The organism is Candidatus Bandiella woodruffii (genome assembly GCF_034359465.1).
Lineage (GTDB): Bacteria > Pseudomonadota > Alphaproteobacteria > Rickettsiales > Midichloriaceae > NDG2.
The window spans coordinates 612501-668076 of sequence record NZ_CP110820.1; the positions used below are offsets into that span (position 1 = coordinate 612501).

74 protein-coding genes, 1 tRNA gene, 1 rRNA gene and 1 other RNA gene (2 of these 77 only partly in view) are annotated in these 55576 nt (G+C 37.2%); 31 read left to right on the forward strand and 46 right to left on the reverse strand.

All coding sequences use genetic code 11. The features are described from left to right. Positions 1–233, reverse strand: a 23S ribosomal RNA gene (locus Bandiella_RS03760); it reaches 2536 nt to the left of the window's first position. 384 nt (positions 234–617) lie between these two features. On the opposite strand from Bandiella_RS03760, the gene Bandiella_RS03765 reads away from it, so the two are divergent. The 4 genes from Bandiella_RS03765 to Bandiella_RS03780 all read left to right on the forward strand — a co-directional run bounded on the left by Bandiella_RS03765 (position 618) and on the right by Bandiella_RS03780 (position 3158). Beyond that, the gene (locus tag Bandiella_RS03765; protein ID WP_323732447.1) at positions 618–1469 is read left to right on the forward strand and encodes an MFS transporter; all 852 of its coding nucleotides are present in this window, start codon (positions 618–620) and stop codon (positions 1467–1469) included. Next, positions 1466–1858, forward strand: coding sequence for a transposase-like zinc-binding domain-containing protein (locus Bandiella_RS03770; protein WP_323732428.1), 393 nt, complete (start codon positions 1466–1468; stop codon positions 1856–1858). The genes Bandiella_RS03765 and Bandiella_RS03770 overlap by 4 nt, the downstream gene beginning before the upstream one ends. Continuing rightward, entirely contained in the window at positions 1842–2210 is a 369-nt protein-coding gene (locus tag Bandiella_RS03775) for an IS1 family transposase (protein WP_323733367.1), read from the forward strand. Before Bandiella_RS03770 ends, Bandiella_RS03775 begins: the two co-directional genes overlap by 17 nt. 184 nt (positions 2211–2394) lie before the next feature. Then, positions 2395–3158 (forward strand): IS5 family transposase gene (locus tag Bandiella_RS03780; protein WP_323732404.1). Its coding sequence is split into 2 segments (ribosomal slippage): positions 2395–2767 and positions 2767–3158, totalling 765 coding nucleotides; the frame shifts between segments, so codons are not numbered across the junction. A gap of 648 nt (positions 3159–3806) precedes the next feature. Here the strand turns inward: Bandiella_RS03780 and sdhA are convergent. From sdhA to Bandiella_RS03800, 4 genes are all read right to left on the reverse strand, one after another. Then, on the reverse strand, positions 3807–5597 hold the full coding sequence (gene sdhA / locus Bandiella_RS03785) for a succinate dehydrogenase flavoprotein subunit (protein WP_323732448.1): 1791 nt from the start codon (positions 5595–5597) through the stop codon (positions 3807–3809). A gap of 1 nt (position 5598) precedes the next feature. Next, on the reverse strand, positions 5599–5988 hold the full coding sequence (sdhD, locus tag Bandiella_RS03790) for a succinate dehydrogenase, hydrophobic membrane anchor protein (RefSeq protein WP_323732449.1): 390 nt from the start codon (positions 5986–5988) through the stop codon (positions 5599–5601). Beyond that, a complete protein-coding gene (sdhC, locus tag Bandiella_RS03795) occupies positions 5978–6388 on the reverse strand; it encodes a succinate dehydrogenase, cytochrome b556 subunit (protein ID WP_323732450.1) in 411 nt (136 codons plus the stop codon). The genes sdhD and sdhC overlap by 11 nt, the downstream gene beginning before the upstream one ends. Before the next feature lie 75 nt (positions 6389–6463). Further along, on the reverse strand, positions 6464–7453 hold the full coding sequence (locus Bandiella_RS03800; protein WP_323732451.1) for a hypothetical protein: 990 nt from the start codon (positions 7451–7453) through the stop codon (positions 6464–6466). Between the two features lie 20 nt (positions 7454–7473). On the opposite strand from Bandiella_RS03800, the gene Bandiella_RS03805 reads away from it, so the two are divergent. Both Bandiella_RS03805 and Bandiella_RS03810 read left to right on the forward strand, forming a co-directional pair. Beyond that, positions 7474–7866, forward strand: coding sequence for a transposase-like zinc-binding domain-containing protein (locus Bandiella_RS03805; RefSeq protein WP_323732452.1), 393 nt, complete (start codon positions 7474–7476; stop codon positions 7864–7866). Further along, on the forward strand, positions 7850–8218 hold the full coding sequence (locus tag Bandiella_RS03810; RefSeq protein ID WP_323733367.1) for an IS1 family transposase: 369 nt from the start codon (positions 7850–7852) through the stop codon (positions 8216–8218). Before Bandiella_RS03805 ends, Bandiella_RS03810 begins: the two co-directional genes overlap by 17 nt. Here Bandiella_RS03810 and secB read toward each other — a convergent pair. Continuing rightward, positions 8215–8658, reverse strand: a complete 444-nt coding sequence (gene secB, locus Bandiella_RS03815) for a protein-export chaperone SecB (RefSeq protein WP_323732453.1) — start codon at positions 8656–8658, stop codon at positions 8215–8217. The genes Bandiella_RS03810 and secB overlap by 4 nt on opposite strands. 119 nt (positions 8659–8777) lie before the next feature. On the opposite strand from secB, the gene Bandiella_RS03820 reads away from it, so the two are divergent. The 3 genes from Bandiella_RS03820 to Bandiella_RS03830 all read left to right on the forward strand — a co-directional run bounded on the left by Bandiella_RS03820 (position 8778) and on the right by Bandiella_RS03830 (position 11714). Further along, on the forward strand, positions 8778–9434 hold the full coding sequence (locus Bandiella_RS03820; protein ID WP_323732454.1) for a Tim44/TimA family putative adaptor protein: 657 nt from the start codon (positions 8778–8780) through the stop codon (positions 9432–9434). Further along, positions 9431–10564, forward strand: a complete 1134-nt coding sequence (gene mltA, locus Bandiella_RS03825) for a murein transglycosylase A (protein ID WP_323732455.1) — start codon at positions 9431–9433, stop codon at positions 10562–10564. Before Bandiella_RS03820 ends, mltA begins: the two co-directional genes overlap by 4 nt. A gap of 211 nt (positions 10565–10775) precedes the next feature. Next, complete coding sequence (locus tag Bandiella_RS03830; RefSeq protein WP_323732456.1) at positions 10776–11714, forward strand: L-histidine N(alpha)-methyltransferase; 939 nt, start codon at positions 10776–10778, stop codon at positions 11712–11714. Positions 11715–11957: 243 nt separating this feature from the next. On the opposite strand, the gene Bandiella_RS03835 is transcribed toward Bandiella_RS03830, so the two are convergent. After that, positions 11958–12347 (reverse strand): transposase, encoded by a 390-nt coding sequence (locus Bandiella_RS03835; RefSeq protein WP_323732457.1) that lies wholly within the window; start codon positions 12345–12347, stop codon positions 11958–11960. Between the two features lie 20 nt (positions 12348–12367). Beyond that, the gene (locus Bandiella_RS03840; RefSeq protein WP_323732458.1) at positions 12368–13036 is read right to left on the reverse strand and encodes a transposase; all 669 of its coding nucleotides are present in this window, start codon (positions 13034–13036) and stop codon (positions 12368–12370) included. A 183-nt stretch (positions 13037–13219) separates the two neighbouring features. Between Bandiella_RS03840 and pdxS the strand changes: the two genes are divergently transcribed. Continuing rightward, a complete protein-coding gene (pdxS, locus tag Bandiella_RS03845; RefSeq protein WP_323732459.1) occupies positions 13220–14032 on the forward strand; it encodes a pyridoxal 5'-phosphate synthase lyase subunit PdxS in 813 nt (270 codons plus the stop codon). Beyond that, complete coding sequence (gene pdxT, locus Bandiella_RS03850) at positions 14029–14589, forward strand: pyridoxal 5'-phosphate synthase glutaminase subunit PdxT (RefSeq protein WP_323732460.1); 561 nt, start codon at positions 14029–14031, stop codon at positions 14587–14589. The genes pdxS and pdxT overlap by 4 nt, the downstream gene beginning before the upstream one ends. Before the next feature lie 362 nt (positions 14590–14951). Here pdxT and Bandiella_RS03855 read toward each other — a convergent pair whose 3' ends face one another. The 3 genes from Bandiella_RS03855 to rpmF are packed head-to-tail and all read right to left on the reverse strand — an operon-like array spanning position 14952 to position 17240. After that, complete coding sequence (locus Bandiella_RS03855) at positions 14952–15914, reverse strand: beta-ketoacyl-ACP synthase III (RefSeq protein WP_323732461.1); 963 nt, start codon at positions 15912–15914, stop codon at positions 14952–14954. Continuing rightward, the gene (gene plsX, locus Bandiella_RS03860; RefSeq protein WP_323732462.1) at positions 15915–17000 is read right to left on the reverse strand and encodes a phosphate acyltransferase PlsX; all 1086 of its coding nucleotides are present in this window, start codon (positions 16998–17000) and stop codon (positions 15915–15917) included. It lies immediately after the preceding gene. A 9-nt stretch (positions 17001–17009) separates the two neighbouring features. Then, positions 17010–17240, reverse strand: coding sequence for a 50S ribosomal protein L32 (gene rpmF / locus Bandiella_RS03865; RefSeq protein ID WP_323732463.1), 231 nt, complete (start codon positions 17238–17240; stop codon positions 17010–17012). A gap of 282 nt (positions 17241–17522) precedes the next feature. Here rpmF and Bandiella_RS03870 point away from each other — a divergent pair, with 282 nt between their 5' ends. From Bandiella_RS03870 to Bandiella_RS03935, 15 genes are all read left to right on the forward strand, one after another. Beyond that, complete coding sequence (locus Bandiella_RS03870) at positions 17523–17948, forward strand: IS1/IS1595 family N-terminal zinc-binding domain-containing protein (protein ID WP_323732464.1); 426 nt, start codon at positions 17523–17525, stop codon at positions 17946–17948. Continuing rightward, positions 17897–18241, forward strand: a complete 345-nt coding sequence (locus Bandiella_RS07530; RefSeq protein ID WP_407651266.1) for an IS1 family transposase — start codon at positions 17897–17899, stop codon at positions 18239–18241. Before Bandiella_RS03870 ends, Bandiella_RS07530 begins: the two co-directional genes overlap by 52 nt. Before the next feature lie 79 nt (positions 18242–18320). Next, an RNA gene (ffs, locus tag Bandiella_RS03875) (signal recognition particle sRNA small type) lies at positions 18321–18413 on the forward strand. Between the two features lie 29 nt (positions 18414–18442). Next, a complete protein-coding gene (gene alr, locus Bandiella_RS03880; RefSeq protein WP_323732465.1) occupies positions 18443–19528 on the forward strand; it encodes an alanine racemase in 1086 nt (361 codons plus the stop codon). Then, the gene (locus tag Bandiella_RS03885; protein ID WP_323732466.1) at positions 19525–20307 is read left to right on the forward strand and encodes an MlaE family ABC transporter permease; all 783 of its coding nucleotides are present in this window, start codon (positions 19525–19527) and stop codon (positions 20305–20307) included. Before alr ends, Bandiella_RS03885 begins: the two co-directional genes overlap by 4 nt. A gap of 4 nt (positions 20308–20311) precedes the next feature. Continuing rightward, positions 20312–21070 (forward strand): ABC transporter ATP-binding protein, encoded by a 759-nt coding sequence (locus tag Bandiella_RS03890; protein ID WP_323732467.1) that lies wholly within the window; start codon positions 20312–20314, stop codon positions 21068–21070. A gap of 103 nt (positions 21071–21173) precedes the next feature. After that, positions 21174–21250 (forward strand) — tRNA-Arg (locus tag Bandiella_RS03895). A gap of 15 nt (positions 21251–21265) precedes the next feature. Next, entirely contained in the window at positions 21266–22363 is a 1098-nt protein-coding gene (locus Bandiella_RS03900; RefSeq protein ID WP_323732468.1) for an LptF/LptG family permease, read from the forward strand. Positions 22364–22602: 239 nt separating this feature from the next. Then, positions 22603–24111 carry a leucyl aminopeptidase gene (locus tag Bandiella_RS03905; RefSeq protein ID WP_323732469.1) on the forward strand — a complete coding sequence of 503 codons (1509 nt, stop codon included), beginning with the start codon at positions 22603–22605 and terminating at the stop codon, positions 24109–24111. 35 nt (positions 24112–24146) lie between these two features. Then, positions 24147–24572 (forward strand): RNA polymerase-binding protein DksA, encoded by a 426-nt coding sequence (gene dksA, locus Bandiella_RS03910; protein ID WP_323732470.1) that lies wholly within the window; start codon positions 24147–24149, stop codon positions 24570–24572. A 42-nt stretch (positions 24573–24614) separates the two neighbouring features. Then, positions 24615–26441, forward strand: coding sequence for an excinuclease ABC subunit UvrC (gene uvrC / locus Bandiella_RS03915; RefSeq protein ID WP_323732471.1), 1827 nt, complete (start codon positions 24615–24617; stop codon positions 26439–26441). After that, positions 26438–27019, forward strand: coding sequence for a CDP-diacylglycerol--glycerol-3-phosphate 3-phosphatidyltransferase (gene pgsA, locus Bandiella_RS03920; RefSeq protein WP_323732472.1), 582 nt, complete (start codon positions 26438–26440; stop codon positions 27017–27019). Before uvrC ends, pgsA begins: the two co-directional genes overlap by 4 nt. 13 nt (positions 27020–27032) lie before the next feature. Beyond that, positions 27033–27761, forward strand: a complete 729-nt coding sequence (locus tag Bandiella_RS03925) for an IS1 family transposase (RefSeq protein WP_323732473.1) — start codon at positions 27033–27035, stop codon at positions 27759–27761. A 353-nt stretch (positions 27762–28114) separates the two neighbouring features. Continuing rightward, positions 28115–29521 (forward strand): group II intron reverse transcriptase/maturase, encoded by a 1407-nt coding sequence (gene ltrA / locus Bandiella_RS03930; protein WP_323732406.1) that lies wholly within the window; start codon positions 28115–28117, stop codon positions 29519–29521. Then, on the forward strand, positions 29494–29874 hold the full coding sequence (locus Bandiella_RS03935; protein ID WP_323732474.1) for a hypothetical protein: 381 nt from the start codon (positions 29494–29496) through the stop codon (positions 29872–29874). Before ltrA ends, Bandiella_RS03935 begins: the two co-directional genes overlap by 28 nt. Before the next feature lie 25 nt (positions 29875–29899). Here the strand turns inward: Bandiella_RS03935 and Bandiella_RS03940 are convergent, their stop codons facing one another. From Bandiella_RS03940 to Bandiella_RS03950, 3 genes are all read right to left on the reverse strand, one after another. Next, positions 29900–30784, reverse strand: a complete 885-nt coding sequence (locus Bandiella_RS03940) for a hypothetical protein (protein ID WP_323732475.1) — start codon at positions 30782–30784, stop codon at positions 29900–29902. Between the two features lie 91 nt (positions 30785–30875). Then, complete coding sequence (locus tag Bandiella_RS03945; RefSeq protein WP_323733367.1) at positions 30876–31244, reverse strand: IS1 family transposase; 369 nt, start codon at positions 31242–31244, stop codon at positions 30876–30878. Next, positions 31148–31621, reverse strand: a complete 474-nt coding sequence (locus Bandiella_RS03950; RefSeq protein ID WP_323732476.1) for an IS1/IS1595 family N-terminal zinc-binding domain-containing protein — start codon at positions 31619–31621, stop codon at positions 31148–31150. Before Bandiella_RS03950 ends, Bandiella_RS03945 begins: the two co-directional genes overlap by 97 nt. Positions 31622–31865: 244 nt before the next feature. On the opposite strand from Bandiella_RS03950, the gene Bandiella_RS03955 reads away from it, so the two are divergent. Further along, entirely contained in the window at positions 31866–32477 is a 612-nt protein-coding gene (locus tag Bandiella_RS03955; protein ID WP_323732477.1) for a transposase, read from the forward strand. A gap of 20 nt (positions 32478–32497) precedes the next feature. After that, on the forward strand, positions 32498–32800 hold the full coding sequence (locus tag Bandiella_RS03960) for a transposase (protein ID WP_323732478.1): 303 nt from the start codon (positions 32498–32500) through the stop codon (positions 32798–32800). On the opposite strand, the gene Bandiella_RS03965 is transcribed toward Bandiella_RS03960, so the two are convergent. Together Bandiella_RS03965 and Bandiella_RS03970 are read right to left on the reverse strand one after the other, a co-directional pair. Continuing rightward, positions 32787–33155 carry an IS1 family transposase gene (locus tag Bandiella_RS03965; RefSeq protein WP_323733371.1) on the reverse strand — a complete coding sequence of 123 codons (369 nt, stop codon included), beginning with the start codon at positions 33153–33155 and terminating at the stop codon, positions 32787–32789. The genes Bandiella_RS03960 and Bandiella_RS03965 overlap by 14 nt on opposite strands. Beyond that, a complete protein-coding gene (locus tag Bandiella_RS03970; RefSeq protein WP_323732479.1) occupies positions 33059–33532 on the reverse strand; it encodes an IS1/IS1595 family N-terminal zinc-binding domain-containing protein in 474 nt (157 codons plus the stop codon). Before Bandiella_RS03970 ends, Bandiella_RS03965 begins: the two co-directional genes overlap by 97 nt. Before the next feature lie 310 nt (positions 33533–33842). On the opposite strand from Bandiella_RS03970, the gene Bandiella_RS03975 reads away from it, so the two are divergent. Together Bandiella_RS03975 and Bandiella_RS03980 are read left to right on the forward strand one after the other, a co-directional pair. Beyond that, positions 33843–34235, forward strand: a complete 393-nt coding sequence (locus Bandiella_RS03975) for a transposase-like zinc-binding domain-containing protein (protein WP_323732480.1) — start codon at positions 33843–33845, stop codon at positions 34233–34235. Then, positions 34219–34587, forward strand: a complete 369-nt coding sequence (locus tag Bandiella_RS03980) for an IS1 family transposase (RefSeq protein WP_323733367.1) — start codon at positions 34219–34221, stop codon at positions 34585–34587. Before Bandiella_RS03975 ends, Bandiella_RS03980 begins: the two co-directional genes overlap by 17 nt. Before the next feature lie 194 nt (positions 34588–34781). On the opposite strand, the gene Bandiella_RS03985 is transcribed toward Bandiella_RS03980, so the two are convergent. The 30 genes from Bandiella_RS03985 to Bandiella_RS04125 form a co-directional block, all read right to left on the reverse strand. Next, positions 34782–35453, reverse strand: coding sequence for an adenylate kinase (locus tag Bandiella_RS03985; protein ID WP_323732481.1), 672 nt, complete (start codon positions 35451–35453; stop codon positions 34782–34784). Continuing rightward, positions 35453–36784 (reverse strand): preprotein translocase subunit SecY, encoded by a 1332-nt coding sequence (gene secY / locus Bandiella_RS03990; RefSeq protein WP_323732482.1) that lies wholly within the window; start codon positions 36782–36784, stop codon positions 35453–35455. The genes Bandiella_RS03985 and secY overlap by 1 nt, the downstream gene beginning before the upstream one ends. Beyond that, positions 36768–37235, reverse strand: coding sequence for a 50S ribosomal protein L15 (gene rplO, locus Bandiella_RS03995; RefSeq protein ID WP_323732483.1), 468 nt, complete (start codon positions 37233–37235; stop codon positions 36768–36770). The genes secY and rplO overlap by 17 nt, the downstream gene beginning before the upstream one ends. 15 nt (positions 37236–37250) lie before the next feature. Then, positions 37251–37757 (reverse strand): 30S ribosomal protein S5, encoded by a 507-nt coding sequence (rpsE, locus tag Bandiella_RS04000; RefSeq protein ID WP_323732484.1) that lies wholly within the window; start codon positions 37755–37757, stop codon positions 37251–37253. A 12-nt stretch (positions 37758–37769) separates the two neighbouring features. After that, positions 37770–38132, reverse strand: coding sequence for a 50S ribosomal protein L18 (gene rplR, locus Bandiella_RS04005; RefSeq protein WP_323732485.1), 363 nt, complete (start codon positions 38130–38132; stop codon positions 37770–37772). Between the two features lie 14 nt (positions 38133–38146). Then, positions 38147–38680 (reverse strand): 50S ribosomal protein L6, encoded by a 534-nt coding sequence (gene rplF / locus Bandiella_RS04010; protein ID WP_323732486.1) that lies wholly within the window; start codon positions 38678–38680, stop codon positions 38147–38149. An 8-nt stretch (positions 38681–38688) separates the two neighbouring features. Further along, positions 38689–39093 (reverse strand): 30S ribosomal protein S8, encoded by a 405-nt coding sequence (gene rpsH / locus Bandiella_RS04015; RefSeq protein ID WP_323733400.1) that lies wholly within the window; start codon positions 39091–39093, stop codon positions 38689–38691. A gap of 20 nt (positions 39094–39113) precedes the next feature. Continuing rightward, a complete protein-coding gene (rpsN, locus tag Bandiella_RS04020) occupies positions 39114–39419 on the reverse strand; it encodes a 30S ribosomal protein S14 (protein ID WP_323732487.1) in 306 nt (101 codons plus the stop codon). Positions 39420–39433: 14 nt separating this feature from the next. After that, complete coding sequence (gene rplE, locus Bandiella_RS04025) at positions 39434–39979, reverse strand: 50S ribosomal protein L5 (protein WP_323732488.1); 546 nt, start codon at positions 39977–39979, stop codon at positions 39434–39436. A 10-nt stretch (positions 39980–39989) separates the two neighbouring features. Then, complete coding sequence (gene rplX / locus Bandiella_RS04030; protein WP_323732489.1) at positions 39990–40310, reverse strand: 50S ribosomal protein L24; 321 nt, start codon at positions 40308–40310, stop codon at positions 39990–39992. Between the two features lies 1 nt (position 40311). Then, positions 40312–40680, reverse strand: coding sequence for a 50S ribosomal protein L14 (gene rplN, locus Bandiella_RS04035; protein WP_323733401.1), 369 nt, complete (start codon positions 40678–40680; stop codon positions 40312–40314). Positions 40681–40690: 10 nt separating this feature from the next. Then, positions 40691–40924, reverse strand: coding sequence for a 30S ribosomal protein S17 (gene rpsQ / locus Bandiella_RS04040; protein ID WP_323732490.1), 234 nt, complete (start codon positions 40922–40924; stop codon positions 40691–40693). Positions 40925–40935: 11 nt separating this feature from the next. Continuing rightward, positions 40936–41127, reverse strand: a complete 192-nt coding sequence (gene rpmC / locus Bandiella_RS04045) for a 50S ribosomal protein L29 (RefSeq protein WP_323732491.1) — start codon at positions 41125–41127, stop codon at positions 40936–40938. Further along, positions 41128–41547, reverse strand: coding sequence for a 50S ribosomal protein L16 (rplP, locus tag Bandiella_RS04050; protein WP_323733402.1), 420 nt, complete (start codon positions 41545–41547; stop codon positions 41128–41130). It abuts the gene before it with no gap. Further along, positions 41525–42202 (reverse strand): 30S ribosomal protein S3, encoded by a 678-nt coding sequence (gene rpsC, locus Bandiella_RS04055; RefSeq protein WP_323732492.1) that lies wholly within the window; start codon positions 42200–42202, stop codon positions 41525–41527. The genes rplP and rpsC overlap by 23 nt, the downstream gene beginning before the upstream one ends. Position 42203: 1 nt before the next feature. Next, a complete protein-coding gene (rplV, locus tag Bandiella_RS04060) occupies positions 42204–42542 on the reverse strand; it encodes a 50S ribosomal protein L22 (RefSeq protein WP_323732493.1) in 339 nt (112 codons plus the stop codon). Between the two features lie 23 nt (positions 42543–42565). Beyond that, positions 42566–42835: a 30S ribosomal protein S19 gene (rpsS, locus tag Bandiella_RS04065; protein WP_323732494.1), complete on the reverse strand. Its 270-nt coding sequence runs from the start codon at positions 42833–42835 to the stop codon at positions 42566–42568. A gap of 15 nt (positions 42836–42850) precedes the next feature. After that, positions 42851–43681 (reverse strand): 50S ribosomal protein L2, encoded by an 831-nt coding sequence (gene rplB, locus Bandiella_RS04070; RefSeq protein WP_323732495.1) that lies wholly within the window; start codon positions 43679–43681, stop codon positions 42851–42853. A 2-nt stretch (positions 43682–43683) separates the two neighbouring features. Beyond that, the gene (gene rplW, locus Bandiella_RS04075; RefSeq protein ID WP_323732496.1) at positions 43684–43977 is read right to left on the reverse strand and encodes a 50S ribosomal protein L23; all 294 of its coding nucleotides are present in this window, start codon (positions 43975–43977) and stop codon (positions 43684–43686) included. Beyond that, positions 43974–44591 (reverse strand): 50S ribosomal protein L4, encoded by a 618-nt coding sequence (gene rplD / locus Bandiella_RS04080; protein ID WP_323732497.1) that lies wholly within the window; start codon positions 44589–44591, stop codon positions 43974–43976. Before rplD ends, rplW begins: the two co-directional genes overlap by 4 nt. A 14-nt stretch (positions 44592–44605) precedes the next feature. Continuing rightward, positions 44606–45259, reverse strand: coding sequence for a 50S ribosomal protein L3 (gene rplC / locus Bandiella_RS04085; RefSeq protein ID WP_323732498.1), 654 nt, complete (start codon positions 45257–45259; stop codon positions 44606–44608). Continuing rightward, positions 45256–45579 carry a 30S ribosomal protein S10 gene (rpsJ, locus tag Bandiella_RS04090; RefSeq protein WP_323732499.1) on the reverse strand — a complete coding sequence of 108 codons (324 nt, stop codon included), beginning with the start codon at positions 45577–45579 and terminating at the stop codon, positions 45256–45258. The genes rplC and rpsJ overlap by 4 nt, the downstream gene beginning before the upstream one ends. 11 nt (positions 45580–45590) lie before the next feature. Further along, the gene (gene tuf, locus Bandiella_RS04095; RefSeq protein ID WP_323732500.1) at positions 45591–46769 is read right to left on the reverse strand and encodes an elongation factor Tu; all 1179 of its coding nucleotides are present in this window, start codon (positions 46767–46769) and stop codon (positions 45591–45593) included. 13 nt (positions 46770–46782) lie between these two features. After that, positions 46783–48873 carry an elongation factor G gene (gene fusA, locus Bandiella_RS04100; RefSeq protein WP_323733403.1) on the reverse strand — a complete coding sequence of 697 codons (2091 nt, stop codon included), beginning with the start codon at positions 48871–48873 and terminating at the stop codon, positions 46783–46785. 2 nt (positions 48874–48875) lie between these two features. Continuing rightward, positions 48876–49349, reverse strand: coding sequence for a 30S ribosomal protein S7 (rpsG, locus tag Bandiella_RS04105; protein WP_323732501.1), 474 nt, complete (start codon positions 49347–49349; stop codon positions 48876–48878). A gap of 12 nt (positions 49350–49361) precedes the next feature. Next, positions 49362–49733, reverse strand: a complete 372-nt coding sequence (rpsL, locus tag Bandiella_RS04110) for a 30S ribosomal protein S12 (protein ID WP_323732502.1) — start codon at positions 49731–49733, stop codon at positions 49362–49364. A 115-nt stretch (positions 49734–49848) separates the two neighbouring features. After that, positions 49849–50229, reverse strand: a complete 381-nt coding sequence (locus tag Bandiella_RS07535; protein ID WP_407651267.1) for an IS1 family transposase — start codon at positions 50227–50229, stop codon at positions 49849–49851. Further along, on the reverse strand, positions 50142–50567 hold the full coding sequence (locus tag Bandiella_RS04115; RefSeq protein ID WP_323732464.1) for an IS1/IS1595 family N-terminal zinc-binding domain-containing protein: 426 nt from the start codon (positions 50565–50567) through the stop codon (positions 50142–50144). The genes Bandiella_RS07535 and Bandiella_RS04115 overlap by 88 nt, the downstream gene beginning before the upstream one ends. A 77-nt stretch (positions 50568–50644) precedes the next feature. Beyond that, complete coding sequence (locus tag Bandiella_RS04120) at positions 50645–51937, reverse strand: sodium:solute symporter family protein (RefSeq protein ID WP_323732503.1); 1293 nt, start codon at positions 51935–51937, stop codon at positions 50645–50647. A 124-nt stretch (positions 51938–52061) separates the two neighbouring features. Next, positions 52062–53255: an aromatic amino acid transport family protein gene (locus tag Bandiella_RS04125; protein ID WP_323732504.1), complete on the reverse strand. Its 1194-nt coding sequence runs from the start codon at positions 53253–53255 to the stop codon at positions 52062–52064. Positions 53256–53466: 211 nt separating this feature from the next. On the opposite strand from Bandiella_RS04125, the gene leuS reads away from it, so the two are divergent. Beyond that, positions 53467–55576 carry the 5' portion of a leucine--tRNA ligase gene (leuS, locus tag Bandiella_RS04130; RefSeq protein WP_323732505.1) on the forward strand. The gene runs 419 nt beyond the window's last position, so the window shows 2110 of its 2529 coding nt (coding positions 1–2110); it begins with the start codon at positions 53467–53469; its stop codon lies off the right edge, out of view.

Sequence of the window (55576 nt, forward strand, 5' to 3'; positions counted from 1 at the left end):
AATCTCGGTTGATTTCTTTTCCTCCAGGTACTAAGATATTTCAGTTCCCTGGGTTCGCTTTTTAGGACTATGTGTTCATCCTAAAATATCAAGTAAACTTGATGAGTTTCCTCATTCGGAAATCCACGAATTAACGGTTATTGGCACCTACTCGTGGCTTATCGCAGCCTATTACGTCCTTCATCGCCTTCTGTTGCCTAGGCATCCACCAAATACTCTTTTTATAATTTTGCTATTACAAATAGCGCATATAGAGCAATTTTTGTCTCAGCTTGTTGTTTTTTTATTTTAAACAATATCTTATTTACGTTTCAAAGAAATCAGTAAGCCAAGTTATACGTAAAATTTACCACCCCGTCAACAACTATTTTATCATTTTGCAAAAAAATATCTCCCCACTCATTTGCCCGCATTAGAAGCGTGTTTCATTGCGTATAAAATCTAGATTGCACACCAATCAAATGAAATAGGGGGTTGAATTTATACTAAACTTATGTACTACTCATTTGCGGAAGCAAATGTATAATATTTATTGAGAAATTGGGTTGTGTTACTGTTTGGGGTGGCGTAATATTCAGCGTTGGAAGGCTTCTATTTAACATGATATAGGAAGAAATATGACTCATAATCTAAATGCTCTTAACAGAAATCAGAGAGAAGCCGTAGCTCTCCTCTCGATCGGCACCTTTCTTGAATATTTTGACTTGATGTTGTATATTCACATGGCTGTTCTTCTGAATGGACTGTTTTTCTCGCAGGACAACCCTTTAACAAATCAATTACTAACTACCTTCACCTTCTGCTCAACCTATATTATGAGGCCAGTTGGAGGTTTTGTCATTGGACAAATTGGTGATCGTTTTGGAAGAAAAGTTACGATCGTTTTAACAACTGGTGTGATGGCTGGTACTTGCATTACTATGGCGACCCTAGGTACTTATGCAGAAATAGGTATCATGGCAACTATTGTGGTCATGATATGCAGGATGTTGCAGGGATTTTCTTCTATGGGTGAAATTGTGGGAGCACAGCTCTATTTAACAGAAAGCCTGAAGCGACCTCACAATTATACAGCTTGCGGCATGGTTGAGATTGGTTGGCAAACTGGCTCACTATTAGCATTGTTTATTGCTTTAGTAGCAACTTCTGGATATATAGATTGGCGTATCGCATTTTGGATAGGTGGACTGATAGCCATAATCGGGATTACTGCAAGAACAAAGCTAAGGGAAACTCCAGAATTTGTGGATTACAAACGTAGAATGAAGATTAAGCTGGAGATCAACAGACAAAATCCAACTATTATAAAAAATGACCAACTTTACAAGGAGAGAATTGATAAAAAAGCTGTTTTAGCATTTTTTTTAGTTCACTCTCTTCAGTCATCCTCCTTCTTTATTATATTTGTATTTATGGGGAGTTTTATGAAAGGGGAGTGTTGCCATAAGATAGATAAGATGCTAAAATGAATATAGCGAGCAACAAAGAAAATAGAAATATGAATACAGAGTGTAAAAAATGCAGTAGCAGTAAATACGTTAAGAATGGTAATATTAGGGGTATGCAAAGGTATAAATGCAAAGAGTGTGGATGTAATTTTACAAACACTAAATTAAGAGGCTGTTCGCCAGAGATGAAGGCTCTGGCAGTGTTATTGTACAGCATGGGAAAAAGTAGCTTTAGATGGCTAGGGAAATTATTTAAAGTAGCTCATACTAGCGTATATAAGTGGATAATACTGTATGCTAAAAAGATACCAAGACCAACAGTGCCGGAAGAATTGAGAGAAGTTGAAATAGATGAGATGTGGCATTTTGTAGATTCAAAAAAACAAATTATGGATATGGAAAGCCTATAGTAGGGAGCTCAAGAGAGTTGTTGCCTGGGTGGTTGGTAAGCGTAACGTTACAACCTTTAGAAAATTGTGGAAAATCATAAGTAGAGATAATTGCAGTTATTACACAGACGATTGGTCTGTTTATTCAGAGGTTATACCTCGCCATCAACATGTTGTTGGCAAACAACATACACTCTCAATTGAGTCCAATAACTCAAACACAAGGCACAGAATTGCAAGAATGACCAGAAAAACAAAGGTAGTTTCAAAATCTGAAGAAGTTGTCGATCTTACGATTAAGCTCTGGGTACATTTTGAGGATAACAATAATTTCCTAAGTGAGCAGGGCAATTTTATATCTATCTTTGGCTAACACTCTGCTGATTTAAACCGTAAAATGATTAAGTTTACCAAAAATTACCTATTACGGGAGCGTTGAAAGATAAAATAAGGATAAATGTGATGGTTTGATTTAAGGAAGTTTGGACCATGGTCTAGATAGTGTCGTCATGAGATTTGTGGTATAATATGAAAGAAAAGATAAATCAGGAGTAAAAATGGATTTAGGGCTACATAGGCATGATATAACAGATAATATGTGGGATTTGATAAAGGATCATTTGCCAGGAAGGGAAGGTACGTGGGGAGGTTTGGCACATAATAACAGAAGATTCATTAACGCAGTATTTTGGATATTAAGAACAGGTTCTCCCTGGAGAGATTTGCCTTCAGAATATGGAGGATGGAAAAATACACATAAAAGATTTTGCAGATGGAGAGACAAAAGGATATGGGAGGCTTTATTGGAGATATTTGTGAAAGAACCTGATATGGAATGGTTAATGATAGACGCAAGTCATAGTAAAGTGCATCCACATGCTTCAGGTGCAAAAGGCGGCAATCAAGATATGAGTCGTACAAAAGGGGGCTCAATACAAAGATTCACCTTGCCTTGGATTCACATGGTATGCCACTCAAAGTTATTATCACAAAAGGCTCAGAAGCTGATTGCAAGCAGGCTGTTAATCTTATTGAAGAGATGAAAGCTGAGTACTTACTAGCCGACAGAGGGTACGATGTTAATTACATAATTGACCATGCCCAAGAATTGGGCATGAGAGTTGTTATTCCTCCTAAAAAGAACAGAATCACCCAGAGAAAATACAATAAAGATTTATATAAAATAAGGCATATTGTAGAAAACACCTTTCTTCATCTTAAAAGATGGAGGGGAATTGCAACCAGATATGCTAAAAATTCAGCTTCTTTCCTTGCCGCAATTCAGATTAGATGCTTATCTCTTTGGCTTAAAATCTCATGACGACATTATCTAGTCTTGTGGCTTGCTGTGATGAATCCAGGAACACCACTCCCTAAAGAAGTATACCAATCATTAGAGGTTGAACCACACCCCCAATTTAGAGGTCCTCCAGGACACGTATATTCTAAAGAAAACTTTTAGTTGTATTGTTTATTGTTATCTCCATAAAATACCTATATATAATACAGTTAGTTTCATTAATAAGATGGCATCAATAGCCACTTGGTACGATATTATAGCACTAAAGCTCCAAAATGCAACTCAAAATTGTGCAAAAGATTGTTTTTGTGAAATAAAATTAATATCGAATGCCTTGGAATATATTTTGGTTCTTATATTAAACTTCGCCAAGCAATACAGTATAAGGAGGTTTTTCGAACCATACACATGTTTCAGATTTTGATACAATGTGCTTATCTGTCAATTTATAGTAGCAATCTTTCATAACCATCGCTACATAAAATCTTGAGATTGTAGCCTTTGCATTGCAATCTTTGAGCCATTCTAACAGAAACAAATTTGTCACGGCTTTTACTTACTGCTATATCAATAATTTGATACCAGTTTTGGTCCACAGCAAGCTATACACATTTTGTTTTTTTGATAATAAGTGAATAACTCACATCATTATTGAAGCATATAAACTGGCTAATACACTCTTTTCTGAGGAGGGAAAAACTCCACTTCATTTGTCAGAGTTGACCTGGATACCTCCCTATAATCAATACTGACACTGCCAGACTCTTGATCGACTTTAACCAAGCTATGTTTCATCCAATGCTCATCATCTCTCATTGGATAATCCTCCCTCGCATGTGCACCTCTAGACTCTTTTCTGTTATGCGCTGCTTGTATTGTTGCTACTGCTTGGCCCCTTAAATTATCCAATTCCAATGCTTCGACTAAATCACTATTCCAAATCATGCTTCTATCAGAAATCCCGATTTGCTTATATAACTTGTAGTTTTCCGTCATTTGCTCCACCCCTTCTTTGAGCGATTTCTCTGTACGGAAAACGCTGGCGTGTTTCTGCATAATCTTTTGCATATCCAATCTTATTTTAGCTGTTGAAAGTTCACCAGATGAATGACGAATACCATCAAATCGATCCAAAGCTCTCTCTATTTGAGCATCCTTCACAACCTGTTTTTTAGCACCTGGCTTAATTATTTCAGCAGCCCTAATTGCAGCAGCCCTTCCAAACACTACTAAATCCAAGAGTGAGTTTGAACCCAACCTGTTTGCACCATGTACAGATACACATGCAGCTTCGCCAATTGCCATTAATCCCTTCACCACTTCAACATCACTGCCGTCCTTTCTCACCACTTCTCCATGGTAGTTGGTTGGTATCCCACCCATATTATAATGAACCGTTGGAAGCACTGGTATTGGTTGTTTTGTTACATCTACACCTGCAAATATTTTCGCTGTTTCAGAGATTCCCGGCAGTCTTTGATGTATTACATCTGGGTCTAAATGAGATAGAACCAAATTAATATACTCACCGTCATTACCACACCCCCTGCCTTCTCTTATCTCCATTGTCATTGCTCTACTAACAACATCTCTGGATGCTAAATCCTTTACAGATGGTGCATAGCGCTCCATAAATCTTTCACCATCTTTGTTGACCAAATATCCACCTTCACCTCTTACGCCCTCGGTAATCAGGCACCCAGCACCATACACACCAGTTGGATGAAATTGAACAAATTCCATATCTTCAAGCGCCAAACCAGAACGCAGAACCATACCACCACCGTCTCCTGTGCAAGTATGTGCCGATGTGGCAGAAAAATATGTTCTCCCATAGCCACCAGTTGCAAGAACAACCAAATTGGCACTAAACTTATGTAATGTACCATCTTCCAAAGAGTATGCAAGCACACCTATAAAATCGCCATCATCGTTTTGAATTAAGTCTGTTGTAAAATACTCAATAAAAAACTCCGCTTCAGCTTTTAAACACTGTTGGTATAAAGTATGCAAAATTGCATGCCCAGTTCTATCCGCTGCAGCACATGTCCTCTGTGCAGGTGCACCTTTGCCGTACTCAGTTGTCATACCACCAAATGGTCTTTGATATATCTGCCCCGTCTGTGTTCTTGAAAACGGCACACCGTAATGCTCTAATTCAATTATGGCTTTTGCAGCATTTTTGCACATATATTCAATGGCATCCTGATCACCCAGCCAATCAGAACCCTTCACAGTATCATACATATGCCAACGCCAATCATCCTTGCCCATATTCCCCAAAGATGCGCTAATGCCTCCTTGAGCAGCCACAGTATGACTTCTAGTTGGAAACACTTTTGTGATGCACGCTGTTTTTAGATTTTGTTCTGCCATGCCAAGAGTTGCCCTAAGACCAGCTCCGCCAGCCCCAACAACTATCACATCATATTCGTGCTCAATTATATTATAGGATTTCATTTTATTTTAAACCGGAAAAATATCTGAATAATAAGTGGTAGAAAGTCAAATTAGCAACCGTAACAGCACATGTAAATACACATACCACAAATAGTAACTTACGTATTATTTTATATAAGACACCGCAACTTATGTAGTCTTTCATAATATCGTCCATACCCAAAAATCCATGATACAAAGATGCCAGCACAAATACTATAATTAACGTAAAGTTCACTGGGTGTGCCAAAAACAAAACCATGTCATCAGAACCGGAATGATGAACAAACTGGACAATACTAAACAACAACCAACAAAAAATGGGTATTAATACTAATGCAGTGCACCTTTGCCATATAAAATGCATCGTGGGAGATTTAGTATTTGTACCCTTATAGTTTTTAGAACCCATAACAATCTCCAAAAACAATTGCATGCCAAAAAACATAGGTAATAATCACAGAGCAAGCAATAGTAAGCCATCCGGTAAAATTAACAACCCTCAGTTCCATTCCTTTCCCCGCATCCCAAAACAAATACCTAATCCCTGCACATAAGTGGTAAAAAAGGCAGTAACTCCACATTATCATTACTGCAAAAAAGAATTTGTTTTCGGTGATGTAAACGAGTATGCCTTTTATCTGTTGAATATTTGCCGCTTTGAAGGAGCAAATATTTAAAGTCCATAATATTGCAATTAACCCCAGGAACAGACCAAAACCTGTCATCCTATGCATAATTGAAAGTACAGAGGTTATTTGTGGTCTATAGATCGTTAGGTGGGGGGACAAAGGTCTTTCCTTGTTCATCATCTATAAAATCATAATTTAGCATATAGAAAGCCATGATAACGGTTTTTTACGCTTATTCAAGCATATTTTTACGCCTCAGTGGTTTAGATATGAGGAAGAACCGTTTTTAAGTTTATTTTGCCATGTGGGAGTAGCCTTGCCCTCATTTGGATTACTCCATTTGCTATCATCATCCAACACATTTTTTCTCTCCCCTTTTAATTGACTTTTATCCAATTGAAACAACTCCTCCTGTTGTTTCTTGCTCAACTGGCTTTTTCCCTGGCTTGAAAACAAATAATCCGTCATTTTACCATCTTTGAACTCTATTACATCATATGCTTCAATTTTATTACCATCCTTCCCCACTCTTGGGATACTAATACAACATGTCGCTCTTTTATCCACTATATCCTGCATGTTAAACTCCAAGCCATCACCATCCATCTTAAATTTCAGCTCCACATCGTTTAGCTTATATGAATTATAATTCTCACTGGGTTTTATTTCATTTTTAGAAACCTCATTATGTACTTTTTTGATCAACTCCTCTCTTTCATTGATTATATCTTGAGGCATAGTGACGTCTTTAACGTGCTTGGATAATAAGTATCTTTTGCCTGTATAATCAACCATCTTCGACTGCTTTTTTCCCTCTGACATTTCCCCACCAATATTTAAAACCGCCCTCACATGCTCATCCAGAATTCTCCTAAACAAAGTTTTATCTGCAACAACAAATTTTTTGCTTCCTTGTTTCTCTTCGTTTATGTCTGATGGTATTTTGTTATTAACGTTGGGGCTATACGAATAGCTTAAGATATCATTTGCAATTTCGAAGGATTTAGCGCCAACACCAACTTCTTTGTGCTCTGGTCTATCTGGTTTGTATTCATGGCTATACACATTTTCTATAACTTCTGAATTTGAATTAATAGTATTAGTGTCTATATCATTAACAACTTCTCTACTCTGTATATCCACGGACTTCATTTCCTTAACATCATCCGGCCCAACTTGCATGTCTTTAAAATTTTGTAGGTCAGTTTGAATATCTATCCCAACTCCCTCCGGGAGTGTTGCCATAAGATAGATAAGATGCTAAAATGAATATAGCGAGCAACAAAGAAAATAGAGATATGAATACAGAGTGTAAAAAATGCAGTAGCAGTAAATACGTTAAGAATGGTAATATTAGGGGTATGCAAAGGTATAAATGCAAAGAGTGTGGATGTAATTTTACAAGCACTAAATTAAGAGGCTGTTCGCCAGAGATGAAGGCTCTGGCAGTGTTATTGTACAGCATGAGAAAAAGTAGCTTTAGATGGCTAGGGAAATTATTTAAAGTAGCTCATACTAGCGTATATAAGTGGATAATACTGTATGCTAAAAAGATACCAAGACCAATAGTGCCGGAAGAATTGAGAGAAGTTGAAATAGATGAGATGTGGCATTTTGTAGATTCAAAAAAACAAATTATGGATATGGAAAGCCTATAGTAGGGAGCTCAAGAGAGTTGTTGCCTGGGTGGTTGGTAAGCGTAACGTTACAACCTTTAGAAAATTGTGGAAAATCATAAGTAGAGATAATTGCAGTTATTACACAGACGATTGGTCTGTTTATTCAGAGGTTATACCTCGCCATCAACATGTTGTTGGCAAACAACATACACTCTCAATTGAGTCCAATAACTCAAACACAAGGCACAGAATTGCAAGAATGACCAGAAAAACAAAGGTAGTTTCAAAATCTGAAGAAGTTGTCGATCTTACGATTAAGCTCTGGGTACATTTTGAGGATAACAATAATTTCCTAAGTGAGCAGGGCAATTTTATATCTATCTTTGGCTAACACTCTGCTTTGTTTTTATTGTCTACATAAAGCCCATAAAAGTCTATGGGTGAAATATATAGCGGCAGATATCCACCATCTCTTGTAACATCAGATATAATCCTTCTCACATAAGGGAAGATAATGTTTGGGCACTCCACAAAAATGACCTTATCTCTATCCTCTTGCTCAGGTTCAAGAGAAACTACACCGGCATACTTTAAATCTATAAGAAACTGTATTTCACCCTGTATTTCTGACCTCACTTGCACTCCCAAAACCACTTCGTATGTATCATCTTGTATATTACGGGCCCCAATATCAATTGAAACATCTATTTCCGGCTTCTCTTCATACATAAAACTGTAAGGAGCTTTTGGGTTTTCAAAGGACAGGTCCTTTATATATTGGGCATTGATTACTAAATTACCGCTTATTTTAGCTTCAGGTTTTTTCGACATGCAAAAATGTTTAATTAAATTTTAAAATTTCATGTTACAATGTATAACAAATTAACTTGCAGAATACAAAGGTAATATGTATTACAATAGTGAAAATAAAGAAGCAATATAACACAAGAATGATGGAATTAATTTTTTTTGCAGCAATTGCTGCATTTGTAGTTTATAGGCTCTTTGCCACGTTGGGCAGGGAGGAAGGATTTGACATAAAAAAGATACTTGAATCTGGCTTTGCTGCAGGAAAGGACCAAAAAACTCAAGAAAATAAAAATAGTAACGCTCAGGATGCAAATTTTGAGGTTATTTCAAAGATAGAAGCAGCTTTGTCAGACAATGTCAGGCAAGAACTTGATAAAATCAAACAAAAGGAAACATTTGATGTTAAAACTTTCATAGACACTGTAAAAACGGTGTTTGAGATAGTATTAAACGCTTTTTATAAAAACGGTGTAGAGGCGCTAAAAGAATTGTTATCATCACAACTGTATTCGGAGTTCATTCATGAAATAGGTAAAAGACGTGATTCTGGTTTATTACACGAAGTAACACTAGTTGGGATCAAAGATGTGCAAATTTTAGATGTATCTGTTAAAGACAACATCGCTTCAATTAAAGTAAAGATAGAAAGTGACCAAATAAAAGTCATTAAAGACAAAGATCAAAAAATCATCACAGGAAGTGTTCATCAAATTCTTAGGTTATCTGACATTTGGACGTTCCAAAAGGATTTAACACAAAAAAATTACTGGGAATTGACAGAGACCAATTCAAAATGAAAAAAATATTACTGCTCTTTTTGTTACTAGCCATATGCTCTTGTTCAAGCGAATATAAAAAAAGGCGCTATAGCGTTAGAGAAGCAAGATTTGCAAAAGTTGAATATCATGAAATACTGGGATGGAATGCAGACCATCACTTAGTTAGCCTCAACACATTTGCAAATTCGTGCAAGGCGATTATGCAAAAAAAGGGTGGCAGTGCAATAAGCGGTTTGACTTCTTTAGGGGGTAAAGCCGATTCCTGGAAGGTGATTTGCGAGAACTTACAAAAAAATAAAATCACAACAAATACAGAGGCAAGGAAATTTTTTGAACGATGGTTTACTCCTTACAAAGTCTTAGACTCTCAGAATAGCGCTCTTGGTAAATTTACTGGTTATTATGAAATAGAGCTCAATGGCCATATACAAAAAACAAACAAGTATAAATATCCGGTGTACGCCCCTCCCCCAAATCTCACCGAACACAAAGGAAGGAGCCACTTATCACACACCGCCATAAACAATGGATCGTTAAGGGGGAAAAATTTGGAGTTCGTATGGGTTGATAACCATGCGAAGTTGAAATTTATGCACATTCAAGGCTCTGGCAGAATTAAATTAGCGACAGGACAATTAATGCGAGTGGGTTACGCAGGACAAAACGGGTTTGAATACAAATCTATTGGTCCCTATTTTAAAGAATACAACGCCAAAAATGTTAATTCTGCACTGGACATGATGGAATGGATTGAAAGAAACCCAAAGATTGGTAAAAAAATTATGGGAAAAAATCAATCTTATGTGTTTTTCAGAAAGATTGATGGACCGGGGCCAATTGGCGCGCAAGGAATTGCATTGACCCCAGAGCGTTCGGTTGCTATTGATAGAGGCATTTACCCTTATGGAACTCCAACTTGGGTTGATACATATTTACCAAGCACAAGGAATTACCTGCAAAGACACTACAGAAGATTGTTAATTGCCCAAGATACAGGGGGCGCAATAAAAGGTGCAATAAGGGGGGACATATTCTTCGGACATGGTTCAAGAGCTGAAGAAATGGCCTGTTATTTGAATAAAAAGGGTAAGATGTATGTGCTGTTCCCTAAAAATGTTAATGTCCCTAGCTTTTATCGAACATCATAGCTTACAAGCACACCTGACTTTTGACAGAGAGCTTGGAATATGAGTGAGGGGCATACAAAAGTATGTGACGAAATGCGAATTCCGAAATATTTTGAGGCCAATTTTTAAAGTTAGCAGAGTATATAGCAAGCAAAGATTCTGCGATATTAACTAAATGCTTGAACTTTGACAAAACGAAGCTACAATCGTGTATGTAATGTGGAGGTTAACGATGACAGTGTTACAAAACTTTAAAAACCTTTTTTCTAGGAGGAAATCTGGTCATCTTACTGAGTATGTTTATGAATATGATGATTCCTACTACGAACAGCTACTTAATTACGATGACTACTATAATGCATGCATGGAAGATAGGATATTATCATCTAACTCCAAAAGAATCAGAAATGTTTTTCCAGAAATACATCAAGTTATAGACATTGGGGTTGGCACCGAAAGTTCAGTGGAATCCAAAACTTGTAAGTTTTTGGGGTTGCTGAAGGAATTTCAAATCTACAGTGCAATAGATTTACATGAGGAATTTGCAAAATTGGTTGGTAGACAGGTGCTTAAACTTTTCCCCAAGATAGAATCTCGATATTATCAAGCGAACTTTTTGTCTAAATTAAGCGATATTAACGAACTTTTGGAAAGAGGTGAAAGAAATAACGTAATCACCTTTTTTGGTAGCACGCTAGGGAACTTAAGCAATCCTGACATAGATTTACTGATGGCTAATTTTCAGTCATTAACAAGTGAAGGGGACTACCTTGTTATGGGAATAGACTGCAACCAAGACCCTAGCACTTTAAATGCTGCTTATAACAATTATTGGTTAAAACAACTGACTTTAAACACAATGAGGTATTTAAAGGAAATCGCATGCTTGGATGATTTTGATCCAGAAGCATTTGATTTTGTCTATAATTGGAACACAAATAACAGAACAGTGGAGCTTGGTCTTAAGGCTCAGTCGGAGCAGCAAATTTCAATTGAAGGTGAGATTTTTACCATAAGAGTTGGTGATTACTTCCATATCATTAATTCAAAAAAATTTCTGATAAAAGAAATCGAGGAACTAATGCAAGTTAACAACTTTCAAATAATAGATTCATTAAAAGCAAGTGATGAGTTGCCAAACTACAGGCTGCTTATAGGAAGAAAACTATAGTGAAGCACATATTTGCAATTGGGCATCGCGCCATATGTAACACTGCTGACTTCAAAAATTAGCGTCGTCATTTTTGCGCTCTCGCATAACGTCTGGGTACCATTTGGGAGCGTTGAAAGATAAAATAAGGATAAATGTGATGGTTTGATTTAAGGAAGTTTGGACCATGGTCTAAAAAAATTAACAAAAAACTGGTTTCCCCAAGAATTCAAAAGATTTCTTTGAGGTGGGATATGGTAATTTTTAGCTTTTTATTGATTCTGCGAAGCGTGATTTTATGAGCTTACGCAGTAAGACCGTTAAACGTTTTAAATTAAAGCAGATAGCATTCATAAATTCAGCAAACTGATTTTTGGCAATTCCTATGTATCGCAATCGTTTATTATCTTGAGAAAACACCCTCTCAAACGGAGCCCTTATGGAAGTATAGTATCGATCAAGGTCAAAATTCTTTTGCTTCATATTGTTTTTCTTGATGGCGCAAAAATGAATACCTCTGCTTTTAGCTGCATTCTTTGCTGGTGCAACACAATACCCTTTGTCAGCATAAACTGCTCCACTATTTGGTAAAACATGCGCAACTCCCTTTGCATCGGTAACATTAGCAGGCGTTATAGCAACCTTGTTGATCATTCCGGATTGAATATCTACGCTTACATGTTTTTCTTATAGCCATACCAAAATTTACTACCACCCTTGCACCCTATTTTGGCTTGTTTATCATGTGCGACTTTAGGCAAGACTTCGTTGTTAAGTTTTTCATATTTTTGTTTTCTGGCTTCATCCCGCTCTTCCCATAAATTAGCTTTGGAGATCAAGTGACTTGCATCAACAAAAGTAAATACCTCGCTCATATATCCTTGAGATTTTAGTTGATCTCTAAAAATGGCAAAGATTTTTGATAACAAATTTGTTCCTATCTTTGAGCGGATTCTACTAAAAACGCTATAATCAGGTGTGGCTTCGGTTAAATCAAAATCACAAAACCACTTGGCTGCAACACTGTCACTCAAATATCTTTCTAGTTCACGATCTGACAAATCTTCCATAAACTGTAACAACAAGCATTTAAATAAACGTAAAACACCATATCCCTTATAATTAGCAGGAGATTCAATTCCCTTCAGCTCTTGCTCTGCTGCCCCAAAATTAAACAGCTCCTTAAATTTGCGATATTGATGCTCACTACCAACCAATTGATCCAAACATACCATTATTATTTGATGCGCTGATGACATTTTTCTCTTCTTTATTCTGTAATCCACTCCACTATACCTTTCTTTATTCCATCTTGCAACACTCCCCATTTGTACGCTCCTCATGCTCGGCACTCAACTCCTTACCAATTTTTAAAATACTTTGAGTATACTCATCTTAAAGTTATCTTTTGACGTTTAAATTATCATAGTTATATATCCTTATTTTTGGAGCATAAAAATTTCCTTTTAGCTTTCTCTTGGTTATGTTATACAAGCATATTGCTGATACTTGAATATAACAAACCTATGGAATCTAAAGTAGCTTTTACAAACATGCTCTGCTCTGGCGTCATTATGGATGTGATGAACGAGGAACAAGCAAAAATAGCGGAAAATGCTGGAGCTTGTGCAGTTATGGCATTGGAGCGAGTTCCTGCTTTGATAGTAAGAGACGGTGGTATTGCAAGGGCTAGTGACCCCGCGATGATAAAAAAAATTCAGAAAGCAGTATCCATTCCTGTGATGGCTAAATGCAGGATTGGACACACTGTTGAAGCAAGAATTTTGCAGGCTTTAGAAGTTGATTGTATAGATGAAAGCGAGGTATTGACCATTGCAGACCAAGAAGCTTATATTGATAAACACCAATTTTCGATCCCATTTGTATGTGGTTGCCGCAATTTAAGTGAAGCACTTCGTAGAATTAATGAGGGAGCAGCTCTAATCAGATGCAAAGGGAACGCTGGTACTGGGAACATAGTAGAAGCGGTTAAACACCTAAAAGCAGTCAAAAATGAAATTTTGCAGCTAAAAAACCTTACCTCGGCTGAAATAAAAGAGAAAGCCGAAATCATGGGGATCAAAGAGTCTCTATTGGGGTATGTTGTGAAAGAGCAAAAACTGCCAGTACCTTTTTTCGCTGCAGGCGGTGTTGCGACTCCCGCTGATGCAGCACTTTGTATGGAACTTGGTGCGGAGTCTGTATTTGTGGGGAGTGGTATATTTTTAAGTTCAAATCCTCAGAAAAGAGCAAGAGCTATAGTTGAAGCTGTGAACTTTTGGCGAGACCCTCAAAAACTAGCGGAAATATCCGAAGACCTAGGAGAGGGAATGAGGTGAAAACAATAGGGGTTATACTGTACCAAGGGGCCGGGCATCTCCACATGGATGCACTTGGAAAGTTGGGCTTCAATCCCACTCCTATATATGCTGAGACTAATTTAACCCAACTGGATGGTTTGATTTTGCCGGGTGGAGAAAGTTCGGTGCAATATGCTTATTGTTTAAACAACGGACTGGATGAGAAGATAAGAAAATATGCATCGTTAAAAAAACCTATACTTGGCACTTGTGCTGGAGCTATTTTACTATCCAAATATTCTTCTGAAAAAGTAAAGGGGTTTGGATTGATCGATGTAAACATTATTAGAAATTTCTATGGCAGACAGATTAAGAGTGCTACTGTCAGAACCGATTATGGTAACGAAGCAATATTTATTAGAGCTCCTAAATTTATAAATGTGAATTTATCTGATGTGGAAGTGATAGATAGCTACGCTAAACAACCAATATTCATCAAACAAAACAACATATATTGCACGACCTTTCACCCAGAACTTGGAAGGCTTGATCAGAACAATATAATATCAAAAATATATAGCGGGTTTTATAATTAACCTAGATTTTGCACAATAATTAAAACCACTACCCTGAACAGATATACCTCTAGTAAATCAAGAGTTGATGAAATTTATAGACGACAGAGAACTTGGAAAAGAGCGAGGAATACGAGTGATGAGCATGAGGAACGTACAAAAGTACGTGACGAAATGCGAAGTCCGAAGTATTTTGACGCCAATTTTTCAAGTTATCGGAGTATATACAACAGTAGGCTTTTTAATTTAATGAGAGGAGTTTTAAAGTCACAAATGGCATGGCTCGGGATTGTGCGCAAGCCATGCATCCATTTCGCCACATTAATAATTCTTCAAGTTAATTCGGTATATTAGTCATTCGAATTTGTTAGGAAGCAAAGATTTTACAACCTGATTAATGCACTGCCCCAGGCCAAGCCCCCTCCTATGGCAGATAATGCAATCAAGTCTCCTGTCTTTACTTTTGCGTCCTTGACGTAGCAATCTAAAGCCAAAGGAATAGAAGCTGCGGAAGTGTTGGCATGCTCGCTCACCATTGAGATTGCTTTGTCCATGTTTATTTCCAGCTTCTCTGCTACTGCTTTAATAATACGATAGTTGGCTTGATGTAACAACAGCCAGTCAAGATCATGAATACTTAGCTTATTTTTTTCCACTATTGATTTAATTGAATCAGACATTTTTATGACTGCGTGTCTAAAAACCTCACTACCAGCCATTCGAATTTTACTCTCCTTATTTTTTCTGGAAACGCCACCATCAACCATCAAAAACTCTTCGTATTGACCATCAGAATACAGTTTGATATCTAATATCCCATCATTTTTTTCCCCTTCCCGCTGTTCTAAAATTACGCAACCTGCTCCGTCACCAAATAGTACACATGTGTTCCGATCTTTCCAGTCGACTATTCTTGACATTACATCCGCCCCTATGACTGCAATCCTTTTGACTTGTTGCGCTTTTAGAAGAGAGTCTGCCACTTGCAGTGCATAGATAAAACCTGCACACACAGCCTGTATGTCAAAGGCAAAACCACCTCTCATGCCTATGTTATTCTGTACTCTAACAGCTGTTGCAGGGAATATCCTGTCTGGAGTTGTGGTTGCCACTATAATCGCGTCTAGGTAGTTGGGTGTGAGTTCCACGTGCGTTAGTGCATTTTTTAACGCCTCTGTAGCCAAATCTGAGGTATATTGCTGCTCAGGTGCTATATGTCTTTTTTTTATGCCAGTTCTTGTTGTGATCCATTCATCAGAAGTATCTACGGTTTTTGACAACTCATCGTTGGTCAAGAAATTTTCTGGTAGATAACTACCTATGCCTACAATTTTTGAGAAAATCATCTATTCTTTTAATCCTAAAATTTTCGCAGAAGTTTGCTTAATGATATCAACGAAATTTAGCCCCACTCCTTTTGCCTCAAATAACGCCAATTCTTCTGAGATTTTTGTGTTGATGTCATATTCCACTAATTGGTGAGCAGTTGAAATTGCGTTAACAATCCCGTCAACACTCGCCGATCCATGACTTTTTATGACAATTCCCTTCAAGCCCATAAACATAGCTCCATTGTTTGCATCAGGGCTTAGATGTTTGAATGACTTGCCAATGGATTGTTTTAAGACCAAACCTGCCAATTTAGCAATGACATTGCCCTTCTCTATCGAAGCTTTTACTAAATCAATACAAGCTCCAGCGGCTCCTTCTGAAGCTTTGAGAAATATGTTGCCAGAAAACCCATCAGTTACCAAAACATCAACTTTACCTTGAGCAACCTCATGACCTTCCACAAAGCCAACAAAATTTAATTCGGATTCTTCTAGAATTTTATAAGTCATTTGCTCTAGTTCCCTTCCCTTGCTTGTTTCACTTCCTACGTTCAATATACCAACTTTAGGATTTTCTTTTTGGAAAAGCGCCCTAGCAAAGCAACTGCCCATTAATGCGAATTGGAAAAGGTGAGTTTCGCTGCACTCAAGGTTTGCGCCCATATCCAATACTATGGTTTTATCTTTTTTCATGTTTGGGAATACTCCAGCTATAGCTGGCCTTTTGATATTTCCTATGGTGCCAAGTAACATCTTTGCAATCAACATAAGTGCCCCTGTATTCCCGCAGGAAACAACGGTGTGCGCTTGCCCGTTTTGCACCGCTTCAATTGCCTTTCTCATGCTGGAGTTTTTACCATTCCTCCAAGCTTCAGTGGGTTTGTCGTCATCAGAGATGGCTTCGTCACAATTTATTAGTTTATACCTATTTTTAGGCAGTTGATGCAGAATCACATATGGCAAAACATCCATTTTTTTGCCGTATATTTGGAAAAAAGTATCACCATTGGTGGCTAAAAACCTCCCAATAGCTTCAACAACAGCACTTGGCGAATTAGCACCTCCCATAGCGTCAATGCTAATCAAGATTTTTTGAGACATGAACAATTTTTAACTTTCTTTTGCAGCCGCTTCTGTCATGTCGCCTGACTTTTCCTCTTTCGGAGCCTTGGTTTTTACTATTTTCTTGCCGTTGTAATAGCCATCGGTTAAAGAAAGATGATGCGGTAATTTAGGCTCGCCTGTTACTGAATCATAAGCTATATTTATTTTCTGAATGCCATCATGAGACCTTCTCATGTTTCTCTTGGATTTCGACGTTTTTCTCTTAGGTACAGCCATTACTAGGTTACTATTTTGTTCGTTTCTTAATAGGTCTTATACAATAAAAGCGTAATAAAAGCTACTAAATAATGTAATATGCGCGCACGAAATACGCTCCGATAACTTCAGCCATATTTTGGACTTCGCATTTCGTTGCGTATACCTCTCATTACTTGTATATTTTCCAGCGCCTAGTTTGTCAGAGGCGTACACATTTTCAGTGGGAGTGTTTTAAAAGGGATAGGAAAGAAGAAAAGAATGTGATATAAGGAGAGGGAAGGAAAAAAAAGAAAGGGAAAAATGGAGAAAATAGAATGTAAATATTGCAAAGGGAAAGGGGTATCAAAAAATGGATATGCAAGGAAAAAGCAGAGATACAAATGTAAGAGTTGTAATAAAAACTTTACAGAAGGAGATGGTAGGAAGAATTGGAAATATGGTAATAAAGAGAGGAGCATGGTGATAAAGATGTATCTAAATAACTGCGGAATTAGGAGGATAGCTCACATATTAAATATCCCGTTAAGTACAGTATTTTATTGGATCAAACAAGCAGGGAAAGTAGTAGATGAGATGGTGACGAATCAAAAGATAGAGGGAGATAAGAAGCGTATAGAGATATTAGAGATGGATGAGCTATATACATACGTCAAAAAAAAGAGAATAAAACAAGAATATGGACTGCTGTCGATAGGGACAGATTCAAAACTGTTGCGTTTAAAGTAGGTTCAGGTGATAAAGAAAATTACGTAGATTTAGCTCGTGAGCTAGGAGAAAAATACCAAATTCGTTATATGTGTACAGATGGGTATGAGGTCTATTGTCATTATAAAATTGCTCAAATACATCTGCAGACAAAGTCTGAAACTTGTTTGGTTGAGAGCTTCAATTCCTCCTTAAGGGATATGCTTGCTAGATTAAATCGCAAGACTAAACGCTTTAGCAAGTGTTCTGAAATGCTAAGATTATCCCTTGTTTTATTTTTTAACAAAGCTTTAGCTCTTTCTATCTATTTATGAACACTCCCTTTTCAGTAGGTACTTTTCTTGAATTAATAACTTGCAATATACACCCATTTCATCTATTTTCTGCAGTGGAAGCTGAAAATGAGGGCAAAGTATTTGCCAATCCGGTCAGGTTCGAAAGAAAGCAGCCATGGTAAAAATCTTTGGGTCTCAGTTTTCGCTTCCTTTTTTAATCTTACTTGCTCATCACATCGTATGCATAGTTTTCAGGCGCTTGACAGTCAGTATATCAAGATCAACTTATTAAACGTAGCAAAAAATTATCTAAAGCTGAAATCAATGCTTAAAGATGCTTCAGTAGTTTGTTCAGCAGTTGTAAAAGCCAATGCATACGGGCTTGGTATCAAAGAAGTTTCTGAAATATTACATCAATATGGCTGTTGCGACTTTTGGGTGATGAATATAGAAGAGGCACTCATTGTAAGAGAGACCTCACCTCATGCTAATATATATGTATTTCAGGGAGTCAATGGGGTGGAGGAGTTAAAAGCCATGTTACATTACAAGTTAGTGCCTGTTGTTTCACACACAAGGCAGTTGGAAATAATTAATAACTTCCCCAATCATCCAATAGAAGTTATACTAAATTTTGACACTGGCATTGGAAGAGATGGCTTTCAGTTAGAAGAAATTGAACAGCTAAATTTAAAGTATTGTGATATACGTTATGTAATGAGCCATCTTTCGCGCTCTGAGATAAAAGAACACCCATTTAATGAAGAACAACTGCAAGCTGTTAAATCGCTGAAAGAACGTTTTCCCAATAGCAAATTTACATTCTCCAATTCAGGTGGAATATTTTTAGGCCAAAATTACCATTTTGATTTGGTAAGACCAGGTGGAGCATTGTATGGGGTTAATATCTTGGAAGGCAAGAAGAACCCAATGCTTAATGTTGTGGAATTTAATGCAAGTGTGCTCAACCATAAAATTTTCAATAAAGCACACTCCATAGGTTACGGAGGCACATATAAAGTCAACAAGGGAGATAAGGTTTTAATTTTAAACACCGGTTATTACGATGGTTATAGAAGAGTGCTAAGCAATAAATCTAGAGTTTATGCGGAAGGGTTTTATCTTCCAGTAATAGGCGTTGTGAGTATGAATCTGACAGCTGTTGATGCAAATCAATTACCAGATGAGCTATTTCATACGATAAAAAATGTTGAATTAATTGGAGAAAAAATTACTATTGAGGAGATCGCGAAGTTAGCTAATACTGATCAGAGGGAAATTTTAACCAACCTCCAATACAATTGTAAAAGAATTTATATAAAATGAATTTACTGATTTATATACAAACATTGGGCAGAATGTTTTTAAGCTTCATGGAGAGTGTTGGACAACTGACGATGTTTTTTTGCGAAATACTTGCAAATTTGTTCACTCCCCCAATATTCGTTAGAAGAATATTACAACAGTTGGTGGCTGTAGGGTTCTATTCATTACCTGTAATCGGATTGACTGCAATTTTTACAGGAGCTGTCTTGGCCTTACAAACATATACGGGATTTTCCAGAATGAATGCGGAAAGTTCAGTCGCATCTGTGCTGGTAATATCAATTACTAGAGAACTTGGACCAGTTTTGGCAGGCCTAATGTTGGCCGGAAGAGTTGCCGGGTCTATTGCTGCCGAGATTGGGACCATGAAAATTACAGAGCAGGTAGATGCACTTTATACCTTAAACACTCATCCAATTAAATATCTAATCATCCCAAAAGTTATCGCAGGCATTCTGGTACTACCTGCATTAGTTTTAGTAGCGGATATAATTGGGATTTTTGGGGGTTATCTAGTGGCTGTATATAAAATAGGATTTGAGTATCACTCGTATCTAGATGCCACATTTAAGGCCTTGGAAACTCAGGATGTGATGTCTGGTTTAATCAAAGCAGCTGTTTTTGGCTTTATAGTAACGTTGGTGGGATGTTTTTATGGGTATAACACTTCTGGGGGAGCAAGTGGCGTTGGTATCGCAGCTACTCAGTCAGTTGTTACTGCTTCTATTTTAATTCTACTTCTAAATTACGTTATCACAGGATTATTATTTACTCAGTGAAACCATGTCCAGAAACACATTAATATCAGTTAAACACCTAAGTAAAAGTTTTGGTTCCAAAAAAGTATTGAGCGACATCAATTTTAATGTTGTGAAAGGCGAATCTTTTGTTGTGATTGGTGGCTCTGGAAGTGGCAAGTCTGTGCTTTTAAAATGCATCGCAGGGCTTTTGGACCCAGATGAAAACAGCAAAGTGACAATCAAAGATGAAAATGTCACGCACATGCACATCATTGAGAGGAAAAACTTTTTAAAAAAATTCAGCATGCTGTTTCAAAACAACGCATTGTTTGACAGCTTGCCGATCTGGCACAATATTTGTTTTAGTTTAATTAACTCTGGCGTATTGGACAGTGCAAAAGCAAAAGAGCATGCGGTTGAAAAATTAGAGTTAGTTGGATTAAAAACCGATGTTTTGGATTTATACCCATCGGAACTATCTGGGGGAATGCAAAAGAGAGTGGCAATTGCAAGAGCTATAGCTACAAACCCAGAAATCATATTTTTTGACGAACCAACTTCAGGGCTTGACCCAATTATGTCTGATACCATCACAACCTTAATTGCAAGCATAAGCGAAAAACTGAAATCCACTACTATCACAATTACACACGACATTAAAGTGATGGAAAAAATTGCAGATAAAGTGTCGTTACTAAAAGATGGGAAGTTGATTTGGGTTGACAGCCTAAAAAACACTTTAGCGAGCGAAGATACATACGTGAAGTTGTTTTTAAATACGCACACACCGCTAGTAAACTAAGCATTGGGAATTTTACAAAATAACTTTCCTTTTAATAAAACCACTTTTTTATTGATTTTTTTTAATATAACCGCTAGGTTATTGGCTACGTTATTTTCCATATGTGTCCTTAGCTCAGCTGGACAGAGCAACAGCCTTCTAAGCTGTGGGTCGGAGGTTCGAATCCTCCAGGACACACCATTAATCAGATTCATAATGCATTTTTACGAAAGATATATATGTAAAAGTTTGCTTCTGCCTTTCTTAATCATTACTTTTTCCATCGTTGGAATAGCGTGGATAATACAGTCGATTAGGTATCTGGAAATAGTACTTAACAACGGAGCAAAAATAGCCGATTTTGCAAAGTTGACCTCCTATCTTATCCCACTTTTGCTTTTCATTGTGCTGCCGATTTCGCTGTTTTTTACCGTTTATTATACTTATAGAAAACTTATGCATGATAGGGAGATTACAGCCCTATATTCTTTTGGAGTCAGCAAAATAGCGATAGTTAGAATTTTTACGATTTTCTCTATTTTCGCTATGCTTTTACATTATTTTGTTTCCATTTATTTACTACCAGTAAGCACAAATGCATTTAAAAAGTTGAGATTTACAATCGACCAAAATTCAATAATTAATCTGATACAGTTCAACACCTTCATCTCAAAAATTAATGGGATCACGATATACATAGAAAAAAAAGACCAAGATAACCTGTTGCAAAATATCTTTATACACAGCTCCCAAAATCCAGAGAAAGATATAACTTTTGTGGCCAGTTCTGGTAAATTTTACAACACCGACTCGCGCTTAAAACTTATTTTAAACAATGGTTCCAAATTAGAGCTAAACCATGCTGATAAAAGATATTCTTTGGTTAAATTTGATAAATATTCAATGGATAGCTTTGGTGATACGGCTGTTGCTCAGTCAATATCCAAGCAAGACCCATATGCATTAGGTATTGCCGAACTGTTGTTTTCTAACAGCTTTCCAGTTGACGAAACCCCAAAGTTCAGAGCACAAGGTCATTTTAGGCTGTTGTGGCCGCTGACTTCTATTTCTATTGTTATGAGTATGCTTTTCTTTCTAACTCAGCATGAACAAGTCAGAACACAAGGGATGAAGCCAACTATATATGCATTCACCTCATTATTGGTAATAATAGCATCTGCACTAGCTTTATACACATTGGGCCATAGTAATCAAAAATATTATATTTTAATGTACCTGCTGAACATAATAATTCCCCTGATTGTAGCGATTAGACTTTATTCATCCACTAAAAACAGGTTGCTGCATGGTTAGGCTTATGCAACGCGCTCTTTTTGAAATTATCTGTTGTCTACAAATTCTCCAACTAAAAGTAGCTTTATGCTATAAGGTACCCATTATGAAACCAAGTAAAAAAACTATCGCACCGCGTCGCAAATTGTGCAAACAGATCGTTTGAAGCTTGTTGCAATTCTGAATATTTATCTTTTCACATTTTTACAAAGTATGCTACAATGTCTATCTCTGATTAAATATTTTATCAAGGTTGTATTATGAGATTCAAATTTGACAAATCTTCTTCTTTTAAGATTGGCGATGTAAACGTGTTTTTTGTTACTAATGCGTCAGCAGACACATTACAGTTACCTCATCTCTTACAAACTGAAAGTGAAGATGTAAAAGAAACCCTGCAGCTATATAGAAAGGATTCCTTAGGAAAATTTGGAGAGATATCAGTTATCACGGTAAAAGCACAAGGTGGGCTGAAAAAATTTATCTTTTGTGGTATTGGCGAGGCTAAAGACCTGAGTAAGCTTCAGGTTCAGGAACTGGGTGGAATTATTGCAAGCAAGTTAAATGCATGTAAATTGGAGCAAGCTAATATCATTATAGATGGTAAGGAAACAGAATCACAAGGTGAGCTTTTTGCTGTTAATATAGCGGAGGGAATTAAGTTGAAGAATTATTGTTTCGATAAATATTTCAAGGATAAAAAAGAAACTAACAAACTATATCTAAAAGAAATCACGTTTTACACGCAATATACGAACTTGGAAGCTCTATTCTCTGAAAGAGAGAAAATCATCGACAGCACCAATTTCACAAGAGATTTGGTTTCTGAACCGGCTAATGTTTTAAACCCAGAAGCATTTGTTGATGTCTGTAAAGAATTGGAGGCGCTTGGAGTTAAAGTAACTGTCCTAGACAAGAAGCAATTGAAGTCCTTAAACATGAACGCTCTTCTTGGAGTTGGGCAAGGTAGTAATAGTGGCACATATGTGGTTACAATGGAGTGGAATGGCGCAAAAGATCAAAAAGACTCACAGCCAATAGCGTTCGTTGGTAAAGGGATAACATTTGACACCGGTGGTATAAATTTAAAGCCGTCTGGCCCCTCCATTAGTATGATGAAATACGACATGGGTGGAGCAGCGGTAGTTACAGGTCTGATCAGATCTTTAGCTTCAAGAAAAGCAAAAGTAAATGTGATAGGCGCAATAGGATTAGCTGAGAATATGCCATCGGGCAATGCTCAAAGGCCTGGTGATGTTGTTACTTCAATGTCTGGCCAAACCATAGAGGTTGACAATACAGATGCAGAAGGCAGGTTGTTATTAAGCGATGTGATGTGGTATACACAGGAAACTTTTAAGCCCAAAATCATGATAGATTTAGCTACTCTAACAGGTGCAATCGTTATTGCTTTAGGGCACCACAATGCTGGTCTTTTTAGTGATGATGATGAACTAGTAAGTCAATTAACAAAAGCTGGGCTCAACACCGGGGAAAAAGTTTGGAGACTACCTTTAGGACAATGTTACGATGAGTTAATCAACTCCAATATTGCCGATGTAAAGAACGTTGGCAAAGACGGGGCCGGCAGCATAACTGCTGCGCAATTTCTCAAGCGCTTTGTTAAAAAAGGTTGTATTTGGGCGCATATAGATATAGCAGGCGTTGTTTGGCTTGATAACGGAGGGAAGCTTTCTCCTCGTGGCGCGACCGGTTATGGGGTAAGGTTGCTTAACGAATTTTTAATTCAAAATTACGAACCAAAGTAAATACACCACTAAACTTTTATCAGAGGAGCAAAGATATGAATGAGCCAATAGTCAAACTTCCAAAAAACTATAAGCCTACAGAAGATGAAGAATACATGAATCCACTACAGTTGGAATATTTTAGGCAAAAACTCCTGGTTTGGAAAGAAAATCTGAAAAAAGATTCTATGGAAACGATGGATAACTTAAAAAATGAAAACCTGAATGAGCCAGATTTGAACGATAGAGCGTCGGTTGAAACTGAAGTAAGCTTTGAATTAAGAACCAGAGACAGATATAGGAAATTAATAGAAAAGATAGATGCGGCTTTGCAAAGAATTAAAACTGGGAGCTATGGTTTTTGCGTTAAAAGTTTTGAACCAATAGGGATTAAAAGGTTGGAAGCAAGACCTATTGCAACACTGAGCATAAACGCTCAAGAAGAACATGAAAGGGCAGAAAAGGTATACAGCGACGAGTAATACCAGCTTGTTCTCTGCTTAAAAAATATACAAGAAGTTTTAATGAACGAGATTGATATAAAAAGGGGAATATCAGTCATTAGAAACAGTGTGAAGAATTTAGATTCAAGACCTGGTATATATAAGATGATTGGCAGTGCTGATGAAATATTATACATCGGCAAAGCCAAAAATCTTGCCAAGAGAGTCTCGCAATATGCCCATGTTTCAAAGTTACCATATCGATTAAAAAGAATGGTCTCCTTGTTGCATAAAATAGATGTTTTAACCACAAAAACTGAGACACAAGCGTTGATCTTGGAATCTGATTTGATCAAAACGACTCAGCCAAAATACAATGTAGCTCTTAAAGACGATAAATCTTTCGCATATCTGGCCCTGGATAATGACCATGATTTTCCAAAGATGCGTAAGTTTAGAGGGAAAAAACAATCTAATGCAATTTATTACGGCCCCTTCTTGTCAGTTGAAAAATTGGATAAAACAATAGTTGAACTACAAAAATTATTTTTAATTCGCAACTGTTCAGATCATTACTTCGCGACAAGAAAAAGACCATGCTTAATGTATCAGATAAAAAGATGTAGTGCACCTTGTGTGGGAAAAATTACAAAAGAAGGTTACAACAGGTCCATCAACGATTTAAAGTTATTTTTAGCGGGTAAAACAAAAAAAATACACACGAATTTTATGGATGAAATGCACCATTTTAGTGATAAGTTAGAATATGAAAAAGCAGCAAGTATACGGGATAAAATACGTTTATTAACCTATATCCAATCAAAGAATGTGTTTCATAAATTGGCTGAAAAAAACATAGACATATTTATTATACACGAAGAAAAAAACGAGCAAGAATTTTGCATTCAGGTGTTCATGGTAAGGGATGGACATAATTTTGGCAGTAAGTTGCAGTTTTTAGATAGGCATCCTGGTGTGTTTAAAGATGAGGCACTGTCAAGGTATATCGTACAGTTCTATCAAAATAAACCGATCCCCAAAGAAATTTGGAGCAACATTGACATTAAAGATACACAGAGCATTTCAGCGGTTTTGGCAAAAAAGATAAAAATCACTACTCCTAAAACTGGGGAAAAGAAAAATGTCATAGAATTTGCGTTAGATAACACCAAAGATGCATATAAACAATACCTGGATAATAATCTGGCTAAGGCCGAAATATTCAATGAATTAGCCATAAAATTTGATCTCCTTCATAGCCCAGAAACCATAGAAGTTTATGACAACAGCCATAACCACGGTTCTTATGCGGTTGGATGTATGATAGCTGTAGGGCAAGAGGGGTTTATCAAAAATGCTTACAGAAAGTATAGCATGACTAATTCTGAGATCTCGATGGACGACTTCGCGATGCTTAAAGAAGTGATGAAACGCAGATTTGGCAAGCCATCAAAAGAGATTAGGGTGCCAGATTTAATCATTATAGATGGTGGCAAAGGACAATTATCTGCCGTTTGTTCTGAATTGGAGAAGCTTGGTATATCAAATACTCACGTAATTGCTATGTCTAAAGGGCCTGACCGAAATGCTGGCAGAGAATTTTTTCATCAACCTGGGAGGCAGGCTTTTCAACTGGAAAAAGACAGCAAATTGCTATTGTTCTTACAAAAAATTAGAGATGAAGCTCATAGATTTGCTATCACCTCTCACAGGAAACTCATCAGACAGAGCGTCCAAAAATCCGGGCTGGATAATATCAAGGGCATTGGGGATAAAAGAAAAAAAATATTGCTTTCGCATTTTGGCTCAATAAATCAGTTGAAATCTGCAAGCCAGGAGGATATAGCTAAAGTGAAAGGGCTCAATCAAAAATTGGCCAAAAGTATTTTTCAGTATATAAGTGAATGAGAAATTTAGACGCTAGAATGCAAAAAAATATACCAAATATTCTAACTTTATTGAGAATATTGCTGATTCCTGTTTTGGTCGCTGTTTTTTATATAGAATCAAAGTTTGCTCATTATGTTGCAGTTAGTATATTTATCTTTGCAAGCATTACGGACTACTTTGATGGCGCCCTAGCAAGAGCCTGGAAAGTGCAATCAGACTTTGGCAAGGTGTTGGATCCCATTGCAGACAAACTACTTGTAGCAGCAACTCTTATGATGATGGTAGACAAAGGAATTGCGCCAGTTTTGCCAACCCTTGTAATATTATGCAGGGAAATTTTAGTATCAGGAATGCGGGAGCATTTGGCTGAACTGAAGGTGCAAGTGAGCCTTCCAGTAAGCCGTTTAGCAAAGATAAAAACCGCAGCTCAGATGGCTGCAATTATCATTTTATTGCTTGGGGAAAACACAACCGGATTTAGGTACACAGACCTCTTGGGTAAAGTTGCCATATGGACTGCAGCTGTCCTAACTGCAATAACTGGCTATGCTTACCTACAAAAAGGAATAAAAAATGGGAGTGTTGCCATAAGATAGATAAGATGCTAAAATGAATATAGCGAGCAACAAAGAAAATAGAAATATGAATACAGAGTGTAAAAAATGCAGTAGCAGTAAATACGTTAAGAATGGTAATATTAGGGGTATGCAAAGGTATAAATGCAAAGAGTGTGGATGTAATTTTACAAACACTAAATTAAGAGGCTGTTCGCCAGAGATGAAGGCTCTGGCAGTGTTATTGTACAGCATGGGAAAAAGTAGCTTTAGATGGCTAGGGAAATTATTTAAAGTAGCTCATACTAGCGTATATAAGTGGATAATACTGTATGCTAAAAAGATACCAAGACCAACAGTGCCGGAAGAATTGAGAGAAGTTGAAATAGATGAGATGTGGCATTTTGTAGATTCAAAAAAAAACAAATTATGGATATGGAAAGCCTATAGTAGGGAGCTCAAGAGAGTTGTTGCCTGGGTGGTTGGTAAGCGTAACGTTACAACCTTTAGAAAATTGTGGAAAATCATAAGTAGAGATAATTGCACTTATTACACAGACGCTTGGTCTGTTTATTCAGAGGTTATACCTCGCCATCAACATGTTGTTGGCAAACAACATACACTCTCAATTGAGTCCAATAACTCAAACACAAGGCACAGAATTGCAAGAATGACCAGAAAAACAAAGGTAGTTTCAAAATCTGAAGAAGTGTGCGCCGGGCATGAGGTAAGAGCAAAGGGTTCAAGTCCCTTATGGGCTGAGATAGAGCGGTCCATTAGCTGAGGCAAGGTTAACTTCGTGAGGAGTTGGCTGAAGGAAGCTGACGGCAAAGTAAGGCTGAAACGAACAGAAACTTGGTAGTAGGCCGTTATAACTGGGCAACCTAGCATTAACTGGAATAGCCCGCCTCTATGCGGAAGTGTATAGCGGTAAACCAAGTTCAGCCTTATGGAGGTCTTGCATCTTACCCCGGGAGGCCTTTTATCTAGCTTGAGTATAAGCTACTTTGCTAGCAATAGTAGAGGACAGGATAAAAGGAGTCAGCAGAAGGCATAGTACTTAAGAGAATCGGTACCTCTCTTGAGGAAGGCCTGAATTAGATTTGTTAGGTACTGGAATTTTAATTTTGGAGTTATATGGTAGCAAAAGATAGCAATACCATCCACGGATCAAATAGTGAAGGCAGTACTGGAGCTGTTGATCATGAGGCGCATAGAGTAACTTCAGCAATTAGAATACCCCAGGACCTTGCAAAAGATGTAATTGGGGATGTAGTTAAAACTGCAAATCTCAAAAGTGCCTTTAAAGCAGTAAAACGCAATAAAGGTGCACCTGGTATCGATAAAAGAACTATCAATGAAGTACAAGAGTCCTTAGATGAGATTATCCAAGAGCTCCAATCTTCAGTTATCAACGGCAAATATACTCCTTCCTGTGTTAGAGGAGTACAAATACCCAAGCCTAATGGTAAAACCCGTTTGCTTGGCATACCTACAGTAATTGATAGAATGGTGCAGCAAGCTATAGTTCAAGTTTTATCACCTTTGTTTGATCCACACTTTTCGGACAATAGCTATGGATTTAGACCTAAGCGTTCTGCGCAAGGCGCTATGTCCAAAGCTAAAGAATTTGTAAAGTCTGGTAAATCATGGGTGGTGGATATGGACATAGAAGCTTTCTTTGATAACGTCAATCATGACATTTTAATGTCTCTAATTGCACGCTCTATCTCTGATAAGAAGCTCTTAAAGCTGATTAGATCGTTCTTAAACGCAGGCATGATGCAAAATGGCTTAATGAGCAAGAGAGACCTAGGGACCCCACAGGGTGGACCGCTCTCCCCTCTTCTAAGCAATATCTTGCTTCATGAACTTGATAGAGAGCTTCATTTACGTAAGCACTCTTTCGTCAGATACGCTGATGATTGTAACATTTATGTTACTTCTAAGAATGCTGCACAGAGAGTACTTACATCTATAACGAAGTTTCTTAACAGTAAGCTCAAACTTAAAGTTAATCTTACTAAAAGTGCTACTAGCTCTGTTCAAGACCGTAAATTCCTTGGATTTACATTGTTAACAGATGGCTCTGCTATTATTGCTAGAGAATCTATATCTCTCTTCAAAGATAAGGTTCGCCTTATCACCAAAAGAAGTAGAGGTGTTAAATTTGATACAATAATCAGAGAGTTAAATCAAGCTACGAGAGGCTGGTTTCACTATTTTAAGTGTTCCGACTTTCCAAAGCCTCTGTGGCATCTGGACGGTTGGATTAGAAGGCGTCTTCGTTCTTACAGGATAAAACAGCGTAAAAGAAAATTCTCGATCAAAACTTTTCTAACTGCTCATGGTGTATCTCAGCGATCTAGCTGGTCACTTGCTTGCTCTAGAAAAGGTTGGTGGAGAAAATCTCTATCTCATGCTGCTCACCAGGCTCTCAATTTAAAGTATTTTGAGAGGAACAACCTATTTTCCATGTATACATCTTTTGTTAAACACAAATCTGAAACCGCCGTATGCGACATCGCTTGTACGGTGGTGTGAGAGGGAGATTCAGCAATGGATCTCTCTACTCGATTAAGTGTTCCGACTTTCCAAAGGCTCTGTGGCATCTGGACGGTTGGATTAGAAGGCGTCTTCGTTCTTACAGGATAAAACAGCGTAAAAGAAAATTCTCGATCAAAACTTTTCTAACTGCTCATGGTGTATCTCAGCGATCTAGCTGGTCACTTGCTTGCTCTAGAAAAGGTTGGTGGAGAAAATCTCTATCTCATGCTGCTCACCAGGCTCTCAATTTAAAGTATTTTGAGAGGAACAACCTATTTTCCATGTATACATCTTTTGTTAAACACAAATCTGAAACCGCCGTATGCGACATCGCTTGTACGGTGGTGTGAGAGGGAGATTCAGCAATGGATCTCTCTACTCGATTGTGTTCACAACATTTTGCTCTTTTTCGGAATATGTGCATACCACCAATGAATGAACTAGCTTTTTCGTAGGGTTATACAACCCACATTTATCAGCATATTTATGATATACCAGCAACGAAATAAAACCAGCTATGGGTGCTGCAACTTTCAATGACCAAAACCCTATTGTAGTATTTGAAAAATTTGCCACACTGTTTGCAAAACTTATTGTGCCATTTACGAAATTTGTTATACCATCTATTATAAATCCATTGCTTTGAGCGGTTTCTGAGGTGTTAATGTCTAGTGTACATGTATACACCATATCAGTTCCATTAACGACATTATAACTGAAAATATCTACATTTTTTTGTGGACAGTTGTGAGTAGTATAGTTTAGTGAGTCCACCTTGTAATTAACTTCGATCTTAGCGGGAGTATTGCCATTATACAGAGTTCCATAAAGAGGTAAAGCCTGTATATTAATCATGGAATTAGGTGATAACACTTCTGAAAAATCTACAGCCGTTGACTGGCAGCCTTTTATCTCAAATATAAAATTATAATCTTGTCCAGCAGTTTTGGTTAACTCGGGCTTCACATCTACAGTACATGTATAGTTGTTAGCAGGGTTGTCAGTGATGCTATAAGTAAAGTTATCTAAAAATTCATCAAGATCGGAACAGCTCGAAGGTTTATACTTAAACAATGTATCTGAAGTAATGTAATATTGTTTGTTGGTTACTACGGAATCATTGCTATAATATAGGTTTCCATATGATGGCAGGGTGCTAATAATAATATAGTTAGAAGCTAAGCCTGCAGGGAAATTTATCGCGGTCAAAGAGTTGCTGTTACAACCCATTGCTGATAAAAAGTTATAATTATCTGTCATAATACTATCTAATTAAAATCACGTATATGATAATCGTAGCTGCGCAACTGCTAGTTGTCAAGAGGTGCGCTTGTTAACTTTTTTCAGAGTGTTAGCCAAAGATAGATATAAAATTGCCCTGCTCACTTAGGAAATTATTGTTATCCTCAAAATGTACCCAGAGCTTAATCGTAAGATCGACAACTTCTTCAGATTTTGAAACTACCTTTGTTTTTCTGGTCATTCTTGCAATTCTGTGCCTTGTGTTTGAGTTATTGGACTCAATTGAGAGTGTATGTTGTTTGCCAACAACATGTTGATGGCGAGGTATAACCTCTGAATAAACAGACCAATCGTCTGTGTAATAACTGCAATTATCTCTACTTATGATTTTCCACAATTTTCTAAAGGTTGTAACGTTACGCTTACCAACCACCCAGGCAACAACTCTCTTGAGCTCCCTACTATAGGCTTTCCATATCCATAATTTGTTTTTTTTGAATCTACAAAATGCCACATCTCATCTATTTCAACTTCTCTCAATTCTTCCGGCACTGTTGGTCTTGGTATCTTTTTAGCATACAGTATTATCCACTTATATACGCTAGTATGAGCTACTTTAAATAATTTCCCTAGCCATCTAAAGCTACTTTTTCCCATGCTGTACAATAACACTGCCAGAGCCTTCATCTCTGGCGAACAGCCTCTTAATTTAGTGCTTGTAAAATTACATACACACTCTTTGCATTTATACCTTTGCATACCCATAATATTACCATTCTTAACGTATTTACTGCTACTGCATTTTTTACACTCTGTATTCATATTTCTATTTTCTTTGTTGCTCGCTATATTCATTTTAGCATCTTATCTATCTTATGGCAACACTCCCACTTTTTATATGTGGCTACCGCTAATCTCATGACATATATAAACCCCATTTTGTTGATGACACTCGAGCGTTAAAGTGTTCTCCGTGGCGTAAGGTTGGGTAGTGTTATAGTATAATTGATATAATTGAGCCAAATCAGGCAACCCGCATTTTACAGCTAATTTATGGTATGGGAGTGTTGCAAGATGGAATAAAGAAAGGTATAGTGGAGTGGATTACAGAATAAAGAAGAGAAAAATGTCATCAGCGCATCAAATAATAATGGTATGTTTGGATCAATTGGTTGGTAGTGAGCATCAATATCGCAAATTTAAGGAGCTGTTTAATTTTGGGGCAGTAGAGCAAGAGCTGAAGGGAATTGAATCTCCTGCTAATTATAAGGGATATGGTGTTTTACGTTTATTTAAATGCTTGTTGTTACAGTTTATGGAAGATTTGTCAGATCGTGAACTAGAAAGATATTTGAGTGACAGTGTTGCAGCCAAGTGGTTTTGTGATTTTGATTTAACCGAAGCCACACCTGATTATAGCGTTTTTAGTAGAATCCGCTCAAAGATAGGAACAAATTTGTTATCAAAAATCTTTGCCATTTTTAGAGATCAACTAAAATCTCAAGGATATATGAGCGAGGTATTTACTTTTGTTGATGCAAGTCACTTGATCTCCAAAGCTAATTTATGGGAAGAGCGGGATGAAGCCAGAAAACAAAAATATGAAAAACTTAACAACGAAGTCTTGCCTAAAGTCGCACATGATAAACAAGCCAAAATAGGGTGCAAGGGTGGTAGTAAATTTTGGTATGGCTATAAGAAAAACATGTAAGCGTAGATATTCAATCCGGAATGATCAACAAGGTTGCTATAACGCCTGCTAATGTTACCGATGCAAAGGGAGTTGCGCATGTTTTACCAAATAGTGGAGCAGTTTATGCTGACAAAGGGTATTGTGTTGCACCAGCAAAGAATGCAGCTAAAAGCAGAGGTATTCATTTTTGCGCCATCAAGAAAAACAATATGAAGCAAAAGAATTTTGACCTTGATCGATACTATACTTCCATAAGGGCTCCGTTTGAGAGGGTGTTTTCTCAAGATAATAAACGATTGCGATACATAGGAATTGCCAAACAGAGTGTTAGCCAAAGATAGATATAAAATTGCCCTGCTCACTTAGGAAATTATTGTTATCCTCAAAATGTACCCAGAGCTTAATCGTAAGATCGACAACTTCTTCAGATTTTGAAACTACCTTTGTTTTTCTGGTCATTCTTGCAATTCTGTGCCTTGTGTTTGAGTTATTGGACTCAATTGAGAGTGTATGTTGTTTGCCAACAACATGTTGATGGCGAGGTATAACCTCTGAATAAACAGACCAATCGTCTGTGTAATAAGTGCAATTATCTCTACTTATGATTTTCCACAATTTTCTAAAGGTTGTAACGTTACGCTTACCAACCACCCAGGCAACAACTCTCTTGAGCTCCCTACTATAGGCTTTCCATATCCATAATTTGTTTTTTTTGAATCTACAAAATGCCACATCTCATCTATTTCAACTTCTCTCAATTCTTCCGGCACTGTTGGTCTTGGTATCTTTTTAGCATACAGTATTATCCACTTATATACGCTAGTATGAGCTACTTTAAATAATTTCCCTAGCCATCTAAAGCTACTTTTTCTCATGCTGTACAATAACACTGCCAGAGCCTTCATCTCTGGCGAACAGCCTCTTAATTTAGTGCTTGTAAAATTACATCCACACTCTTTGCATTTATACCTTTGCATACCCCTAATATTACCATTCTTAACGTATTTACTGCTACTGCATTTTTTACACTCTGTATTCATATCTCTATTTTCTTTGTTGCTCGCTATATTCATTTTAGCATCTTATCTATCTTATGGCAACACTCCCTTGCCAAAAATCAGTTTGCTGAATTTATGAATGCTATCTGCTTTAATTTAAAACGTTTAACGGTTCTTACTGCCTAAGCTCATAAAATCACGCTTCGCAGAATCAATAAAAAGCTAAAAATTACCATATCCCACCTCAAAGAAATCTTTTGAATTCTTGGGGAAACCAGTTTTTTGTTAATTTTTTTAGACCATGGTCCAAACTTCCTTAAATCAAACCATCACATTTATCCTTATTTTATCGGGAGTGTTGCCATAAGATAGATAAGATGCTAAAATGAATATAGCGAGCAACAAAGAAAATAGAAATATGAATACAGAGTGTAAAAAATGCAGTAGCAGTAAATACGTTAAGAATGGTAATATTAGGGGTATGCAAAGGTATAAATGCAAAGAGTGTGGATGTAATTTTACAAGCACTAAATTAAGAGGCTGTTCGCCAGAGATGAAGGCTCTGGCAGTGTTATTGTACAGCATGGGAAAAAGTAGCTTTAGATGGCTAGGGAAATTATTTAAAGTAGCTCATACTAGCGTATATAAGTGGATAATACTGTATGCTAAAAAGATACCAAGACCAATAGTGCCGGAAGAATTGAGAGAAGTTGAAATAGATGAGATGTGGCATTTTGTAGATTCAAAAAAACAAATTATGGATATGGAAAGCCTATAGTAGGGAGCTCAAGAGAGTTGTTGCCTGGGTGGTTGGTAAGCGTAACGTTACAACCTTTAGAAAATTGTGGAAAATCATAAGTAGAGATAATTGCAGTTATTACACAGACGATTGGTCTGTTTATTCAGAGGTTATACCTCGCCATCAACATGTTGTTGGCAAACAACATACACTCTCAATTGAGTCCAATAACTCAAACACAAGGCACAGAATTGCAAGAATGACCAGAAAAACAAAGGTAGTTTCAAAATCTGAAGAAGTTGTCGATCTTACGATTAAGCTCTGGGTACATTTTGAGGATAACAATAATTTCCTAAGTGAGCAGGGCAATTTTATATCTATCTTTGGCTAACACTCTGATTTTATCTTTCAACGCTCCCTCTTTTTACGCTCTCAATCTCCGATACATGCGAACACTCGAAGTGAAAGCATAAACGCCTTCAAACCCTTGATTTACTAGAGGTATACAGTGGTCTTTGATGTGTTAATTTCTGTAGTCCATTCCTCCTAAATAACTACTTTTACTTCTTTTTTCCAACTCTTATTTTACGAGAAATATAAACTACTATACTGCTTGATGAACGAAGTGATATCAGAGTGTACAGCTATAATATCTTGGCTTGCATCTATCTCCACATAACGATCATAGCAACGATAGTAATCAATTAGCGGAGCCGTTTGCATTAAATATGCGGATAATCTAATTTTTACAGCTTCCTCTTTATCATCATCTCTAACATAAAACTCAGTACAGCCACATATATCACACTTCCCTCTAACTTTAGTTGGCTTAGTTAACAAATTGTAACTATGATCACAATTTTTGCATAATACCCTCGAAGAAAGTCTTTTTGTGATTTCTTTTTCATCCAGGACTAAAGATATAATGTATAAATTGTCAAAATACGTATTAGCGCTAATTATATTTTTAAGCCTATCCGCCTGATAAATAGTTCTTGGAAAACCATCTAATATATATCCATTATATGTGGACTTTTTTTTTAACCTCTCTTCAACCAAAGAACAGACTATCTCATCCGGTATCAAACCACCCTTGCTCATAATATCTTTTATTTGAGAACCAATTTTTTGGCCTTGGTTAACGGCACTTCTTAAAATTTCACCAGTCGATAAAATAGCTAGACTATATTTTTCTGCTAACAATTTTGCTTGTGTACCTTTTCCAACACCAGGCGCACCCAGTAAGATCACTAACATTACTTGCGCCTCATCACATTATTTCTCTTCATCAGGTTAGCATATCTACTGCTTAACATATGAGACTGAATTTGGGAACTCAAATCCAACACAACACTAATAACTATCAGAAGACTCGTTCCTCCCAAATAAAATGGTACGTTAAATTGTGATGTCAAAATTTCAGGGACCGCACAAATAATCGCAATATATGCAGCACCAATTACAGTAATTCTTGTTAAAACGTATTGTATGTACTCCCTAGTTTGATTACCAGGTCTTTTACTGATAATAACCGCCCCATTTTTTCTTAGATTCTCTGCAGTTTCTTCAGGATTGAATATTATAGTACTGTAAAAAAATGAAAAGAATATTATAAAACAAATATACACAATTATATACAAAGGCTTACCCTGAGAAAAATATCCAGCAACAAATTTTTGCCAAACACTAACATCGCCACCACTACTAAATCCAGCAATAGTCGAAGGGAACAATAGTATTGCACTCGCAAATATAGGTGGGATTACGCCAGAAACATTAATTTTTATCGGCAAGTGAGTTGAATCACCAGCATATATTTTATTACCTACTTGCTTTCTGGGATATTGCACACGAAGTTTGCGATGCGCCTTCTCCATAAATACTATAAACAACACCATAAATGTAACTATTGCAAAACAGAATAACAAAAACTGAGTCGATATAACGTTATTCTTCCCCATCTCCAACAATGACGATACTGATGGTAATAACCCAGAGACTATGCCCGCAAATATTATCATGGAACTCCCATTACCGATTCCCTTCAGATTTATTTGATCTGCAAACCATATTACTATTACAGTTCCACCCATCAAACTAAACATCGTTGCAATACGAAAATAGAGGCCAGGGTCACTAATAAGTTGAGTGCCTTGGTAATTTAAAGATTCAATACCAACTGCAATCCCATAACCTTGGAATAAGGCCAGTATAACAGCTAAATATTTGGAGTATTGATTGATTTTTTGCCTACCAATCTCACCTGACTTTTTTATCTCACTAAATTCTTTCGATACAACAGACAACAACTGCATAATAATAGAAGCAGTAATATAGGGCATTATATTAAGCGTAAAAACAGACATCCTACCCAATGCACCACCCGTTAACACGTTAAACATCCCAAGTATACCTTTTGCCTGTGCTTTTACTATATTATCTAATACAAGTAAATTAACTCCAGGCAGTGGAAAATATGTACCAATCCTATACAACACCAAAATAAAGATAACAAAGAAAATTTTTCTACTCAAATCTCCGTTACCTATGGCACTAAAACTAGAGCTAGATTTATGCTTTGTGTTCATTATCAATTAATTTTACAGTAGAATCGCTTTTTGCTGCAGCTTCAATTAACTTCTTCGAAGCCATGTTTACTTCTATGCTAAAAGATTCTTGAAACCCACCTTTACCTAGCAATTTCAATGGACCTTTACTAGAATCATATAACCCCAGTTTCTCCAGATCTTGCAATTTAATTTCATTTGTTGTTTTTTTGTTTTTTACCAAATAATTGATCTGATATAAATTTATAATTTGATAATCTTTACTATTTCTTGATTTGAAACCTCTCTTTGGCAAACGTCTATACAAAGGAGTTTGGCCACCCTCAAATCCTGCAAGAGCAACACCACTTCTCGCAGTCTGACCTTTACCACCTCTGCCACATGTCTTTCCCTTGCCAGAAGCAATCCCTCTGCCCAAACATTTTCTTTTCTTTCTGGATTTTTCGTTGCCCTTTAACTCGTTTAATAGCATACCTTACCTATTTATTTAAATTTTTTCTCTTGAGCTAATAATTTCTGCAATTTTCTTGCCTCTTTTTTCAGCTGCCCTCTTTGGTGTCTTAACATTTTGCAAGCACTCAAAAGCAGCTTTTATCATGTTATGTGGATTATTCGACCCTATCGACTTAGCCACAATATCCTTCACACCTAAAACATCAAATACAGCCCTCACCGCTCCACCTGCTATCACACCAGTTCCAGGAGGTGCAGACCTCATGATAACTCTACCAGAACAAAACTTCCCACTCACGTCGTGATGCAGTGTTCTGCCCTCTCTCAAAGGGATTTTTATCATATTTTTCCTAGCTTCTTCCGATGCCTTAGATTTTGCATCCATAACCTCAGACGCCTTACCAAGTCCATAACCAACTCTTCCTTTTCTATCACCAGCTACAACTATCACAGAAAAACTAAATCTTCTACCACCCTTAACAACTTTGGTACACCTACCAACGTTTACAAGCCTTTCTACTATTTCCACATTATTAGCCATATCTTAAAACCATCAAAAATTTAAACCATTTTGCCTTGCACTTTCAGCAAATGCCTTTGCCTTCCCGTGATATATACGCTGCCCCCTATCAAAATAAACATCCTTTATGTTTCTTTCCACCAACGCCTTAGCTACTTTTTCTCCAAGCATTGCAGCAGCTTTTGTATTATTCTTTCTTTTTAAATCGCTAAAATCCTTATGATAAGTGGCAAAAGAAGTTATTGTACGGCCTTCATTATCATTGATAACCTGCCCATATATATATTGATTAGATGTATAAAAACACAACCTAATTCTATGAATTGAGCTATTTTTTTTGAGTTTATACCTTGTTCTTTCTTTACGCCTGATTGCTTTTAGTCTTTTTTCCAACATATAAGGTTACCTAATTATTTTTTCTTACCTTCTTTCCTTATTATCACTTCATTCTCGTACTTAATTCCTTTGCCTTTATAAGGCTCTGGTTTTCTTAAGCTTCTGATATCAGCACACACTTGACCAACCAACTGCTTATCGCAACCAGTCACAGTAATCAAAGTATTTTTTGGACATTCTATTTGTACTTTCTGAGGAATAGGGTAAATAATCTCATGGCTATAACCTAAAGTCAGTATCAACAAGTCACCGTCTACAGCGGCTCTGTATCCAACCCCATTTATCTCTAACTTTTTTGTAAATCCAGTTACCACACCTGTGACCATGTTATTTATCAAAGCACGTGCCAATCCCCATACAGCCCTCTCTTTCTTATCCGCTTGTTTTGGAGCAAGAACTATCTTGCCATCTTTCACTTCCAAATTTATGGAATCGAACATCTTAATACTAAGTTCACCTTTTGGTCCTTTTATAGTTAAATCAGGACGATTAAGAAGAACCTGTACTCCGTCTGATATTGCTATATGCTGCTTTCCAATTTTTGACATAATTACACTTAAAAAATACTACATAAAACTTCTCCACCAGCCTTGATATCCCTGGCTTCGTTATCCGTAATGATACCTTTGGAAGTAGACAATATAATAATCCCAAGACCATTATACACCTTGGTTAACTCTCTATAAGGTCTAAACACTTTTTTGCCCGGCTTTGAGATAATTTTCATCTCACTGATCACCGGAACACCGTCTTTACCTTCGTATTTTAGGTAGACCTTAATTTTCAAAACTCCTTTTCTTTCTTCGAAAGTCTCTATTTTTGAGATATATCCCTCTCTTAATAAAACTTTCAGAACACTCTCTATCTTCTTTGAATAATAAACAACCGTATATTCTTTTTTTACCAACTGAGCGTTTCTAATTCTTGCTATCGTATCTGACAGTAAATGCGTTTGCGACATATCTTTTTTCCCTTTTCTGTTTACCAACTTGCTTTTATAACCCCAGGCAGTTTGCCCTCAGAAGCTAACTTTCTAAGCCATATTCTGGAAAGCTGAAATTTTCTATAAACTCCTTTTCCACGCCCACTCAAAAGACACCTATTCCTAATCCTGTTTTTTGCACTATTTCTAGGCAATTTACTAAGAGAAGCTTGAGCTTCAAACCTTTCCTCTAAAGTAACAGTTTTATCATTACGAATAGATTTGAGAGCATCTCTTTTATTCTTGAACTTTTCGTATAATTCAATTCTATGTAAATTCTTTTGTATTGTACTGGTTTTAGCCATAAATTAATATCATTTCAATTAAAAAAAGGAACATTAAAAGTTTCTAATAAAAACTTCGCTTCCTCATTTAGGTCAGTAGATGTGACTATTACTATATTCATTCCTCTAATTTTATCAACCTTATTATAATCAATCTCCGGAAAAACTATCTGTTCTTTTATACCAAGAGAAAAATTCCCCCTACCATCAAATTGCTTTGAACTAAGGCCCTTAAAATCTCTTACTCTAGGCAAAGCAATGTTTACAAGCCTATCCAAAAACTCATACATCATCCTTTTTCTTAAAGTGACCTTACAACCAATTTTCATACCCTGTCTTAACTTGAAGCCCGCTATAGATTTTTTTGCTTTTGTAACAACAGGTTTCTGCCCTGTAATAAGCATTAAGTCATCAAATACCTTGTCTATCACTTTAGTATCTGACACAGCATCTTTAACAGAGACATTCACAATTATTTTTTCAAGCTTTGGTATTTGAAAAAGATTTTGGAAATTAAATTTTTCTTGTAACAGCTTCACACTAACTTTATCGTAATGCTCATGTAACCTTGCTTTATTCATAACTAACCATCTATTTATCTATTAATTCACCTGATTTTTTGGAGTAGCGCACTTTTACTCCTTTATCATTCATCTTAAAACCTATTCTCGTTATAGAATCGCTTTTAGGATCAATATGCATGATTTTAGACATATTAACAGGCATTTCTTTTTCTATAATACCACCATCAGGATTTAACTTATTTGGCTTAGTATGTCTTTTAACAACGGCAACTCCTTCAATAACAGCCATATTATCTTTTGGGATAACCTTGATGATAGTAGATACTTTCCCCTTGTCTTTACCTGCTATAACTTGTACTTTGTCGTTTTTTTTAAACTTGCTAGCCATTCTACAATACCTCTCGTGCTAATGATATTATTTTCAAATAATTTTTTGCTCTTAATTCTCTAGGAATGATACCAAATATACGGGTACCGACCAACTCACCTTGCTTGTTCAGCAGCACAGCTGCGTTCTCAAAAAACCTGATTACCACAGCATCTTTTCTTCTTTTCTCCTTCCTTGTTCTTACGATAACAGCGTGAAAAACTTCTCCAGACTTAACTTTATCTGAAACAGCCGATTCTTGAATAGAAACAACTATCTTATCTCCAATCCCCGCAGACATCTTGTGACTACCACCCAAAACCTTAATACACCTGACTGTTTTAGCCCCTGTATTGTCCGCAACATTTAATATACTGCCCATTTGTATCATATAAAACTCCTTAATTGTCAAACAAAACTTTCCACTTCTTCAACTTGGATATAGGTCTACTTTCTATAATCCTAACCTTATCGCCTATATTGAAATTATTTTCTTCATCATGCGCCAAATACTTCTTACTCTTCTTTATAATCTTTTCATATCTTTTATGCATAACCTTTCTTTCAACCAAAACTGACACTGTTTTATCAGCTTTATTGTTTATAACCACACCTTCTAAAATCTTTTTGGACATATTTTATATAATTAAATTTGCTTCTGTTTATTGAGCGCTGTAAAAATCCTAGCAATAGTTTTTCTAACCTCTTTTACCCGAGAAGTATTAGTCAATTCTCCCAATACTTTCTGAAACCTTAAATTCAAACTTTCCTTTTTATACTTTATTAACTCGTCTTGTAAAGTTTTTTTATCTAATTTCTCTAACTCCTTAAACTTCATTTAGATTACCTCTTCAATATTTTTAACGAACTTTGTTTTAATCGGCAACTTCGCAGAAGCCCTTTCAAATGCGCCCATAGCTTGCTCTTCTGTAACTGAATCCAATTCGAACAAAATTCTACCAGGCTTCACCCTACAAGCCCAAAACTCTGGAGAGCCTTTTCCTCTACCCATCCTAACATCCGCTGGTTTTCTGCTCACTGGAACATCAGGGAATATCCTGATCCACAACTTACCAACTCTTTTTAGGTGTCTTGTAATCGCTTTTCTCGCAGCTTCAATTTGCTTTTCTTGGATCCTTTCAGGCTCAAGAGCTTTCAAAGCATATTTACCAAATGCGATTTTGAATCCTCCTTTAGCTTTGCCGTGTATCCTACCCTTAAAAGCTTTTCTAAATTTAGTTTTCTTTGGATGCAGCATCATTCTTTACCGACGTAATATTTTTTTTATTATCTAGCTTATCTCCCTGATAAACCCAAACTTTCACTCCTATAAGCCCGTAAATAGTGTGAGCTTCAGCATAGTCATACTTTACAATCGCTCTTAAAGTATGCAAAGGCACCCTGCCCTCTCTATACCACTCAGTCCTAGCTATTTCAGCCCCACCTAAACGGCCAGAAACACTTATCTTAACTCCTTTTGCTCCCATTTTCATAGAGCTCGTCATAGCTCTCTTCACAGCTTTTCTGAAAGAAACCCTTTTCTCCAATTGTTCTGCCACGGAACGAGCGATAAGCAAAGGTTCAGTTTCTGCCTTTTTAACTTCCGTAATATTTATAATCACCTCACCTGCAGTAATCTTAGATATATCATCTTTGATTTTTGCAATGTCAGTACCTTTTTTACCTATAACAACACCAGGCCTAGAAGAATGTATATTTATTATAATCTTATTCGCAGGACGCTCTATAGAAACTTTACTAACCCCCGCATAACTCAATTTATCGAAGATCATTTTCCTTATTTTAATGTCTTCATGCAACTTCTTCGCATACCCTTTATTACAATACCAAGAAGAATCCCAAGTAGAAATTACACCAAGTCTAAAGCTTATTGGATTAACCTTTTGTCCCATATTATACCTCCATTTCCTCTAATACAATCGTCACACTGCTAAAAGGTTTTATAATCCTATTAATTCTTCCTCTAGCCCTTACCATAGAACGCTTTAAAGTCAAAGACTTACCTATCCTAACCTCTTTCACATACAACTTATCAATATCCAAACCGAAATTATTCTGCGAATTAGCAACAGCCGATTTTAAAACTTTTTTTATGGTTTTAGAAGCTATTCTTTTACAAAACTCCAACTGCAACATCGCTGCATCAACACGCTCTCTTCTAATAAGGTCTGCGATAATATTCAACTTCTGAACACTTGACTTAACCATTCTATCTTTTGCTATAACTTGCATAAACTAGCCTTTTTATAAATTCATTATTTTCTATTATTTCCATGGCCCGTAAAAATCCTTGTCGGAGCAAATTCTCCTAATTTTTTACCAACCATTTTTTCGTTTACCAACACAGGAACAAACTTTTTGCCATTATACACAGAGAAAGTCAGACCAACAAAATTTGGGAGTATCGTAGAACTTCTGGACCACGTCTTAACTACTGTATACTTGCCACCAGAGATCGCATTATTTACTTTCTCAAGCAACTTAGGCTCTACAAACGGCCCTTTCCAAACTGATCTATTACCCATAATTATTTAATATTTTTATTTATTTCTTTTGTGTCTACTTTTAACTATAAATTTATCTGTTCTTTTATTATTCCTGGTTTTGAATCCTTTTGTAGGCTTCCCCCAAGGCGTAACAGGATGTCTACCACCAGAGGTTTTACCTTCACCACCACCATGCGGATGATCAACAGGGTTCATGGCAACACCTCTAACTTTAGGTCTGCACCCAAGCCATCTTTTTCTACCAGCCTTACCAAACTTGATGTTCTTATTATCAGCATTTGAAATCACCCCTATGGTAGCTTTACAATCGCCCTCAACAATTCTAACCTCTCCTGAACGCAATTTTATAGAAACTTTGCCAACATCTTTATTCACAATTGTAACACTTGTCCCAGCTGATCTAGCAATTTGGCCACCTTTTAAAGGCTTCAATTCAACGTTATGCACAGACGTACCAACCGGGATATTTTTCAAAGGAAGGCAGTTACCAACTTTAATCTCAGCATTAGCAGAAGACATAAGCTCGTCCCCTGGCTTTACTCCATCCGGGGCTATGATATAAGAGTACTCACCGTCTTCATATTTGATCAAAGCAATATGAGCCGACCTATTAGGATCATACTCAATCCTCTCAACGATAGCAGCCAATTCCTTTGACCTTCTAAAGTCAACGATTCTATATCTTTTCTTAACACCCTTGGATTTACCCCAAACTGTTGTTCTACCAAGATTATTCCGCCCACCCTTGCTGTGGTTTACATCAAGCAGCTCTTTCTTTGGCTTACCTTTCCAAAGGTGACTTTTGTTCACCAAAACTAATTGCCTTTGGGACGGAGTAATAGGATTATACTTAATTAACGCCATCTTTAGATACCTTTAGAAAATTCAATTTTTTGCATATTTTTAGTAGTTACAATAGCTTTCTTATAACCACTCTTCATACCTTTTTTCCCCTTAAAAACCCTAGCTTTACCAGGAATATTTATTATGTTCACGCTTTTAACAGAGACATCGAAAATTTTCTCTACAGCTTTTTTTATTTGGACTTTATCACTATCTTTAGCAACAACAAAAACATACTTACCCTGCTTTTCTAAATCACTACTTTTTTCAGTTAAGACAGGTCTTCTTAAAATGTCGTACGACTTAAACTCCATCATCTCAACCTCTCTAAAACGCTATTAAAAGCCTGCTCAGAAAAACAAATTTTATCATGCTTTATAACATCCAAAACATTCAGCCCCATAACAGGCAGAACATCTGCATCAAACCTATTTCTCATAGACTTTAAAAATCCAGCATCGAACTCGTTATCAATAAACAACATTTTCTTGGAATCGCTATTGCTATACATATTGTTAAAAGTCTTAGTTTTACCATCTTCAATCTCGAAGCGCTCGTGTATACTAATAGATTTATCTTTAAATTTCAATGCTAAAGCATTCAAAAGTCCTAATTTCTTTACTTTTTTATTAATCTTATAGTCAAAAACCTTATCCTTAGTCGGTCCAAAAATAACTCCACCACCCCTAAACTGAACTCTTCTATTACTGCCATGCCTCGCTCTTCCCGTTCCTTTCTGCTTATAAATTTTCCTTGTTGAACCACTCACTTCAGAAACTCCTTTTGCATGAGCAATGGCGCTCCTTTTTTTTGCCAATTGCCACACAACTATCTGATGTATCAAGTCATGCCTAATGCTCTGCAAGTTTAATATACTAGCATCAACCTTTCTTAATGGCTTTTTCTCAAAATCTAATACTTCTAATTCCATTTTTACCTCAACATTTAATAGGACAATGCTTTTTTAATAGCATCTCTAATATAGATATACCCCTGCTTGTTACCCGGCACAGCACCCTTGACAACCAATAAGTTCAACTCTTGATCTATGTCAACAACCTCAATATTTTGCGTAGTAACTACCTTACCACCCATTCTACCAGCCATTTTCTTTCCTTTAAAGGTCCTACCTGGATCTTGACGTTGCCCGGTTGAACCAGCTGATCTATGACTAATAGAAACACCATGGCTGGCTTCCAAGCCTCTAAAATTATGTCGCTTCATTGCACCGGCATACCCCTTACCTATAGAAGTTCCCGTAATATCAACACATTGACCTTTTTTAAAATGATCAACGCCTATCTTACATCCAACTTCAAGCAAATACTTTTCAGCAACAATAAATTCTTTAATTTTAGCTTTAGGCGCCACATTAGCTTTTTCGAATAATCCCTTTATACTCCTATTTAGCCTCTGAGGTTTTTGGTCAAAAGAAGCAACTTGAACAGCATTATAACCATGCTTAGCTTTATTTTTGATGGAAAGAACCACATTTTCTTCCACTCTTATGATAGTAACAGGCACAGCTTCTCCATTTTCTTTGTAAATTTGAGACATGCCTATCTTTTTTGCTATAACACCACTTCTGCTTAATTTCATTTCTCCACTCCTTTCATTTTGATTTGAATATCCACACCAGCAGATATATCCAATTTCATCAAAGCATCAACGGTTTGAGGTGACGCTTCTATTATCAACAATCTAGAATGATCCCTGATTTCAAACTGCTCTCTTGATTTTTTGTCAACGTGAGTAGATCTGTTCACCGTGAATCTACTAATTTTTCTCGGCATAGGAACAGGGCCCTTATATCTCGCCCCTATTCTTGATATTGTATCCACTATATCACCAGTAGCTTTATCTAAAATCCTATGATCAAACGCCCTAAGTTTTAATTTTATTGTTTGTTGAAAATCCATGCTAATTCCCATTATTTAATAATTTCAGTAACAACTCCAGCACCAACGGTCTTGCCGCCTTCTCTGATCGCAAATTTCAAACCTTTGTCCATTGCAATTGGGGCTATCAATTCAACCACGATCTCCGTGTTGTCCCCAGGCATTACCATTTCCACCCCGTCTTTTAGCTCAACAGCTCCTGTAACGTCTGTTGTTCTAAAATAAAACTGCGGCCTATAATTCTTGAAGAACGGCGTGTGCCTTCCCCCTTCATCTTTTTTCAACACATATATCTCCGCCTTAAATCTTGTGTGCGGTGTTATGCTACCAGGCTTCGACAGTACTTGCCCTCTTTCCACTTCTTCTTTCGCAACACCCCTAAGCAATAGTCCGGCATTATCTCCTGCCATTCCTTGCTCCAACTCTTTCTTAAACATCTCCACACCTGTGACCACACTCTTACGACTAGGCCTTATTCCAACTATCTCTATCTCTTCTCCCACTTTAATTTTACCTTGTTCTATCCTTCCTGTTACCACGGTTCCCCTCCCTGAGATTGAAAACACATCTTCAATAGACATCAAGAACGGCTTGTCTAACTCCCTAGCAGGCATTTCTATTTTTTCATCAACAGCCTTCATTAGCTCTCTTATTGATTTTTCACCCAGATCACTACCTTCTTCAGTTAATGCCTTTAACGCAGACCCCCTAACTATTACTGTATTGTCTCCATCAAATCCATACTTGGTTAACAACTCTCTTATTTCGATTTCAACCAACTCCAGCAATTCTTCGTCAGCTACCATGTCGACCTTATTTAAAAACACTACCAACACTTTTATTCCAACCTGTTTTGCCAGTAGGATATGCTCTCTTGTTTGTGGCATTGGTCCGTCAACTGCGCTTACAACTAATATCGCACCATCCATCTGTGCCGCACCTGTGATCATGTTTTTTACATAATCGGCGTGGCCAGGACAATCCACGTGTGCGTAGTGCCTTGCTTCAGTTTCATACTCCACATGCGCAGAGTTGATGGTTATACCCCTTTCTTTTTCTTCTGGAGCCTTGTCTATCTCATCATACTTAACTGCTTTTTTACTAAAATACTTCGTAATTGCAGCAGTTAAAGTTGTTTTTCCATGGTCAACGTGTCCTATCGTACCTGTGTTTACGTGCGGTTTGGTTCTTTCGAATTTACCTTCTGCCATTTCTTTTTCTCCTTTATTTTTGTTTGTTAATTATTTCTTCGGCAATGTACGTAGGAACTTTCTCATAATTTGCAAATTGCATACTATATTGAGCCCTTCCTTGAGTCATAGATCTCAATGTATTAACATAGCCAAACATCATAGCTAACGGGACTTTTGCTTTTATGGTTTGAGCATTACCTCTTGGCTCCATACCCAAAACCTGCCCACGTATACTGTTTAAGTGCCCTATCACATCACCTATGTAATCATCAGGCGTAACAACCTCAACGTCCATTATAGGCTCCAACAACACTGGAGAAGCTTTTTTTATTCCATCTCTAAACGCAGCTTTAGCAGCTATCTCAAACGCTAAGGCACTTGAATCGACATCATGATACGCCCCATCTAATAACTGGGCTTTAAAATCTATACAAGGATAACCAGCTAAAACGCCGGTTTTACTAATCTGCTCTATCCCCTTTTCAACAGCAGGTATATATTCTCTCGGAACGTTACCACCAACAACCTTGCTTTCAAACTGATATCCAGCCCCTTGCTCTAACGGCTCAAACAGTATTTTTACCCTAGCAAACTGCCCAGCACCACCGGTCTGTTTTTTATGCGTGTAATCTATCTCGTAAGAATCAGTAATAGTCTCTCTATAAGCAACTTGCGGAGCACCTATATTGGCATCAACTTTAAACTCTCTTTTCATCCTGTCTATGATAATTTCAAGATGAAGCTCGCCCATTCCAGCCAACTTAGTTTGGTTAGTCTCAATATCAGTTTTAACTCTTAAAGATGGATCTTCAGCAACCAATCTCGCAATTGCAACAGACATTCTTTCTTGATCCTGAGTAGTCTTCGGCTCAACAGCAACTTCTATAACAGGTTCAGGAAACTCCATTTTTTCCAAAATTATATCATACCCCAATTCAGTAAGCGTCTCTCCCGTAGTTGTACCCTTCAAGCCAGCCAGAGCTACTATGTCACCAGAATAAGCTTCCTTAACATCTTCCCTATTGTTAGCGTGCATTTGCAACATACGCCCAACCCTTTCTTTTTTATCCTTGGTCGTGTTTTGTATCGTCACTCCCGACCTTAAAATACCTGCATAAATTCTAACAAAAGTTAAAGAGCCAACAAACGGATCATTCATCACCTTGAACGCAAGCGCGCAAAGCTTTCCTTCATCAGAGGCAGGTATAACGACCTCCTCCTGAGTATTTACATTAATTCCCTTCACCCCAACAATATCAACAGGACTTGGAAGATACTCAACAACCGCGTCAAGCAAAGGCTGCACACCTTTGTTTTTAAATGCCGAACCACAAAAGACAGGAACAAACAAACTGCTAATTACACCTTTACGAACGCATCTTCTAATCTCTTCAACGCTCAACTCATCTCCCGCAAGGTACTTCTCCATCGCTTCGTCATCCGCATCGACGACAGTCTCTATAAGCTTAGCCCTATACCTTTGCGCCTCTTCTTTTAAATTCTCAGGGATATCACCAAATTCGTATTTAGCACCAAGAGCATCACCTTTCCATATTATCGATCTATTACAAACCAGATCCACAACTCCTTGAAAATTCTCTTCGGAACCGATAGGTAACTGCATAACAACCGGAATAACACCAAGCCTATCAACAATCATGGCAACGCACTTAGAGAAATCAGCCCCCACCCTGTCCATTTTATTGACAAAACATATCCTAGGAACGTTGTATTTATCAGCTTGCCTCCACACTGTTTCCGACTGAGGCTCTACACCAGCCACACCATCAAACACCGTCACAGCACCATCTAAAACCCTTAACGACCTCTCCACTTCAATTGTAAAGTCTACGTGCCCAGGAGTGTCGATGATATTAATCCTACATTCTTTACCGCCTTCACTTTTCCAAGAACAGGTAGTAGCAGCAGAAGTAATTGTAATACCACGTTCTTGCTCTTGCTCCATCCAATCCATCGTCGCATTTCCCTCGTGAACCTCACCTATCTTGTGAGATTTGCCGGTATAGTAAAGAATACGCTCCGTAGTTGTGGTCTTTCCGGCATCAATATGAGCCATGATACCTATATTTCTATAATCCTGAATCTTAGTCTCTCTAGCCATACCTACCACCTATAATGAGAAAACGCTTTATTCGCTTCTGCCATTTTGTGCGTATCTTCTTTCTTCTTATAAGCAGCTCCTTTTTTGTTGTGCGCGTCCAACAATTCAGCAGACAACCTACTAACCATAGTTTTTTCACCTTTCCTACTCTTAGCCGCATTAATAAGCCATTTTAACGCAAGAGCAAGAGACCTACCTGACTTCACCTCTACTGGGACCTGATACGTAGCGCCACCAACCCTTCTGGACTTAACCTCAACCAACGGCTTAACGTTCTCTAGGACTTCCTCAAAGGACTCCACTGGGTCCTTATCAATCTTCTTGGCAAGACCATCTATAGCACGATACACTATGTGTTCAGCGCGAGACTTTTTCCCGTCCACCATCGTGCAATTTATTAATTTAGCAACTACGATGCTACCATATTGTGCATCCGGCGTCACATCTTTTTTTACTGCGGCTCTACGTCTTGACATATTATATAATTATTATTTAGGTTTTTTAGCTCCGTACTTGGACCTACATTGTTTTCTGTTTTTGACACCTTGAGTATCCAAAGCACCCCTAATAGTATGATACCTCACACCTGGCAAGTCCTTTACTCTTCCGCCTCTAATCAAAATCACAGAGTGTTCCTGCAAATTATGCCCTTCACCAGGAATATAACTTGTAACCTCATAGCCGTTAGTAAGCTTTACCCTAGCAACTTTTCTCATAGCAGAGTTTGGCTTTCTTGGCGTAGTCGTATAAACCCTAGCGCAAACCCCTCTCTTTTGAGGACACGTCTGTAAAGCCGGCACTTTATTCTTGACTCCTTTACTTTTTCTTGGCTGTCTAACCAGCTGGCTAATAGTTGGCATTATAAAAAACTATTTAATTTATTGTTAAAATACTATAGGTCAGCAGATAATATTTACATCTTACTCCCTAGTCAAGATATTTTTACGAAAACTCACATTTACTTCGCGGGAGTGTTCATAAATAGATAGAAAGAGCTAAAGCTTTGTTAAAAAATAAAACAAGGGATAATCTTAGCATTTCAGAACACTTGCTAAAGCGTTTAGTCTTGCGATTTAATCTAGCAAGCATATCCCTTAAGGAGGAATTGAAGCTCTCAACCAAACAAGTTTCAGACTTTGTCTGCAGATGTATTTGAGCAATTTTATAATGACAATAGACCTCATACCCATCTGTACACATATAACGAATTTGGTATTTTTCTCCTAGCTCACGAGCTAAATCTACGTAATTTTCTTTATCACCTGAACCTACTTTAAACGCAACAGTTTTGAATCTGTCCCTATCGACAGCAGTCCATATTCTTGTTTTATTCTCTTTTTTTTGACGTATGTATATAGCTCATCCATCTCTAATATCTCTATACGCTTCTTATCTCCCTCTATCTTTTGATTCGTCACCATCTCATCTACTACTTTCCCTGCTTGTTTGATCCAATAAAATACTGTACTTAACGGGATATTTAATATGTGAGCTATCCTCCTAATTCCGCAGTTATTTAGATACATCTTTATCACCATGCTCCTCTCTTTATTACCATATTTCCAATTCTTCCTACCATCTCCTTCTGTAAAGTTTTTATTACAACTCTTACATTTGTATCTCTGCTTTTTCCTTGCATATCCATTTTTTGATACCCCTTTCCCTTTGCAATATTTACATTCTATTTTCTCCATTTTTCCCTTTCTTTTTTTTCCTTCCCTCTCCTTATATCACATTCTTTTCTTCTTTCCTATCCCTTTTAAAACACTCCCTACTTCGCCATACGCCCAATTATTTTGTGTCGAGCACAATAGAGATTAATGACATAAAATATAAAAAAGCCTACTAGACTAACCATACTACCCACATAAAAACTTCTGACTACGGGCATATCAAGAATAAAATCATTAACCAACATACCTAAAATTGTCAGGACTATCACAGATAAGAATTGAACTTCGTTAGCAATTCTACCGAATAGAATGGTAAGCATCAATGGAATTGCCAAAGTAACACCAAAGTATCCTTTCATCATAATATAAAACTTATCTATACTATCAATAAAATGGCTGGCCAAAAAAAATGTCACTCCACCAATCAATACCAAAGCACCTATTTTAAAAACGTAGTTAAGAGTATATTTTGGCCCAAGCAGGTCATATACCAGAGTGGCGCTACAAATGAACAAAAAGGAATCCAATGTTGACAATATGGTCGCCGCAATCCCAGAAAGAAACACACCTCTAAACCCAATAGGCAACATATTCATCGCATAATTAAAATAAGCTTCGTGAGGAGCGGCCTCAGACGTCATAGCTTTTGCGTACATAGAGCCAGTAATCGTACAAAAATCAAAAAACATCCAGCATATAATGGAAATAAAAATTCCATACTTTGCTACCTGAGTTGATTTGGCAGCAAAACATCTTTGGTAAAAAACAGGGCTCATGAAGGTGGCAATCACAGCAATAAAGAACCACACCAATAATTCAGACAAGTTTTCTCCCCCATGTATAGAAAAATAGCTCGGGTCCAAATTTTCAGATAAATACCCAAATCCACCATACTCAATAAATGAAAAGACAACCACCATGATAACAGAAACAAACATCAACACGAACTGAATTGCGTCCGAGTATACGATGCCACTAAACCCCCTAACACCTATGTAACCTATGCAAAACAGAAGTCCAGAAAGCATCGCCACATCCATATCCCAACCAAAAAGTTGCTTTAACAAAAGCCCAATCCCAATTGTATAACTAACAGGCAAAACCCTAACCATAACCATGACAGAAACAATTTTGGCCGCTATCTTACCGTATGTTTTTTCTATTATATCCGGGATAGAAAAGGCACTCATCCCCCTTGCCTTTACAACAAAAAAGCACATAAAAACAACTGCCGCCAAGTAAAACCCAACCCCATATACCATTACAGCATATATGCCCTTCTTAAAAGCTATTTGCGTAATCCCAAATACATCACCATACCACGTTGTAACCAGCGTAGTTACAAACAAAGGTAACGTTAACTTCCTTCCAAACAATAAGTAATCAACCAATTCGTTTTCTCTGTGCTTTCTACATAAATAAATCGTATATACTAAAGTGAGGGTAGTAATGAACACAAAAACTATCGCATCTAACGGATGAACATCCAAAGGCATACAAATGATCTAAAGCAGTTTAATAAAAAAGGTTAACCATCTCGAACATTACAATGGCACACCCAGCTAATAAAATGGCAATCACAGTTGGCTTAAAAAACACCTCCCTCTGATTTTTACTAATTTTTAGTGCAATTAAAGAAGGTAAAATAACTGCCAAAACGCTCAAACTTACCGCAGCAAAAGCCAATGCTTTTATAAAAATGTCTTTATCTATGACAACTATAATTATCGGAGGAACAAAAGTAATAAGCCCGGCTTTGATTTTACTAGAAACAAAGCTTCCGTCCAATTTTAGTTTTTCCAAGAAATAATCATACAACCCAACTCCAACACCTAAAAAAGAAGTAATAATCGCAAGCCAGCTAAAAACCGTAACAACATATGACAACGACTCTAGCCCCGTAACACTTGCAAGAGCGGATACAAAATCACCAAGATTGTTTCCATTCTCCTTAACACTTTCAAAGCTTCCTGCACCATCTTTAGGCAAAGTCAAAACAGTGAATAATATCCATAATAAATACACTACCAAACTCAATAAACTACCTCTAAAGAACGCTTTCTTTACCTGCTTTTCGTCACGATCCAAGTATTTAATTATAAATGGAATACTGCCATGAAACCCAAAAGAAGTGAAAAACAATGGCACCACTCTACATAAGCTTGCGCTTTCAAAAGAATTCAAGCCAAAACCGCCGATGTTTTCAATTCTAATCTGAGGGAACAATATCACAAGCAACACACAAAAAGCGACTACTTTTACCAAAAAAACAATCCTGTTCCCTAAATCAAACGCCTTAAAATCAATGAGGGTCAAAAGAACCAAAATAAACACTATAAAAGCCCTTATATATCGACCAAAGTCACCATTAAACAATCCTTTTATCAACGATATTTCGACTATCCCAGAAATATAAGCAGAAATAAGAGAATAAAACAAGGTAATTATTGATAAATCTGCTATCAACACAGCTTTTGGTGAAAGCTCCCGTCTGCACAATTCGGAAATAGAAAAAGCGCCACCATGCACCAAGTTAATTTTTAGCGCAATAATCGAGGCATAATACCCCAAAACCCACATCAAAACCATTAGTACCGCACTATTACCCAACCCTAAAGAATAAGTCGCTAACGGCAATGGCAACATGCCAGCGCCTATCGCAGCTCCAGCCACAATTAAAGTGGCACCAAATAGTTTGTTTTTTACCATAGTTCACAGACCTTACAATCAAAAAAACCTAGAAGATGCTACAACAGGACTTTTTTATTTGCAATAAATAGTTTAAGCTAAAATTAACACCGCAATAGTGATTTACCCCTCTAGCAAATTAAAACTTGGAAATTTTATCTAATCTGATATTTCTATAATTTTTATAATGTGCTAGCATGCCATGTAGCAAAAAGGCAAAGGAGAATAAACTATGGAACAAACAAAATATGATCACGTCAAGATAGAGAAAAAATGGCAAGATTTTTGGGACGTTTCTTGCACCTACCAAACAAACAATAACGACTTGCGTGAAAAGTACTATGTCTTAGAGATGTTCCTGTACCCATCTGGAAAGATACACATGGGGCATGTACGCAACTATGCGATTGGAGATACGCTGGCTCGTTTCAAGAAAGCGCAGGGGTTCAATGTACTCCATCCAATGGGCTGGGATGCGTTTGGCTTGCCTGCGGAAAATGCAGCAATACAACATAATTTACATCCAGATGACTGGACGATGGAAAATGTTACCGAAATGAAAAAACAACTCAGATCTTTGGGGTTTTCGTATGACTGGTCTAGGGAGATAAATACATCTAAACCGGAGTATTACAAACATGAACAAGCAATGTTCATTGACTTTTTACAAAAGGGGCTTGCATACCAAAAAGAATCAATAGTCAACTGGGACCCAGTAGATTGTACTGTTCTGGCAAATGAACAAGTTGTGGATGGAAAAGGTTGGCGTTCAGGAGCGGAAATTCAAAAGAAAAAGCTAAAGCAGTGGTTCTTAAAAATCACTGACTATAAGGGAGAATTGCTAAGAGATTTAGACAATCTGCCAAATTGGCCAGATAACGTCAAGCTTATGCAAAGGAATTGGATTGGAAAATCCAAAGGAGCCCTAATCAACTTTGAAGTTGTTGGCATTAAAGAAAAAATTTGTGTTTTTTCCACAAGACCTGAAACCATTTTTGGCGCAACCTTCGTTTGCATAGCTTATGATCATAAATTTGCAAAACACATCAAACCATCTGACGAGAAGACAAAATTCATTGAGAACTGCAAAAAAGTCTCGGAATCTGGTGAACTAAACCCTGACATAGGGAAAGAAGGATGGTTTACAGGGCATTATGTTGCACATCCATTTCTAAAAGACAAACTATTGCCGATATATATAGCAAATTATGTGCTTTCTGATTATGGCAGTGGCGCTGTTTTTGGATGCCCTGCGCACGATGAGAGAGATTTCGAATTTGCACAACAATATAATTTGGAGATACTAGAAGTAATCAAGCCATTGGCTGATGCGGATACTAAAACTCCGTACACAGACAGTTCTGGTATACTGGTTAATTCAGAGTTTTTAAACGGATTACAGGTTTTAGATGCGGCTAAAGAGGCGATCAAGAGGTTTGAGTCGCTTGGAATCGGGCAAGAAGAAACCACTTACAGATTAAAAGATTGGGGAGTTTCTAGGCAGAGATATTGGGGATGCCCAATACCCGTTATATATTGTAAGTCATGTGGCACTATTCCTGTAGATAAGGAACACCTGCCAGTGGAATTACCAAAAGAGGTTTCTTTTGATGGCTATGGCAACCCACTTGACGCACACCCAACGTGGAAACATGTAAAATGTCATAGATGTGGCAAGGATGCGACGAGAGAGACCGACACGTTTGATACTTTTTTTGAATCATCATGGTATTTCGCAAGATTCTGCAGTTTGGAAACAGACAGGGCTTTTGATAAAAAAGTGGCACAAAAATGGCTGCCTGTTGATCAGTATATAGGCGGGATAGAACATGCAATCATGCATTTGTTATACGCACGATTCTTTACAAAAGCGCTAAGAGACTGTGGTTATCTTGACATAGACGAACCTTTCACAGGCCTTTTAACACAGGGAATGATTTGCCATAGAACCTTCAAAGATTCTCAAGGGAAATGGCTTAGCCCTGATCAAGTGGTGCAAAAAGGTGATAAATGGCTTACAAAAGAAGGAAATGAGGATGTTCTGGCTGGACGCATCGAAAAGATGAGTAAGTCCAAGAAGAACATAATCGACCCTAGCGATATAATTGCAAAATATGGCGCTGATTCTATGCGATTATTTGTCCTTTCCGACTCCCCACCCACAAGGGATTTGGAATGGTCTGATGAGGGTATAGAAGGTAGTTACAAGTATATTAGCTCTATCTATAAATTTGTTTTGGGCTTCATCAAAGAAGGAAAAAAAGTAGAAAATCCTTCTTTAGAGGAAGAATTAAAACTCAAAAAATTTGCACATCAAACAATCGCCGCTGTTACCGCTGATA

Bases quoted from the DNA above. Each gene is read 5' to 3' on its own strand.
- Bandiella_RS03765 (WP_323732447.1), top strand. From the start codon at position 618: ATGACTCATAATCTAAATGCTCTTAACAGAAATCAGAGAGAAGCCGTA.
- Bandiella_RS03770 (WP_323732428.1), top strand. From the start codon at position 1,466: ATGAATATAGCGAGCAACAAAGAAAATAGAAATATGAATACAGAGTGT.
- sdhA (WP_323732448.1), bottom strand. From the start codon at position 5,597: ATGAAATCCTATAATATAATTGAGCACGAATATGATGTGATAGTTGTT.
- sdhD (WP_323732449.1), bottom strand. From the start codon at position 5,988: ATGGGTTCTAAAAACTATAAGGGTACAAATACTAAATCTCCCACGATG.
- sdhC (WP_323732450.1), bottom strand. From the start codon at position 6,388: ATGATGAACAAGGAAAGACCTTTGTCCCCCCACCTAACGATCTATAGA.
- Bandiella_RS03800 (WP_323732451.1), bottom strand. From the start codon at position 7,453: ATGGCAACACTCCCGGAGGGAGTTGGGATAGATATTCAAACTGACCTA.
- Bandiella_RS03805 (WP_323732452.1), top strand. From the start codon at position 7,474: ATGAATATAGCGAGCAACAAAGAAAATAGAGATATGAATACAGAGTGT.
- secB (WP_323732453.1), bottom strand. From the start codon at position 8,658: ATGTCGAAAAAACCTGAAGCTAAAATAAGCGGTAATTTAGTAATCAAT.
- Bandiella_RS03820 (WP_323732454.1), top strand. From the start codon at position 8,778: ATGATGGAATTAATTTTTTTTGCAGCAATTGCTGCATTTGTAGTTTAT.
- mltA (WP_323732455.1), top strand. From the start codon at position 9,431: ATGAAAAAAATATTACTGCTCTTTTTGTTACTAGCCATATGCTCTTGT.
- Bandiella_RS03830 (WP_323732456.1), top strand. From the start codon at position 10,776: ATGACAGTGTTACAAAACTTTAAAAACCTTTTTTCTAGGAGGAAATCT.
- Bandiella_RS03835 (WP_323732457.1), bottom strand. From the start codon at position 12,347: ATGATCAACAAGGTTGCTATAACGCCTGCTAATGTTACCGATGCAAAG.
- Bandiella_RS03840 (WP_323732458.1), bottom strand. From the start codon at position 13,036: ATGAGGAGCGTACAAATGGGGAGTGTTGCAAGATGGAATAAAGAAAGG.
- pdxS (WP_323732459.1), top strand. From the start codon at position 13,220: ATGGAATCTAAAGTAGCTTTTACAAACATGCTCTGCTCTGGCGTCATT.
- Bandiella_RS03855 (WP_323732461.1), bottom strand. From the start codon at position 15,914: ATGATTTTCTCAAAAATTGTAGGCATAGGTAGTTATCTACCAGAAAAT.
- plsX (WP_323732462.1), bottom strand. From the start codon at position 17,000: ATGTCTCAAAAAATCTTGATTAGCATTGACGCTATGGGAGGTGCTAAT.
- rpmF (WP_323732463.1), bottom strand. From the start codon at position 17,240: ATGGCTGTACCTAAGAGAAAAACGTCGAAATCCAAGAGAAACATGAGA.
- Bandiella_RS03870 (WP_323732464.1), top strand. From the start codon at position 17,523: ATGGAGAAAATAGAATGTAAATATTGCAAAGGGAAAGGGGTATCAAAA.
- alr (WP_323732465.1), top strand. From the start codon at position 18,443: ATGCATAGTTTTCAGGCGCTTGACAGTCAGTATATCAAGATCAACTTA.
- Bandiella_RS03885 (WP_323732466.1), top strand. From the start codon at position 19,525: ATGAATTTACTGATTTATATACAAACATTGGGCAGAATGTTTTTAAGC.
- Bandiella_RS03890 (WP_323732467.1), top strand. From the start codon at position 20,312: ATGTCCAGAAACACATTAATATCAGTTAAACACCTAAGTAAAAGTTTT.
- Bandiella_RS03900 (WP_323732468.1), top strand. From the start codon at position 21,266: ATGCATTTTTACGAAAGATATATATGTAAAAGTTTGCTTCTGCCTTTC.
- Bandiella_RS03905 (WP_323732469.1), top strand. From the start codon at position 22,603: ATGAGATTCAAATTTGACAAATCTTCTTCTTTTAAGATTGGCGATGTA.
- dksA (WP_323732470.1), top strand. From the start codon at position 24,147: ATGAATGAGCCAATAGTCAAACTTCCAAAAAACTATAAGCCTACAGAA.
- uvrC (WP_323732471.1), top strand. From the start codon at position 24,615: ATGAACGAGATTGATATAAAAAGGGGAATATCAGTCATTAGAAACAGT.
- pgsA (WP_323732472.1), top strand. From the start codon at position 26,438: ATGAGAAATTTAGACGCTAGAATGCAAAAAAATATACCAAATATTCTA.
- Bandiella_RS03925 (WP_323732473.1), top strand. From the start codon at position 27,033: ATGAATATAGCGAGCAACAAAGAAAATAGAAATATGAATACAGAGTGT.
- ltrA (WP_323732406.1), top strand. From the start codon at position 28,115: ATGGTAGCAAAAGATAGCAATACCATCCACGGATCAAATAGTGAAGGC.
- Bandiella_RS03935 (WP_323732474.1), top strand. From the start codon at position 29,494: ATGCGACATCGCTTGTACGGTGGTGTGAGAGGGAGATTCAGCAATGGA.
- Bandiella_RS03940 (WP_323732475.1), bottom strand. From the start codon at position 30,784: ATGACAGATAATTATAACTTTTTATCAGCAATGGGTTGTAACAGCAAC.
- Bandiella_RS03950 (WP_323732476.1), bottom strand. From the start codon at position 31,621: ATGAATATAGCGAGCAACAAAGAAAATAGAAATATGAATACAGAGTGT.
- Bandiella_RS03960 (WP_323732478.1), top strand. From the start codon at position 32,498: ATGATCAACAAGGTTGCTATAACGCCTGCTAATGTTACCGATGCAAAG.
- Bandiella_RS03970 (WP_323732479.1), bottom strand. From the start codon at position 33,532: ATGAATATAGCGAGCAACAAAGAAAATAGAGATATGAATACAGAGTGT.
- Bandiella_RS03975 (WP_323732480.1), top strand. From the start codon at position 33,843: ATGAATATAGCGAGCAACAAAGAAAATAGAAATATGAATACAGAGTGT.
- Bandiella_RS03985 (WP_323732481.1), bottom strand. From the start codon at position 35,453: ATGTTAGTGATCTTACTGGGTGCGCCTGGTGTTGGAAAAGGTACACAA.
- secY (WP_323732482.1), bottom strand. From the start codon at position 36,784: ATGAACACAAAGCATAAATCTAGCTCTAGTTTTAGTGCCATAGGTAAC.
- rplO (WP_323732483.1), bottom strand. From the start codon at position 37,235: ATGCTATTAAACGAGTTAAAGGGCAACGAAAAATCCAGAAAGAAAAGA.
- rpsE (WP_323732484.1), bottom strand. From the start codon at position 37,757: ATGGCTAATAATGTGGAAATAGTAGAAAGGCTTGTAAACGTTGGTAGG.
- rplR (WP_323732485.1), bottom strand. From the start codon at position 38,132: ATGTTGGAAAAAAGACTAAAAGCAATCAGGCGTAAAGAAAGAACAAGG.
- rplF (WP_323732486.1), bottom strand. From the start codon at position 38,680: ATGTCAAAAATTGGAAAGCAGCATATAGCAATATCAGACGGAGTACAG.
- rpsH (WP_323733400.1), bottom strand. From the start codon at position 39,093: ATGTCGCAAACGCATTTACTGTCAGATACGATAGCAAGAATTAGAAAC.
- rpsN (WP_323732487.1), bottom strand. From the start codon at position 39,419: ATGGCTAAAACCAGTACAATACAAAAGAATTTACATAGAATTGAATTA.
- rplE (WP_323732488.1), bottom strand. From the start codon at position 39,979: ATGAATAAAGCAAGGTTACATGAGCATTACGATAAAGTTAGTGTGAAG.
- rplX (WP_323732489.1), bottom strand. From the start codon at position 40,310: ATGGCTAGCAAGTTTAAAAAAAACGACAAAGTACAAGTTATAGCAGGT.
- rplN (WP_323733401.1), bottom strand. From the start codon at position 40,680: ATGATACAAATGGGCAGTATATTAAATGTTGCGGACAATACAGGGGCT.
- rpsQ (WP_323732490.1), bottom strand. From the start codon at position 40,924: ATGTCCAAAAAGATTTTAGAAGGTGTGGTTATAAACAATAAAGCTGAT.
- rpmC (WP_323732491.1), bottom strand. From the start codon at position 41,127: ATGAAGTTTAAGGAGTTAGAGAAATTAGATAAAAAAACTTTACAAGAC.
- rplP (WP_323733402.1), bottom strand. From the start codon at position 41,547: ATGCTGCATCCAAAGAAAACTAAATTTAGAAAAGCTTTTAAGGGTAGG.
- rpsC (WP_323732492.1), bottom strand. From the start codon at position 42,202: ATGGGACAAAAGGTTAATCCAATAAGCTTTAGACTTGGTGTAATTTCT.
- rplV (WP_323732493.1), bottom strand. From the start codon at position 42,542: ATGCAAGTTATAGCAAAAGATAGAATGGTTAAGTCAAGTGTTCAGAAG.
- rpsS (WP_323732494.1), bottom strand. From the start codon at position 42,835: ATGGGTAATAGATCAGTTTGGAAAGGGCCGTTTGTAGAGCCTAAGTTG.
- rplB (WP_323732495.1), bottom strand. From the start codon at position 43,681: ATGGCGTTAATTAAGTATAATCCTATTACTCCGTCCCAAAGGCAATTA.
- rplW (WP_323732496.1), bottom strand. From the start codon at position 43,977: ATGATGGAGTTTAAGTCGTACGACATTTTAAGAAGACCTGTCTTAACT.
- rplD (WP_323732497.1), bottom strand. From the start codon at position 44,591: ATGGAATTAGAAGTATTAGATTTTGAGAAAAAGCCATTAAGAAAGGTT.
- rplC (WP_323732498.1), bottom strand. From the start codon at position 45,259: ATGAAATTAAGCAGAAGTGGTGTTATAGCAAAAAAGATAGGCATGTCT.
- rpsJ (WP_323732499.1), bottom strand. From the start codon at position 45,579: ATGGATTTTCAACAAACAATAAAATTAAAACTTAGGGCGTTTGATCAT.
- tuf (WP_323732500.1), bottom strand. From the start codon at position 46,769: ATGGCAGAAGGTAAATTCGAAAGAACCAAACCGCACGTAAACACAGGT.
- fusA (WP_323733403.1), bottom strand. From the start codon at position 48,873: ATGGCTAGAGAGACTAAGATTCAGGATTATAGAAATATAGGTATCATG.
- rpsG (WP_323732501.1), bottom strand. From the start codon at position 49,349: ATGTCAAGACGTAGAGCCGCAGTAAAAAAAGATGTGACGCCGGATGCA.
- rpsL (WP_323732502.1), bottom strand. From the start codon at position 49,733: ATGCCAACTATTAGCCAGCTGGTTAGACAGCCAAGAAAAAGTAAAGGA.
- Bandiella_RS04115 (WP_323732464.1), bottom strand. From the start codon at position 50,567: ATGGAGAAAATAGAATGTAAATATTGCAAAGGGAAAGGGGTATCAAAA.
- Bandiella_RS04125 (WP_323732504.1), bottom strand. From the start codon at position 53,255: ATGGTAAAAAACAAACTATTTGGTGCCACTTTAATTGTGGCTGGAGCT.